This is a genomic window from Streptomyces sp. KLMMK (genome assembly GCF_036961605.1).
GTDB lineage: Bacteria > Actinomycetota > Actinomycetes > Streptomycetales > Streptomycetaceae > Streptomyces > Streptomyces telluris.
This window is the reverse complement of the sequence record NZ_JBAMDC010000031.1, coordinates 1-40,458: the sequence shown is the minus strand read 5'-3', so window position 1 is coordinate 40,458 and position 40,458 is coordinate 1. Positions and strand designations below refer to the sequence as shown.

The window sequence follows — 40,458 nt, the reverse complement described above, 5'->3', positions numbered from 1 at the left end:
TGTCGTGGCGGACCTTGATGACCTCGCCGGCCTCGACGACGCGCTTGACGGGGTTGCTGGAGGCGGCGTGGAGGGTGCGCGCGGGGGGCGTGGCCCGCTGCTCGTGGCCCTCGGCGGAGCCGTTGCGCACGGTGACCACGCCGCGGGCGTGCTTGGCGCCCTTGTCGTGGCCGGCGCCGCTGCTGGTGACCGTGGTGCCCTCGGCCCCGTCGGGGGTGTGGCGCAGCGTGCCGGAGGCGAAGTCGTAGTAGTTCGTCAGGCCGGTGCCGTCGAGGGAGGCGCGCAGGGTGGGCTTGTGCGTATCGCCGCCGAGGATGCGCAGGTGGAGCCGGTCGAGGTCGGCGGTGGGGCGGGCGGCGTCGAAGGTGTGGCGCTGCTTGCCGTGCTTGGTGACGGTGACGGTCGTGCCGTGCTCGCCGGAGGTCAGCCGGGCGCGGCTGCCGTCGGGCAGCTGGACCTGCTGCACGACGACGGGGCGGCCGGGGCGGCCGCTGCCGCCGTCCGTGTCGCCGGCGGTGCGCAGGTCCGCGGCGAACGCGCTCGCCGTGGGCCAGGCCACCGCGCCGACGGCTGCGGCGAGGACGGTGGCGGCGGCGATGCGGGTCTTGGCGGACACGGAGGTGGTCCCTTTCCGTAACGGACGGCTCGGTCTGCGGCCGCCGCGGGCGCCCCGGATTCGTGTCGTCCTCCGGGGCCGGCGGGCCGTGTTCCTCACGTTACGGGCCTTTATCGCGCCCACACCTCGACTGTCCGACCATTCCCGTCTCGGCCGAAAGGATGACGGAGGCCCGCCCACGTCATACCCGAGTCGGGCGGGCGGGCCGGGGAAGGCCGTACCGGGACTGGTCCGTACGGGTTCGCGGGACCATCCGGACGGCCCAGCGGGCCAGGGGGGAGGCGGGCCTGCCCGGCGGGGCGTGGCGGGATCCGCCGGGCAGGCCGGTCGTCAGCCGCCCAGGCTCGCGGCAGCGCTCTTGATGTTCGCCGCGAAGGTGCTCACCTCGGAGTAGACGCCGGGGTAGTGCGGCCGGGCGCAGCCCTCGCCCCAGCTGACGATGCCGACCTGGATCCAGGCGCCTGCCGCGTCCTTGCGGAACATCGGGCCGCCGGAGTCGCCCTGGCAGGTGTCGACGCCGCCCTGGTCGAGGTACCCGGCGCAGATCTCCTCGCCGGGTATGAGGTTGCCGTAGGCCTGCTGGCAGGCGGTGTCGTCGACGAAGGGGACGGTGGCCTTGAGGAGCTGGCGCTGCTGGCTGCCGCCTTCGCGGTCCGCGCCCCAGCCGGCGATGGTGAAGGTGCCGTTGTTGTACGCGGTGGTGTCGGCGGTCTTGAGGGTCGGCAGGTTGATGGGCTGCGCGAGTTTGATCAGCGCCCAGTCCTTGCCGGAGCCGTTGTAGCCGGGGGCCTGGAGCACCCGGGTGGACTTCACCTTGATCGCCTGGGAGGAGCCGAGGTCGGCGACGCCGGCCGTGGCGGTGATGGAGGTGTTGGCGCCGCTGCCGCCGACGCAGTGGGCCGCGGTGAGGACGATCTGCTGGGTGTAGAGCGAGCCGCCGCATCCCATGGACAGCCGCACCATCCAGGGGAATTCGCCTTGCTGGGCGGGGGTGCCGCCGACGACGCCCGGGCGCGGGCTGGGGTCGTCGGCCAGGGCCGCGGTGGCGGTGAGGGCGAGCGCGGCGACGGTGGCCGCGCCGACGGCGACGGTTCTCCTGAGCGTGAAGAGGAAGGAGCGCAACGGTCTTCCTTTCGTGGGAGGTTACGCACGAATGTCAGGCTCATGACAATTCCGGCCGTCCGATTACCGGAATCGAACCTTCGATGCGCGGTGCGATTATGAGGATCGGGCGAACGGGCGACAAGCACCGCGTTTCGGCCAGCCCGGCGGAGAGCCCGGCGGACCGCCCGGCGCACTGCCCTCCGGCACGGCCCCGCCCGTACAGTGGACAGGGGGCGCAGCGGCCGGCAGGGGGACCCCAGGGGGTGGTCACGCGTGGGCACCGGCATCGAGATCGTGCACGGCTTTCCGCACATCGCGGCGGTGCGCGCCGCGATCACCGCGCTGTACAAGCGCCTCTCCTACGACACGGTGCACAGCTTCGAGCTCAGCGTCCCCCCGTCCGACGTCGCCTTCTCCGACGAGGAGGATCCGTACCTGGGCGTGCAGCGCGTCGCCGGCGCGATGGTGCGGCACCTGCGGCTGCCGGACGCCCGGATGATCGTCAGCTTCCGCGAGATGCGGCACGCGGGCAGCGTCGAGCTCGCCGCCGGGCCGGAGTACTTCATCGAGCTCAACTCCCGCTTCAAGACCCACCGCAGGGACATCGGCGCGGCCCTCTCGCACGAGGTCATGCACGTCTACCTGCACCGGCTCGGTCTGGAGTTCCCCGGCACGCGGGACAACGAGATCCTCACCGACACCGCGGCGGCCTACCTGGGGGCGGGGTGGCTGCTGCTGGACGCCTACCGCGAGTCGCCGGTCTCCACGCAGAAGCTCGGCTACCTCACCCCGGAGGAGTTCGGCTACGTCATCGCCAAGCGGGCGCTGGCCTTCGGCGAGGACCCCTCCCCCTGGTTCACCAGCCCCCAGGCGTACGAGGCGTACGTGAAGGGCCTCGCGGAGGCCCGGCGCGACGGCCGGCAGCCCCCGCTCGCGGCGGCGGGGCGCCTCGGCCGCCACCGCTACGCCCGCGACCGGCGCGCCGTGCAGAGCGCGCGGCCCGGCACGCCGGGCGACCGGGACTACGCCTTCGAGGGCGACGGCCCGCTGCGGGTCAGCTTCCCGTGCCCGACGTGCCACCAGCGCATCCGCGTACCGGTCCGCGGAAAGGTCCGCGCCCGGTGCGGGCTCTGCCGGACGGTCCTGGAGTGCGACACGTAGGGGCTGCGCCCTTGCTCGGTACGGCCGCCCGTTCCCGGTCTGCGCCCTGCCGGCACACCGGGCCGATGCGCAGCGCTTGCTCCCTGCCCGGTTGCCGGGTCCTTCGCAGGGGTTGCGCGATGCGCGGCACCGCCGAACCGGTTGACGGGAGTTGCTCACCGTCGCGGCGGGAGTGAGATGCCGGGCATCGTCTTTCCCCTGCGGCGGGAGGGGGTGCCCGGCATCGTCCCTGCCGCCGCAGCCATGCCCGGCCGCGACGGCGCGGCCCGGCGGTCTGCAGCCGGGCCCGGCCTGACGCGGCCCTCACGGGTGCCGGCTCAGTCGGCGCCCGTGCTGCCGGCACGCCACCGCCGGCGCAGTACGTCCTCGGCCGGTTTGCCGTGCGGGGTGTAGGCGAGGCGTCGCGGGGTCTCGCCGCTGTCGGGCCAGTCGTCCCACATCCACCAGCAGACCCCCGCCCACCAGGGCTTTCCGTCGAGGGCGGTGAGCAGCGCCTCGTAGGCGGCGGCCTGTTCGTCCTCTCCGGCGCTCTTGCTGACGGTCCAGGAGTAGGGCGCGGTGGTGGCGCCGCGCTGGCTGACGTAGCCGGCCTCGGTGAAGAGGATCCTGCGGTGGTGGCGGGCGGAGAAGGCCGCGAGCTCCTGCGTGATCGGCTTCCAGGCGTCGCGCAGCCGGGCCGCGTCGGCGGTGGGGCGGTCGGCCAGCGGCCAGTAGGCGTCGATGCCGATGACGTCGAGGTCGTCCCAGAAGGGGACGGTGCGGTACTCGTCGTAGTTGGCGGCGTAGGTCAGCGGGCCGCGGTACTGCGCGCGGACGGCCCGGACGACCTTGCTCCAGCGGGCGCCGTCGCGGGAGGTGCCGGCCAGTTCGGTGCCGACGGCGAACCGTTCGGCTCCCGCGCCTTCGGCGAGCTTCGCGTAGTGGGTGATGAAGCGCTCGTACGCGGTGAACCAGGCGCCTGCGTCGCGCGGCCGGATGCCCGCCCGGTCGCCGCCCTTCGCGAGGTCGACGTGGGGTTTGAGCATGACCTTGAGGCCGGTCCGGTGGGCGAGGCCGATGACGTGCCGGAGGTCGTCGTCGCCGGCGGTCTCGCCGGTGGTGTGCATGCCCGCGTCGGCGGCGCCGTCCTGGTACCAGGTGGGGGTGAAGGTCACCCAGCGGGCGCCGGTGGCGGCGATCTGCCGCAGGTAGGCCGCAGCGACGGGGCTGCTGTAGTCGCCGGTGTTCCACGAGGGGAGCGTGATGCCGCGCATTCCGGCCGCCTTTCCGTCCCCGGGGCGGGTGCTCGCGCTCGGTCCGGGCTCTTCCTCCCCGCCCTCCCCGCCCGGGCCGAAGGAGCACCCGGCGAGGAGGAGGGCGGCCGCGAGCAGCGTGCCGGCCGCCCTCCTCCCGGCGTTCACTGCTTCAGGTCCGCGGGGCCGACGAAGGTGTAGCCGAGGGCCTTGATGCCCTCGATCGTCTGCTGCAGCGGCGCCACCGGGTAGTACGGGTGGTAGAAGAAGCTCGCCACGCCGTCGCGGACGGCCAGGTTGGCCTTGGCCGAGGCGATCAGGTCGGCGGGGAGCCGGGGCGGGTGGTTGTTGTACGCGTCGGGTTCGTAGTTGCCGATGTTCTCGGGCAGGACGGTCGTGCCGTAGACGTCCTTGACCGCGTACGGGAAGAACTGGCCGATGTAGCGGCTGGTGTCCGGTGTGCCACCGGTGAGCGTGCCGGAGAAGTACAACGAGCGCTCCAGGCGTGCGGAGTAGTTCTGGCCGAGGACACGGTAGTCGGTGGCGGAGGCCGCGTAGTGCGGAGTGGTCCAGAAGGCCGGTTTCGGCAGTCCGGCGAGGGCGAAGCCCGCCAGGGCCTGGGTGACCCGGCTCTGGGCCCAGGCGGTGGAGTCCTCCGCGGGCGGGCCGTCGAGGATCACGTTGTCCGCGGCGTCGACGTGGGCGCGGAAGAACTCGAAGTCGTCGCCGGTGACGCCGTTGTAGGGGTTGTTCGCCGTGCCGTACTGGTGGGTGTAGCCGTGGTTCATCAGGACGGCGCCGTTGGCGAGCATGTTCTTCAGCTCGGCGACGACGGCCGGGGCCTGGGCGAGGGTGATGGTTTCGGGGACGCCGTTGTTGTAGGTGCCCTTGGGGTCCTTGTAGACGGGGATGACGTTGATCCCGTACGGGATTTTCTGCGACTTGAGGTAGTTCGCGATGGCCCGCAGCTGGGCGGGCTCGGCTTTGGGGCTGATGTCCTCCAGCCGGACGAAGGCCCGGTGGCGCTCGGCGGTCGCGGGGGCGAGGGCGTCGAAGAGGAGGTCCTCGAAGACGATGACGCGGTCGCTCTCGGAGACGTAGGCGAAGGGCATCTCGCCGAGGTAGGTGAGGTTCGAGGAGCGGATCGCCCAGGGGCTGACGGCGCCGGAGGTGCCGTCCTTGGCCTCGGCGAGGCGGGTGACCGCCGGATAGCCGGGCCCGGTGAGGATGTCCGGGTGGAGCACTCCCCCGTCCTGGCCGGCGGGGATCTTCCGGGTCAGCTGCCGTCCCTTGTACGTGACCTGGTTGATGTTCCCGACGGAACCGCCGGACTCGTAGTACGAGTTGGTGGGGTCCCAGCCGTACTTCTGCTTGAACTGGGTGACGCCGACCGCGCCCGCCATGTTCCAGATGTTGTCGCCGATCCAGGTGACGGGGCGGCTCGTGGCCAGTGCGTCCTGGTAGAAGGCGGCGGGGACGGCGTCGGGGATGGTGCCCCCGTAGTAGGTCGAACCGAGGTAGACCGTGGCGGTGTACTGGTTCACCATGCCGGCGGTGTAGGCCGAGACGGGCTTGGCGGTGACAGTGCCGAAGTGGCCGGCGAGGTTGGCCGTCGCCATGGCGTAGAGCTCGCCCAGCTGCCCGTAGGGGCCGGCGTTGTCGTACAGGACGAGGGCCGAGGTGCCGGCCGGGGCGGCGGCCACCTGGGCGCCGGGGCTCTTCGTGAGGGGCGCGAGGGTCAGGGCCAGCTTGCCCGCACGGCGCAGCCGGTCCGAGGTGATCCGGGCCTTCGCCGCGGTGGCGAGGTCCTTGGTGCTCGTCGGCGAGAGCGAGAGCGGGTTCACGGCGTCGGTGGCCCGTGGCCCGGATATCGCGCCTTCGGCGGTCCGGGAAAGGACGACGCCGCCCAGCAGGGCGGCGAGGAGCATGACGACGGCGGAGATCCGGGCTTTCCTGGATCTCCCGCGCTTCTTTTGCATGGAATTCCCCCTGGGTAATGCAGCGGTCGCCACCCCCGTTGCCCCGGGGGCCCGACAGGCGCCAGATTCTTCTGGCCGGGAAGGATGTATGTCAATAGACAACTTCGATCCCGAATGTGCAGTTCCGTGCACCAGCCCTGGTGCAGACCAGAGGTCACATGCGTCACAGATAAGCGATCACCAGGCATAATTACCGGTACGTTCACCGAATTTGAGATTCCGCTCCAACAATTCTCATCAAGTCCGACAGTAGTACCTGTCTGATCTGATACCTTCCCTGCGCATGCCTTGCCTCGCATCGAGGCGACATACGGGGGAGAACTCATGTACGGAAAACCCGCTCTGGGATCCGTCCTGCCCATGGCCGGGCTCACTGCGGCACCGGAAGTGCTACCGGGCATTCCATTTGCCCGCGGATTGCAGGAGGCCGCGGGGGCCGGATTCCTGCTGTACTGCGCGAGCGCTTTCGTCATCATCGCCGTCAAACTCTGGTTCGCCGTCCGCGCCACCACCATGGACCACAGCCCCGGCGGCCGGCCTTGACCGGCGAGATCCTGCTCGGATCCGCCATCGCCATCATCGTGATGGCGGGCTGCTACAACACCGCTCTCTTCCTGCTTTCCCGGCGCCGCGTGCGCCGCGTCCGCGGCCCCCGCCAGCAGCGCTTGTACGTCTTTCTGCTCGCCTGCCTGAACGAGGAAAAGGTTCTCGCCGAGAGCCTGGCCCGCATCACTGCCCTGCCCGCAGGCAATTTCCTCGCCCTGGTGATCGACGACGGCTCCGACGACGCCACCGCGGAGGTCGCCCGCGCCGCCGACTCCGAGCGCGTCCGGCTTCTGCAGCGCACCCTGCCGGACGCCCGCCGGGGCAAGGGCGCCGCCCTCAACGCCGGAATACGGCACCTGCGCGAGTCGGGCCTGCTCGACGGCTACGACCCGCACGACGTCATCGTCTGCGTCGTCGACGCCGACGGCCGGCTCGACGAACACGTGGTCCAGTCCGTCGACCCCTTCTTCGACAATCCGCGCACCGGCGCCACCCAGGTCGGCGTACGGATGTACAACCGCCACCTGGGGCTGCTGGCCCGGCTCCAGGACATGGAATTCGTCATCTACGGCGATATCTTCCAGTGCGCCCGGCGCTATATCGGCAGCGTCGGAATGGGCGGCAACGGACAGTTCATGCGTCTCGCCGCGCTGGACTCCCTCGCCCCGCCCGGCGAGACGGCCGGCGGCCCCTGGAGCGACTCGCTGACCGAGGACCTCGACCTCGGGGTCCGCCTCATCGCCCGCGGCTGGACCAACCAGCACTGCACCGCGGCGGCCGTCTCCCAGCAGGCCGTGCTCGACGTCCGGCGCCTGGTGCGCCAGCGCTCCCGCTGGTTCCAGGGCCACCTGCAGTCGGCGGGGCTGGTGCCGCTGATCCTGCGCTCCGTCCCCACCCGCGCCGCCGTCGACCTGCTCTACCACCTCTCCAGCCCGGTCCTGATCCTGCTCACCTCCCTGCTGCCGCTGTCCTTCCTGGTCGCGGTGGCCGGCACCGTCATCGGCTCCGTGCAGGCCGGGCGGGCCCTGATCTCCCCGATGTGGATCATCGGCCCGTACGTGCTCTCCTTCACCGCGGCCTACGCGTACGGATTCGTCTACCGCCGGCGCGAACGCGGTCTCGGGCTCGTGCGCTCGATCCTGCTCTCGCACGTCTTCATCTTCTACGGCTACATCTGGTTCGCCGCCGGATGGTGGGGGCTGTGGCGGATGCTCACCGGCAAGCAGACGTGGCTGAAGACGGCGCGCACCTGAACCACCCGCCTCTCATCTCGTCAGCCCCCTTCCCAGGGAGAACCATGTCCGCTGACCTCATCACCGCGCCCGTACGCGCCATGCTCGTGCTGGGCACCCGACCCGAGGCCATCAAACTGGCGCCCGTGGCCCGTGCCATGGCGCACTCCCCGCTCTTCGAACCGCTCGTCGTCACCACCGGCCAGCACCGCGAGATGCTCCACCAGATGCTGGACCTGCTGCGCGTACCGGTCCACACCGGGCTCGACGTCATGCGCGAGCGCCAGCAGCTGTCCACCCTCACCGCCCGCCTCGTGGACGGCCTCGGCGAGGTCATCCGTACCGGGCGCCCCGACCTCGTCGTCGTCCAGGGCGACACCACCACCGCCCTGACCGGCGCCCTCGCCGCGTTCTACGAGCACGTCCCCATCGCCCACGTGGAGGCCGGGCTGCGCACCGGGGTCCTCGACAACCCCTTCCCGGAGGAGCTCAACCGCCGCCTGATAGGCCGAATGGCCCGCTGGCACTTCGCGCCCACGGAGCGCGCCGCGGCCAACCTGAAGGCCGAAGGCGTCGCGGACGCCGAGGTGTTCACCACCGGCAACACCGTCATCGACAACCTGCTGTGGGTGCTGGCCGAGGGCACCGGCCGCTGCCTCTTCCGCACCGGCCTGCGGCGCGTGCTGGTCACCCTGCACCGCCGCGAGAACCAGGGCGCGGTGATGCGCTCCATGGGCAAGGCCCTGTGCCGGCTCGCCGACCGCGGCGACGTGGAGATGGTGGTGCCACTGCACAAGAGCCCCGCCGTGCGCGAGGCGCTCCTGCCGGAGCTGACCGGCCACCCGCGCATCGAGGTCGTCGAGCCGCTCGGCTACCTCGACTTCTCCGCCACGCTCGCCGGCTGCGACCTGGTCCTCACCGACTCCGGCGGCATCCAGGAGGAGGCCCCCACCCTCGGCAAGCCCGCCCTCGTGCTGCGCACGACCACCGAGCGCGCCGAGGCCGTCGAGGCCGGCGCGGCCCGGCTCGTGGGCACCGAACCGGAGTGCATCCTGGACGCCGCCGTCCACCTTTTGGATGATCCTGCCGCCTACGAGCGGATGGCCACGGCGGGCAATCCCTTCGGGGACGGCCACGCCACCGACCGCATCATCGCCCAGCTCGCGGAGGACTTCGGCGCCGACGCGGACGGCGGCGGCGGGACCGAACTGGTCGCCTCCCGCACCGAGGGGCCGGGGTCATACTCGACGGCATGACGAGAGTTCAGCGGCTGCTCGGTCTCGCGCTGCTCGCCGCCGTCGTGGTGGCGGGCGCCGCCCTCGCGGCGAGCAGCCTCTGGTCCGGCGACGGCGAGCCGGAGCGGCCGTGGGCCGAGGGCTCGGTCCACGGCCCGTGGCGGTCGGTCTTCGACGGCCACGGCGAGAACATCGGCCGCCACGACGGCCTCTTCCTCGCCCCCCTGCCCGCCCGGGTGCCGGACGAGACCCACGCCGGGCTGATCGTCTCCACGGCCCGCTTCGGGGACGTGGACTACCAGGCGCGCATGCGGACCGTCGCCCAGCTGCGCACGCCCGAGCCCAACCCGTGGGAGGTGCCGTGGCTGCTGTGGGCGTACACCGACCCCGAGCACTTCTACTACGTCACCCTCAAGCCCAACGGCTGGGAGCTCGGCAAGCGCGACCCGGCCTACGAGGGCGGGCAGCGCTTCCTGGCGACCGGCCAGGGGAGCTTCCCCGTCGGCGAGTGGTCCTCCGTCCGGGTCGCGCAGCGCGGCGCACGCATGGAGGTGAGCGTCGGCGACCGGGGCCTGGTGGCCTACGAGGACCGCGAGCGGCCCTACCGTGAGGGCAGCGTGGGGGTGTACACCGAGGACGCGAAGGTGGAGTTCCGCGACCTGCTGGTGCGCCGGCCCGACTAGCCGCGAGGAAGGTGCGGGGACAACAGCGCGGCGCCTGCCACCTGTGGTCGGGGTGGGGCAGGCGCCGCGAGCTCTTCGGGGCGGGTCAGACCGTCAGGGCGCGGTCCGTCGGGCGGACCGGGGCCGGCAGGGTGCTGGTGCCGGTGAGGTAGCGGTCCACGCCGCGGGCGGCGGAGCGGCCCTCGGCGATGGCCCAGACGATGAGGGACTGGCCGCGCCCGGCGTCACCGGCGACGAACACGCCGGGGACGTTGGTGGCGTAGCCGGCGTCGCGGGCGACGTTGCCGCGGGCGTCCAGCTCCAGGCCGAACTGCTCGACGAGGCCGTTCTTCACGTCGGTGCCGGTGAAGCCCATGGCGAGGGTGACCAGCTGGGCCGGGATCCTCCGCTCGGTGCCGGGCTTCTGCGTGAGCTTGCCGCCGGCGAACTCCACCTCGACGAGGTGCAGCCACTGGACGTTGCCGTCCTCGTCCCCTTCGAAGTGGGTGGTGGAGACGGAGTAGACGCGCTCGCCGCCCTCCTCGTGGGCCGAGGTGACCTTGTAGAGCATGGGGAAGGTGGGCCAGGGCTGGCCCTCGTTCCGCTCCTCCCCCGGCCGGGGCATGATCTCCAGCTGGGTGACGGAGGCCGCGCCCTGGCGGTGGGCGGTGCCCACGCAGTCGGCGCCGGTGTCGCCGCCGCCGATGACGACGACGTGCTTGCCCTCGGCGGTGATCGGGGCGACCGTCAGGTCGCCCTCCTGCACCTTGTTCGCCATGGGCAGGTACTCCATGGCGAAGTGGACGCCCTTGAGGTCGCGGCCGGGGACGGGCAGGTCGCGGGAGGTGGTGGCGCCGGCGGCGATGACGACGGCGTCGTAGCGCTTGCGGAGCTTGGCGGCGTCGATGTCGCGGCCGATCTCCACCTCGGTGCGGAACTTGGTGCCCTCCGCGCGCATCTGCTCGATGCGGCGGTTGATGTGCCGCTTCTCCATCTTGAACTCGGGGATGCCGTAGCGCAGCAGCCCGCCGATGCGGTCGGCGCGCTCGTACACCGCGACCGTGTGCCCGGCCCGGGTCAGCTGCTGGGCGGCCGCCAGGCCGGCGGGGCCGGAGCCGATGACGGCGACGGTCTTGCCGGAGAGCCGCTCGGGCGGCTGGGGCGTGACGTCGCCCGCGGCCCACGCCTTGTCGACGATGGTGACTTCGACGTTCTTGATGGTGACGGGCTGCTGGTTGATGCCCAGCACGCAGGCGGACTCGCAGGGGGCGGGGCACAGGCGGCCGGTGAACTCGGGGAAGTTGTTGGTCGCGTGCAGCCGCTCGCTCGCGGCCTGCCAGTCGTCGCGGTAGGCGTAGTCGTTCCACTCGGGAATGAGGTTCCCGAGCGGGCAGCCGTTGTGGCAGAACGGGATGCCGCAGTCCATGCAGCGGCTCGCCTGCTTGCTGATGATCGGCAGGAGCGAGCCGGGGACGTAGACCTCGTTCCAGTCGCGGACGCGCTCGGCGACGGGACGGGTGCGGGCGACCTCGCGGTCCTCGGTCAGAAAGCCCTTCGGGTCAGCCATGGGTCGCCGCCTCCATCATCTTCTCGTGGGTCTCGGTCTCGGAGAGACCGGCTCGCTCGGCGGCGTCCTTGGCGGCGAGCACTGCCTTGTAGGTGGCCGGGACGACCTTGCGGAAGCGGCCGGCGGCCGTGTCCCAGTCGGCGAGGAGCCCGGCCGCGACGGTGGAGGCGGTCTCCTCGTGGTGGCGGCGCACGACGTCGTGCAGCCACTGCCGGTCGTCGGCGTCGAGGGTGTCGACGGCGTCGGCCAGCTCCTTGTTGACGTTGTCGGGGTCGAGGTCGACGACGTAGGCGACGCCGCCGGACATGCCGGCCGCGAAGTTGCGCCCGGTCTCACCGAGGACGACGGCCCGGCCGCCCGTCATGTACTCGCAGCCGTGGTCGCCCACGCCCTCGGAGACCACGGTGGCACCGGAGTTGCGGACGCAGAAGCGTTCGCCGACCCGGCCGCGCAGGAACATCTCGCCGCCGGTGGCGCCGTAGGCGAGGGTGTTGCCGGCGATGACCGAGTACTCGGCGAGGTGATCGGCGCCGCGGTCGGGGCGGACGACGATGCGGCCGCCGGAGAGGCCCTTGCCGACGTAGTCGTTGGCGTCGCCCTCCAGGCGCAGGGTGACGCCGCGGGGCAGGAAGGCGCCGAAGGACTGGCCGGCGGAGCCCGTGAAGGTGATGTCGACGGTGTCGTCGGGCAGTCCGGCGCCGCCGAACCGCTTGGTGACCTCGTGGCCGAGCATCGTGCCCACGGTGCGGTTGATGTTGCGGATGGGCACCTGGGCGCGGACGGGGCGGGCGTCCTCGGCGGAGGAGACCTCCAGGGCGTCGGCGGCGAGCTTGACGAGCTCGTTGTCGAGGGCCTTGGCCAGGCCGTGGTCCTGCTCGGTGGTGCGGTGGCGGACGGCCCCGGCGGGCAGGTCCGGCACGTGCAGCAGCGGGGCGAGGTCCAGGCCCTGGGCCTTCCAGTGGGTCACGGCCCGGCCGGTGTCGAGGAGTTCGGCGTGGCCGACGGCCTCCTCGAGGGTGCGGAAGCCCAGCTCGGCGAGGATCTCGCGGACCTCCTCGGCGATGAACTCGAAGAAGTTGACCACGAATTCGGCCTTGCCGGAGAACCGCTCGCGCAGCACGGGGTTCTGGGTGGCGATGCCGACCGGGCAGGTGTCCAGGTGGCAGACGCGCATCATGACGCAGCCGGAGACGACCAGCGGGGCGGTGGCGAAGCCGAACTCCTCGGCGCCGAGGAGGGCGGCGACGATCACGTCGCGGCCGGTCTTCAGCTGGCCGTCGGTCTGCACGACGATGCGGTCGCGCAGGCCGTTGAGCAGCAGGGTCTGCTGGGTCTCGGCGAGGCCGAGCTCCCAGGGGCCGCCCGCGTGCTTGAGGGAGGTCAGCGGCGAGGCACCCGTGCCGCCGTCGTGGCCGGAGATCAGGACGACGTCGGCGTGGGCCTTGGAGACGCCCGCCGCGACCGTGCCGACGCCGACCTCGGAGACCAGCTTCACATGGATGCGGGCGGCCGGGTTGGCGTTCTTGAGGTCGTGGATCAGCTGGGCGAGATCCTCGATGGAGTAGATGTCGTGGTGCGGGGGCGGCGAGATCAGGCCGACGCCCGGGGTGGAGTGCCGGGTCCTGGCGACCCAGGGGTAGACCTTGTGGCCGGGCAGCTGGCCGCCCTCGCCGGGCTTGGCGCCCTGGGCCATCTTGATCTGGATGTCGTCGGAGTTGACCAGGTACTCGCTGGTGACGCCGAAGCGGCCGGAGGCGACCTGCTTGATGCTGGAGCGGCGCTCGGGGTCGTAGAGGCGCTCGGGGTCCTCACCGCCCTCGCCGGTGTTGGACTTGCCGCCCAGCCGGTTCATGGCGATGGCGAGGGTCTCGTGGGCCTCGCGGGAGATGGAGCCGTACGACATGGCGCCGGTGGAGAAGCGCTTGACGATCTCGCTGACGGGCTCGACCTCGTCGAGGGGGACGGACTCGCGGTCGTTCTTGAGGGAGAACAGGCCGCGGAGCGTCATCAGCCGCTCGGACTGCTCGTTCACGCGCTCGGTGTACTGCTTGAAGATGTCGTAGCGGCGGGCGCGGGTGGCGTGCTGGAGCCGGAAGACGGTGTCGGGGTCGAAGAGGTGCGGCTCGCCCTCGCGGCGCCACTGGTACTCGCCGCCGATGTCGAGGCGGCGGTGGGTGGCCGCGATGCCGGTGGCCGGGTAGGCCTTGGCGTGGCGGGCGGCGACCTCGCGGGCGACGACGTCCAGGCCGGCGCCGCCGATCTTGGTGGCGGTGCCGTGGAAGTAGGTCTCGACGAAGTCCTCGTTCAGGCCGATCGCCTCGAAGACCTGGGCGCCGCGGTAGGAGGCGACGGTGGAGATGCCCATCTTGGACATGACCTTCAGGACGCCCTTGCCGAGGGCCTTGATGAGGTTGCGGATCGCGGCCTCGGGCTCGATGTCCTGCAGGAACGTCCCTGCTCGGACGAGGTCCTCGACGGACTCCATCGCCAGGTAGGGGTTGACGGCGGCCGCGCCGTAGCCGATGAGCAGCGCGACGTGGTGGACCTCGCGGACGTCGCCGGCCTCGACCAGCAGGCCCACGTGGGTGCGCTGCTTGGTGCGGATGAGGTGGTGGTGGACGGCGGAGGTGAGCAGCAGCGACGGGATCGGCGCGTGCTCGGCGTCGGAGTGGCGGTCGGAGAGGACGACGAGCCGGGCGCCGTCGGCGATGGCGGCGTCGGCCTCGGCGCAGATCTCCTGGAGCCGGGCGGCCAGGGCCTCGCCGCCGCCGCTGACGCGGTAGAGGCCGGAGAGGGTGACGGCCTTCAGGCCCGGCATGTCGCCGTCGGCGTTGATGTGGATGAGCTTGGCGAGCTCGTCGTTGTCGATGACGGGGAAGGGCAGGGTGACGCTGCGGCAGGAGGCCGCGGTGGGCTCCAGCAGGTTGCCCTGCGGGCCGAGGGAGGAGATCAGCGAGGTGACGAGCTCCTCGCGGATGGCGTCCAGCGGCGGGTTGGTGACCTGCGCGAACAGCTGGGTGAAGTAGTCGAAGAGCAGCCGGGGCCGCTCGGAGAGCGCGGCGATCGGGGAGTCGGTCCCCATCGAGCCGATGGGCTCGGCCCCGGCCTTCGCCATGGGCGCGAGGATGACGCGCAGCTCCTCCTCGGTGTAGCCGAAGGTCTGCTGGCGGCGGGTGACCGAGGCGTGGGTGTGCACGATGTGCTCGCGCTCGGGGAGGTCGGCCAGGTCGATCAGGCCGGCCTCCAGCCAGTCGCCGTAGGGCGCCGCGGCGGCGAGCCCGGCCTTGATCTCGTCGTCCTCGATGATGCGGTGGTGCTCGGTGTCGACCAGGAACATCCGGCCGGGCTGCAGGCGGCCCTTGCGGACGACCTTCGCCGGGTCGATGTCGAGGACGCCGACCTCGGAGGAGAGCACGACGAGGCCCTCGTCGGTGACCCAGTAGCGGCCGGGGCGCAGGCCGTTGCGGTCGAGGACGGCGCCGACGAGGGTGCCGTCGGTGAAGGTGACGCAGGCCGGGCCGTCCCAGGGCTCCATCTGGGTGGAGTGGTACTGGTAGAAGGCGCGCCGGGCCGGGTCCATGGAGGCGTGGTTCTCCCAGGCCTCCGGGATCATCATCAGGACGCTGTGCGGCAGGGAGCGGCCGCCGAGGTGGAGCAGCTCCAGGACCTCGTCGAAGGAGGCCGAGTCGGAGGCGTCGGGGGTGCAGACGGGGAAGATCCGGTCGAGGTTGTCACCGGCCCCGAACAGCTCGCTGGCCAGCTGCGACTCCCGGGCCCGCATCCAGTTGCGGTTGCCCTTGACCGTGTTGATCTCGCCGTTGTGGGCGACGAAGCGGTACGGGTGGGCGAGCGGCCAGCTGGGGAAGGTGTTGGTGGAGAAGCGGGAGTGGACCAGCGCGATGGCGGTGGCGCAGCGGCGGTCGGAGAGGTCCGGGAAGAACGGCTCCAGCTGACCGGTGGTCAGCATGCCCTTGTAGACGATGGTGCGGGCGGAGAGCGAGGGGAAGTAGACCCCGGCCTCCCGCTCGGCGCGCTTGCGCAGCACGAACGCCTTGCGGTCGAGGGCGAGCCCGGTGTTCTCGCCGTCGCCGACGAACAGCTGGCGGAAGTCCGGCATGGTGGCGCGGGCACTGGCGCCGAGGAGCTCGGGGGCGACGGGGACGGCGCGCCAGCCGAGGACGGTCAGGCCCTCCTCGCGGGCGATCGTCTCGATGGACGAGACGGTGGCGTCCGCGTCCGCGGCGTCCGCGGGGAGGAAGCCGATGCCGACGGCGTACGCGCCGGGCTCGGGGAGCGGGAAGCCGGCGGACTCGCGCAGGAAGGCGTCGGGGACCTGCATCAGGATGCCGGCGCCGTCGCCCGAGTCGGGCTCGGAGCCGGTGGCGCCGCGGTGCTCCAGATTGCGGAGGACGGTGAGCGCCTGCTGCACGAGCGCATGGCTCGCCTCGCCGGTGAGGGTCGCGACGAAGCCGACGCCACAGGCGTCGTGCTCGTTCCGCGGGTCGTACATACCCTGCTGGGCGGGGTGGGATGCGGATCGCATCGGCGGCTCCCGTCGTCGTCTTGGCAGTCCCGGCCGGTGCGGCCGGTGCATGTGCCGAGGGACGACGTTGGCCCTCTGCGAAAGAAGTTGGTGCAGGTTACATGATGGGGCGCTTCTCAAAAAGCGGAAGCACCGGTCCAGCATGTGGACACTGCGGTGAGCGAACACTGCGGTGAAGCGAACACTGCGGTGAAGGCGGCGAGCTGCCGGAAGCGCTGGGGATCGCCCGGCCCGGCCCCGCCGGACACAGCACAGAGCGGGCGGCATTGCCCGCTGCGCTACCGGATTGTGCCCGGCCGTCGAGGGCTTGAAACCGCGATGTCATCCGTACGTTATGCGGGAGCCCGCATAAAGCATCACCCCAGGGCGGTGCCGAAGGCAATACCGAGGGCGTAAGTCACACCCGCGGCCGCGGCGCCGAGGAACAGCTGGCGCAGGCCGCTGAACCACCAGGAGCGGGCCGTCACCCGTGCCACGACGGCTCCGCAGGCGAAGAGACCGAGCAGCGCGAGCAGCACGGCGGGCCACAGCGAGGTCGCTCCCAGCAGGTACGGCAGCAGGGGCAGCAGCGCGCCCAGCGCGAACGAGCCGAACGACGACACCGCCGCGACCATGGGCGACGGCAGGTCGGAGGGGTCTATGCCGAGCTCCTCGCGGGCGTGGATCTCCAGCGCCTGCTCGGGGTCGCGGGACAGCTGCATGGCGACCTCGAGGGCGAGCTTGGGCTCGACGCCTCGCGACTCGTAGAGCGCGGCCAGCTCCGCCAGCTCGTCGGCCGGGTGCTTGTGCAGCTCGCGGCGCTCCACGTCCAGCTCGGCGAGGACGAGTTCGCGCTGCGAGGCGACGGAGGTGTACTCGCCGGCGGCCATGGAGAACGCACCCGCGGCGAGGCCGGCCAGGCCGGCGATGACGATCGTCTGCGCGGAGGCGGAGCCGCCCGCGACACCGGTCATCAGGGCGACGTTGGAGACCAGCCCGTCCATGGCACCGAACACCGCGGGGCGCAGCCAGCCGCCGTTCACGTCGCGGTGCGTGTGGTTGTCGCGGTGCGCGGCGTGCGGTGCGGCAACGGCTTCCAGGACAGACATCTCCGGTGGGCTCCCTTCCCCCTGGGGGTGGCGCCTCGTCCGCCCGCCCCCGCTGATTCGAAGGTACGCACGAAAACGATGATCCGCTAGCAAGGAAGGCCTGCCTGACCTGGGCATACGGGGCCCCTGCGGGGGGCTCGGCGGGGGTCACGCAAGCCCCTGAGGCCGGCTCGGCACCGCCGGACACCTCCGGTGGAGGCTGATCGCCGTTGCGGCGGATCCTCCTTGCCGAAGGCAAGATCTTTACGTGCCTCAGGCATGAAAATCCCGCCGCAGCGGCGATCAGCCACTACGGCGGGTTACGGCGGTGCCGAACTGCCGTCAGACCTTTTTCGTTCCGGGGGGCGAGCCCTCCACGGACGAGTCACCGCCACCGCCCGGCTTTGCCAGGGAGGTCGGTTCCTCGCCGGCTTCCCCGATGACCCCCGGCTCCACCACGAGCTCCCTGCCGGGGCACCGCTTCGCGGAGATGATCATGTAGACGACGGCCGCGATGAAGACCACGATCGACGTCCACCCGTTGAGCCGCAGGCCCAGCACGTGGTGCGCGTCGTCCACGCGCAGGTACTCGAACCAGAAGCGGCCCACCGTGTACGAGGCCACGTACAGCGCGAACGCGCGCCCGTGCCCGAGGGTGAAGCGCCGGTCCGCCCAGATCACCAGGCCCGCGATCAGCAGGCACCACAGCGACTCGTACAGGAACGTCGGGTGGTAGGTCCCGGCGACCCGGCCGATCGCCGGATCGGCGTCGATCTTCAGCCCCCAGGGCAGCGTCGTCGTCTTGCCGTACAGCTCCTGGTTGAACCAGTTGCCCCAGCGGCCGATCGCCTGGGCGACGGCCAGGCCGGGGGCGAGGGCGTCCGCCCAGGCCGGCAGGGGGATGCCACGGCGGCGGCAGCCGATCCACGCGCCGACCGCGCCGAGCGCGACCGCGCCCCAGATGCCGAGGCCGCCCTCCCAGATCTTGAAGGAGTTGACCCAGTCGCGGCCCTCGCCGAAGTACAGCTCGTAGTCGGTGATGACGTGGTACAGCCGGCCGCCGACGAGCCCGAAGGGCACCGCCCAGACGGCGATGTCGGCAACCGTCCCGGCCCGCCCGCCGCGGGCGATCCAGCGCCGGTTGCCCAGCCAGACCGCCACGAAGACGCCGATGATGATGCAGAAGGCATAGCCGCGCAGCGGGACCGGTCCGAGGTGGATCACGCCGGTCGACGGGCTGGGAATGTATGCGAGTTCCATGACATCCCCGACGCTACCCTGCCGGGGCGACGGAACGGCAACCCACCCGGCGCAACAGCTGCGTAACGCCCCCGGGCCTCAGCCCTTCGCGGCTTCGGCGACCATCTGCCGGAGTTTGTCCGGGGTGAGCGGGTTCTTCTGGTCGCCGTAGATGCTCTTGCCGTTGAGCAGGACGGTCGGGGTGGCGCGGTAGGAGGACTTGCCGAAGGCCTCGTGGGACTTCTTCACCCAGCTGTCGTGGGTGCCGTCGTCCACGCAGGTGCGGAAGGCGGGGGTGTCCAGCCCGGGCACCTGCCCGGCCAGCTCCAGCAGGCGCGCCTTCTTGCCGTAGGCGTCGTCGGTCTCCTGCGGCTGGTTCTTGAAGAGCAGGTCGTGGTACGCGGCGAACTTCCCGGCGTCCTGCGCGCAGGCCGCCGCATTGGCGGCGTTGAGCGAGCCGCTGCCGCCGAGGTTGTTGTCGATCAGGGTGACCAGGTGGTACTCGGCCTTGAGCTGGCCCTTCTGCTCCAGCTCGTTGACCGTGTCGCGGAAGACGTTCTCGAAACCGCCGCAGCCCGGGCAGCGGAAGTCCTCGTAGACCGTGAGGGTCGCCTTCGCGGCGGGCTTGCCGACCGGGATGGTGACGCTGTCCTTTCCGGTGGCGCCCTGCGGGGCGACCAGGGGTCCGGCGGCCTCCTTCTTGCCGCCGCCCGTGTTCGCCACGAGCGCCGCGATGCCGGCGCCCGCGCCGAGGACGGCGACGACGATCACACCGGCGATCAGCGTGCGCTTGCGCTTGGCCCGGGCCTCTTCGCGCTGCCGCTGTTCCTGCAGCCGCTCACGGGCGCTGCGCTTCCCATCCGAGTTCTTCTGGCTCACATCCCGCTACAACGAACCGGGGGCCCGCCCATGCGCGCCCCCGGTCGCCGGTTCCTTCAAAAGAGTTAAGCGCGTTTGCGCACGCCCTCGGCCAGTTCACCCGCGAGGGCGCGGACGGCGGCGAGGCCGGCCTCCAGGTCGGGGGCGTCCAGGAGCCGCTTGACGAAGGCCGAGCCGACGATCACGCCGTCGGCGAAGGCCGCCACCTCCGCGGCCTGGGCGGCGTTGGAGACACCCAGGCCGACGCAGACCGGCAGCTCGGTGACCGCGCGCGTGCGGCGCACCAGGTCCTGCGCCTCGTTGCCGACGGACTCCCGGGTGCCCGTGACGCCCATCAGCGAGGCCGCGTACACGAAGCCGCTGCCCGCTGCCGTGATCTTGGCGAGGCGCTCGTCGCGGCTGCTGGGCGCGACCACGAAGACGGTGGCGAGCCCGTGCTGCTCGGCGGCCTTGCGCCAGGCCTCGGACTCCTCGACCGGCAGGTCGGGCAGGATGCAGCCCGCTCCCCCGGCGGCGGCGAGGTCGGCGGCGAAGCGCTCGGGGCCGTAGGCGTCGACGGGGTTCCAGTAGGTCATGCACAGCACGGGCGCGCCCGTGATCTCGTGCGCCTCCTTGACCGTGCGGATGACGTCGACGATCTTGATGCCGCCGCGCAGGGCGATGTCGTCGGCGGTCTGGATGACCGGGCCGTCCAGGACGGGGTCGCTGTGCGGCAGGCCGACCTCGACGATGTCGCAGCCGCCGTCGAGCATGGCGGTGACGGCGCGCACGCCGTCGTCCACGGTCGGGAAGCCGGCGGGGAGGTAGCCGACGAGCGCGGCGCGGTTCTCGGCCCTGGCGGCGGCCAGGACGGAGCTCAGCAGTTCGATGTTGCCCGCCATTACTGCTCCCCCGCCTCGTCGTACAGCCCGAAGTAGCGGGCTGCGGTGTCCATGTCCTTGTCGCCGCGGCCGGAGAGGTTGACCAGGACCAGCCCGTCCGTGCCCAGCTCCTTGCCGACCTCCAGCGCCCCGGCCAGCGCGTGCGCGCTCTCGATGGCCGGGATGATGCCCTCGGTGCGGGAGAGCAGCCGCAGGGCCTGCATGGCGTCGTCGTCCGTGACGGCCCGGTACTCGGCGCGGCCGGTGTCCTTCAGGTAGGAGTGCTCCGGGCCGATGCCGGGGTAGTCCAGGCCCGCCGAGATCGAGTACGGCTCGGTGATCTGGCCGTCCTCGTCCTGCAGGACGTAGGAGCGCGAGCCGTGCAGGATGCCGGGCGTGCCGGCGGTGAGGGTGGCCGCGTGCTCGCCGGTGGCCAGGCCGTGGCCGCCGGGCTCGCAGCCGATCAGGCGCACGCCCTCGTCGGGGAGGAAGGCGTGGAACAGGCCGATGGCGTTGGAGCCGCCTCCCACGCAGGCCACGGCGGCGTCCGGCAGGCGGCCGGCGCGCTCCAGGATCTGGCGGCGCGCCTCGACGCCGATGACCCGGTGGAAGTCGCGGACGAGGGCCGGGAAGGGGTGCGGGCCCGCGACGGTGCCGAAGAGGTAGTGCGTGCGGTCGACGTTGGCGACCCAGTCGCGGAACGCCTCGTTGATGGCGTCCTTCAGGGTGCGGCTGCCGGACTTCACGGCGATGACCTCGGCGCCGAGCATCCGCATGCGGGCGACGTTCAGCGCCTGCCGCCGGGTGTCCACCTCGCCCATGTAGATGGTGCATTCGAGGCCGAAGAGGGCGCAGGCGGTGGCGGTGGCGACGCCGTGCTGGCCGGCGCCCGTCTCCGCGATGACGCGGGTCTTGCCCATGCGCTTGGTGAGCAGGGCCTGGCCCAGCACGTTGTTGATCTTGTGCGAGCCGGTGTGGTTGAGGTCCTCGCGCTTGAGGAAGATCCGGGCGCCCCCGGCGTGCTCCGCGAAGCGCGGCACCTCGGTGAGGGCGCTGGGCCGGCCGGTGTAGTTGACCATCAGGTCGGCCAGCTCGGCGGCGAAGGCGGGGTCGGCCTTGGCCTTCTCGTACTCGGCGGCGACCTCGTCGACGGCGGCGACGAGGGCCTCGGGGATGAACTTCCCGCCGAACGCGCCGAAGTAGCCTTCGGGGCTCGGAACTTGACCCTCCGGGTCCGGGACGAAGAATTCAGAGGACACGTACGTACTCCTCGGACGGCTGTGAGGTTGTGGGTGACGGGTGGTGCGGGCTAGAGCGCGGTGCTCCGACGCCATCGCATCCCGTTGATCTGACCCGGCTCACAGCCGATGTGGTACCGCACGCGGCGTCCGAGGGCGCGGCGCGCGGGCGCGCGGCAGCCCCGGGGGCGGCACCCCCGGGCCAGTCGCGCGTACGCCCTCATGGCCCGGTCAGCCCCGCCCGTGCCGCAGGGCCGGGTGGGCTCCCGCCGCGACCAGGTCGGCGACGGCGCCCTTGGGGTCGCGGCCGGTGACCAGGGACTCGCCGACCAGGACGGCGTCGGCGCCGTCGTTCGCGTAGGCGATGAGGTCGTGCGGGCCGCGCACGCCGGACTCGGCGATCTTGACGATGCCGTCCGGGATCTCGGGGGCGACCCGGGCGAAGGTGCCGCGGTCGACCTCGAGGGTCTTGAGGTTGCGGGCGTTGACGCCGATGATCCGGGCGCCGGCGTCGACCGCGCGCTGGACCTCCTCCTCGTCGTGCACCTCGACCAGCGGGGTGAGCCCGATGGACTCGGCCCGCTCGATGAGGGAGACGAGGGCCTCCTGCTCCAGGGCCGCGACGATCAGCAGGGCCAGGTCGGCGCCGTAGGCGCGGGCCTCCCACAGCTGGTAGGCGGTGACGATGAAGTCCTTGCGCAGGATCGGGATGTCGACCCGGGCGCGGACGGCTTCGAGGTCGGCGAGGGAGCCGCCGAAGCGCCGCTGCTCGGTCAGCACGCTGATCACGGCCGCGCCGCCCGCCTCGTAGTCGGCGGCGAGGCCGGCGGGGTCGGCGATGGCGGCCAGCGCGCCCTTGGAGGGGCTGGAGCGCTTGACCTCGCAGATCACGCTGACGTTCTCGCCGCGGAGGGCGGCGGCGCCGTCCTTCGCCTGTGGCGCCTTGGCGGCCCGCTCCTTGAGCTCGTCGAGGCTGACGCGCGCCTGCCGCTCCGCGAGGTCGGCACGGACGCCCTCGATGATCTCGTCGAGCACACTCACGCGAGCGGCCCCCTTCCGGACTCGGATGGTCTGGGCTGGTGCGGCGGGAATCCTCCCCCACCAGGCACTGCGATGGTATCTGCCGCGGGGCGAAGGTTTCGCATCCGGTTGACGCGGGTCCCACCTCGTGGACGCCCGGTGGACACTCCCCGCCGCCGGGCCGGAGGCTCGTCTAGGGGGTCAGGGCGGCGCCGAAAGGCAGGTTCCGCACGACCGTGAAGAGCAGGACAAGGGTGCCGAGGGCCCACCAGTGGCGGGCGCGCGGGGACAGCTGCACGCCCTCGTGGCCCCGCAGGACCCTGGTGATCCATACGCACCACAGGACGGCGAAGGCGGCGTACCCGGCGACGGCCAGGGCGTTCGCGCCGAGCGCGGCGGGGAGGTCGCCGTGGGCGAGCGCGTGGACGCCGCGCAGCCCGCCGCAGCCGGGGCAGTACAGGCCCGTCCAGCGCAGCAGGGGGCAGGCGGGGTAGTGGCCGGGCCGGCCCGGGTCCACGGCGCCGACGAAGCCGAAGGCCGCGGCGAGACCGGCCGCGACGCCCAGGGGGGCGGCCAGCCGGCGCGTACGGTCCCTCACGTCGGCGATCACACCGAAAGTCTCCGCCGGGTGGCACGAAGGCGCAGCTCAGGGCCGTCGTACGGAGGACCGTACGGGCCCGGGGCCGCGCCTTGGGGCAGGGATGGCGTGGAGGACGCGGGGCGTCAGTTCCGGCCGGTCTCGCCGGCCATCTTCAGAGGAGCCCTCTTGGGCATGCCCATGCCCATCATGCTCATGACGCCGCCCACGACACCACCGATCGCGATGATGGCGATGCCGGCCCAGAAGCCGGCCGGCTTCGCGGCCACCATGAAGGCGCCGGAGACGCAAAAGCCGATGAAGGCGATCGTGACACCGGTCCAGGCGGCCGGGGTGTGTCCGTGGCTGGTACCCGCCATGACTAAGACTCCTCGTTGCTGTGGCGCGCCCGCGGGCGCGGAGAACGCTCATGGTCATTGTCCCCGACGGCCGGGGCCGCCTCGATCCGGGGGGCGCCGCCGGGGCGTGTCACGCCCTCGTGGGGTCCTCGCCGCGGTCGAGGGCCTTCCACAGCTCCTCGGGGCGCTCCGGGTCGGGGGCGGTGCGGGCGCGGCGCGGGCGCGGGGTGCCGTCGCGCTCGTACCGCCCGGACATGGCCGGCCAGTGGCGGCCGTAGCGCAGGGCGAGGAGCCCCGCGAGCAGCAGCAGGACGCCGCCCGCGAGGGCGACCCACGGCCACGCCGTATGGGTGACGTTGTCGATGGCGCCGCTGGTGAGCCCGTTGGCCTTGGCGGCCTGCTCGTCCAGGGCGGCGGTGTCCCCCGCACCGGTGACCGCGCCGGCCACGACCCCGGCGCCCGCGAGGACGAGCCCGGCGGCCACCACGGTGCGCCAGACGCCGCGGACGGCGAAGACCGCGACGAGGGCGGCGAGGCCGACGACGGCGAGGGCGCCGGGCAGGCCGGTGACGTCCTGGCCGCTGACGTGCTTGGCGACGGTGCTCCCGGCGACGGTCGTCGTCCCCTCGGCCCAGGTGCGGCCGCCCGCGAGCAGGGCGAGGGCGGCGCCGGCCGCGCCGAGGAGCAGCGCGGTGCCTACGGTTCTTCCTGTGCTCACGGGTCCACTATCCCTTGTGGGTGGTTTGTCGGTGCCGCCGGGGTGGCGGCTAGGCGAGCCGGTTCGCGGTGTGCACGGCGCGCAGCACCGCCGCGGCCTTGTTGCGGCACTCCGCGTCCTCCGCCGCGGGGTCGGAGTCGGCGACGACGCCCGCGCCCGCCTGGACGTAGGCGGTGCCCTCCTTCAGGACGGCGGTGCGGATGGCGATGGCGGTGTCGGAGTCCCCGGCGAAGTCCAGGTAGCCGACGCAGCCGCCGTACAGGCCGCGGCGCGAGGGCTCCAGCTCCTCGATGATCTGCATGGCGCGCGGCTTGGGCGCGCCCGAGAGCGTGCCGGCCGGGAAGCAGGCGGTGAGCACGTCGAAGGCGGTGCGCCCGGCGGCCAGGCGGCCGGTGACCGTGGAGACGATGTGCATCACGTGGCTGTAGCGCTCGATCGACATGAAGTCGACGACCTCGACGCTGCCGGGCTCGCAGACCCGCCCGAGGTCGTTGCGGCCGAGGTCGACGAGCATCAGGTGCTCGGCGCGCTCCTTGGCGTCGCCGAGGAGCTCCTCGGCGAGCGCGGCGTCCGCCTGCGGGGTGGCCCCGCGCGGCCGGGTGCCGGCGATGGGGTGCACCATGGCCTGCCCGTCCTCGACCTTGACGAGCGCCTCCGGGCTGGAGCCGACGACGTCGAACCCGTCGAACCGGAACAGGTACATGTAGGGGCTCGGGTTCGTCGCCCGCAGCACGCGGTAGACGTCGAGCGCGGAGGCCGAGCAGGGCGTCTCGAAGCGCTGCGAGGGCACGACCTGGAAGGCCTCGCCGGCGCGGATGCGCTCCTTGATGTCCTCGACGGCCGCCATGTAGTCCGGGCCGCCCCAGCGGGCGGTGTACTCGGGCAGCTCGGAGGGGGGCAGGGCGGTGGGGGCCGAGGGCGCGGGCCGGTGCAGGTCGGCGGCCATCGCGTCCAGCCGGGCGACGGCGTCGGCGTACGCCTCGTCCACGCCGCTGTCGAGGTCGTTGTGGTTGATCGCGTTGGCGATCAGCAGGACCGTGCCGTTCCAGTGGTCGAGGACGGCGAGGTCGGAGGTGAGGAGCATGGTGAGCTCCGGCAGGCCGAGGGGGTCGCGGTCCTCGCCGCCGTGCTCGCCGATCTTCTCCAGGCGGCGGACGACGTCGTAGCCGAGGTAGCCCACCATGCCGCCGGTGAAGGGCGGCAGTCCGGCACCCTCCATGAGGTCGCGCGGGGTGTGCAGGGCGGCCACGGTGGCGCGCAGCGCCTCCAGCGGGTCGCCGCCGGTGGGGACGCCGACGGGAGGGGTGCCCAGCCAGTGGGTCCCGCCGTCGCGCACGGTGAGGGTCGCGGCGCTGCGGACGCCCACGAAGGAGTAGCGCGACCAGGTGCGGCCGTTCTCCGCGGACTCCAGCAGGAAGGTGCCGGGACGCTCGGCGGCGAGCTTGCGGTACAGGCCGACGGGGGTGTCGCCGTCGGCGAGGAACCGCCGGGTGACCGGGATGACCCGGCGGTCCTTCGCGAGCGTACGGAAGGTGTCGGCGTCCGGGGTGATGTCACCGGTGGTCGTGGCAGCCATGGCAGCGGAGCCTACTTGCCCAGCGGGAGGACGTCGGCATCGAAACAGGTGCGGTCGCCTGTGTGGCAGGCGGCGCCCACCTGGTCGACCTTGACGAGGAGGGTGTCCTTGTCGCAGTCGAGGGCCACGGACTTCACGTGCTGGACGTGTCCGGACGTGTCGCCCTTGACCCAGTATTCCCGGCGGCTGCGGCTCCAGTAGGTGCAGCGGCCGGTGGTCAGGGTGCGGTGGAGCGCCTCGTCGTCCATCCAGCCGAGCATGAGGACCTCGCCGGTGTCGTACTGCTGGGCGATGGCGGGAATCAGCCCGTCGGCGCCGCGCTTGAGGCGCGCGGCGATGGCGGGGTCGAGGGAGGAGGCGGGGGCGCTGTTGCCGGTCATGGGGTCCATTCTGCCGCGCGGGCCCGCCGGGACCCCCCGAACGGGCCTGTCAGTGGCGTACGGCATGCTTCGCCCATGAGTACTCCGCCCTCGAACCCCCCGCAGCCCCCCGGTGGCGGCGGTGGGTTCGGCCCGCCGCAGCAGTTCGGGCCGCCGTCGGCCCAGCCGCCCGCCCAGCCCTACGGACAGCCCCAAGCGCCGCAGGGATACGGCCAGCAGCCCGGCTTCGGTCAGCAGCCGGGTTTCGGCCAGTACGGCCAGCAACAGCAGTACGGCCAGCAGTTCGGCCAGCCCATGCCGCCCCCGCCCCCGCCCTCGGGCGGCAACGGCGCGAAGGTCGCCGCGATCGTCATCGGCTGCGTCCTGGTGGTCGGCCTGATCGTGGGCGGCATCATGCTGACCGCCGGCGGCGACAAGGACGACAAGCCGACCGCCAAGCCGAAGAGCTCGTCGGCCCCGTCGGCGGCGCCCTCCGCGCCGGCCGTGGACCCGAGCGCCCCGGGCACCAACCCCTCGGGCCCGGAGCCGTCCTCCTCCGGTCTGCCGTCGGTCTCCCGCGTGCCGTACGTGGTGCTCAAGCCCGGCCAGTGCTTCGACCACCCGCGCATGAGCATCGGGCTCACCGAGGTGAAGACGAAGCCGTGCAGCGGTCCGCACGACGGTGAGGTCATCGCCAACGAGACCCTGACCGGCAAGTTCGACACCGAGCTGGACATCCAGACCAAGGCCCGGGAGCTGTGCAAGAAGAGGGCGCAGGACCGCATGCGCTCCATATCCGACGGCAAGAACTACTACTCGTACGTGCTCTACCCGACCCCGACCACCTACGCCCGGGGCCAGGACCAGATCACGTGTTCGATGACGCTGAGCGTCTCGCAGGGCGGCCAGAAGATGGACAAGCCGCTGCCCGAGTAGTCGCGGGGGCGTGGCACCGGCGGGGGGCCGGCCTTAGGGTGGCGCCATGTCGACCCACGCCCAGCGCGAACGCCTGTTCCTCGCCGATCTGTTGGAGTCGGCGGGCCCGAACGCCCCGACGCTCTGCGGCGGCTGGCGGACCCGTGACCTCGCGGCCCACGTCGTGGTGCGCGAGCGCCGAGCCGACGCCGCCGCCGGGATCGTGCTCAAGCCCCTGGCCGCACGTCTGGAGCGGGTGCAGGCGGAGTTCGCCGCCAAGCCCTACGAGGAGCTGATCCAGCTCATCCGCACCGGGCCGCCGCGGCTGTCGCCCTACGCCCTCAAGCAGATCGACGAGGCCGCGAACACGGTCGAGTTCTACGTGCACGCCGAGGACGTCCGCCGTGCCCAGCCGGACTGGGCCCCGCGGGAGGTCGACCCCGTCTTCGCGGACGCCCTGTGGGCCCGGCTGGAGCGGGTGGCCCGGATGCTCGGCCGGAGATCGCCCGTCGGCCTGGTCCTGCGCCGCCCCGACGGGCGCACGGCGGTCGCCCGGCGCGGCGCGCCGGTGGTGACCGTCACCGGGGAGCCCGGCGAGCTGACCCTCTTCGTCTTCGGCCGCCAGGCGGCCGCCCGGGTGGAGCTGGACGGCGAAAAGGACGCGGTGGCCGAGGTGGAGGGGGCCGAGCTGGGAATCTGAGGTTCCGTGCCGGACCCGACTCCGAAGAGGTGCCCTGCCATGGCGTACACCAGCAGATCCGCCCACTCCGCCCCGTCGCCCGCGCCGCCCCTGACCGGCTTCTCGCTGGGGATCCTGCTGCTCCGGCTGATGATCGGCCTCATCATGATGGGGCACGGCACGCAAAAGCTGTTCGGCTGGTTCGACGGGCCCGGCCTCGACGGCGTCGCGAAGGCCTTCCAGGCCTGGGGCTATCCCGCGCCCAAGGCGATGGCCGTCATCGCCGGCCTGAGCGAGACGCTGGGCGGCGCCGGCCTCTTCCTCGGCCTCCTCACCCCGCTGGCCGCGGCCGCCGTGCTCGGCACGATGGTCAACGCGCTCGGGGTGACCTGGGACGGGTTCTTCCTCCCCAAGGGCATCGAGTTCACCCTGCTGGTCGCCGTCACGGCGGCGGCCCTCGCACTCACGGGCCCCGGCAGGTACTCGGCGGACGCACACCTGCCGGTGCTGCGGCAGCACCGGCTGTCCTACGGGATCGCGGCGATCGCCCTCGCCCTGGTGACGGGGGCGGTCTTCCTGCTGATCCGCGACTAGCCCGTCCGGGCGGGTTCTTCGACCAGGGCTGCGGCTCGGCTCGGCACCGCCGGCCTGCCACATCGTGGTTGCTCGCCGTTGCGGCGGAAGAAGGCTGCCGCAACGGCGAGCAAGCACCACGGCGAGAGTCCGGCGGATGACGCCGCCACCGTGGTGATCCGCCGGATGCGCCCTACCGCACCGGGTGGCCCGCCTCGCGCAGAGCCGTTTTGACGTCCGCGATCCGCAGGTCGCCGAAGTGGAAGACCGACGCGGCGAGCACCGCGTCCGCGCCCGCCTCGACGGCCGGGGCGAAATCGGCCAGCCTGCCCGCGCCGCCGCTCGCGATGACCGGGACCGTGACGTGCTTGCGCACGGCCTGGATCATCTCGGTGTCGTAGCCGTCCTTGGTGCCGTCGGCGTCCATGGAGTTCAGCAGGATCTCCCCGGCGCCCAGCTCCGCCGCACGGTGGGCCCACTCGACGGCGTCGAGGCCGGTGCCGCGGCGGCCGCCGTGGGTGGTGACCTCGAAGCTGCCGGAAGGGGTGCGGCGGGCGTCGACCGACAGGACGAGGACCTGCCGGCCGAAGCGCTCGGCGATCTCCTGGACGAGCTCCGGCCGCTCGATGGCCGCCGTGTTGACGCCCACCTTGTCGGCACCGGCCCGCAGCAGCTTGTCGACGTCGGCCGCGGTGCGCACGCCGCCGCCGACGGTCAGCGGGATGAAGACCTGCTCGGCCGTGCGGCGGACCACGTCGTAGGTGGTCTCGCGGTTGCCGGAGGAGGCGGTGATGTCGAGGAACGTCAGCTCGTCGGCGCCCTCACGGCCGTACACCTTGGCCATTTCCACCGGGTCGCCCGCGTCGCGCAGGTTCTGGAAGTTGACGCCCTTGACGACACGGCCGTTGTCCACGTCCAGGCAGGGGATGACTCGGACCGCCAGGGTCATGTGCTCGTTGCTCCTCGGTACGCTTCCAGCTCTACTTCGACCAGCACGCGCGAGTCGACGAAGCCGGAGACGACGACCAGGGTCGCCGCCGGGCGGACCGCGTCGAAGAGCTCCTTGTGGGCACGGCCCACCTCGTCCACGTCTCGCGCGTGGGTCAGGTACATCCGGGTGCGGACGACGGCCCCGGGGCCGAGGCCGAACCGCTCCAGCGCGGCGAGGGCGTTGCCGAAGGCCGACCTGGCCTGTTCGTACGGATCGCCCTCGCCGTTCAGCACGGTGCCGGTGAACGGCATCGTGCCGGACACCAGCACCCGGTCTCCCGCCGCGACGGCGCGCGCACAACCGAAGGCCTCTTCCCAGGGACTGTCGCTCTGCACACGCTGCACGGCATCGGTCATACGGACACAGCCTCCAGGGCCTCTTCCAAGGTGAACGCCTTGGCGTAGAGGGCCTTTCCGACGATGGCGCCTTCGACACCCTCCGGTACCAGGTTGGCGATCGCCCGCAGGTCGTCAAGGGAGGAGACTCCGCCGGAGGCGACGACCGGCTTGTCGGTGGCCGCGCAGACGTTCTTCAGCAGCTCCAGGTTGGGGCCCTGGAGGGTGCCGTCCTTGGCGATGTCGGTGACGACGTAGCGGGCGCAGCCCTCGGAGTCGAGGCGGGCGAGGGTCTCGTAGAGGTCGCCGCCGTCGCGGGTCCAGCCGCGGCCGCGCAGGGTGGTGCCGCGGACGTCCAGGCCGACCGCGATCTTGTCGCCGTGCTCGGCGATGACCTTGGCGACCCACTCGGGGGTCTCCAGGGCGGCGGTGCCGAGGTTGACGCGGGTGCAGCCGGTGGCGAGGGCGGCGGCGAGCGAGGCGTCGTCGCGGATGCCGCCGGACAGCTCGACCTTGATGTCCATGGCCCCGGCCACCTGGGCGATGAGCTCGCGGTTGTCACCGGTGCCGAACGCGGCGTCCAGGTCGACCAGGTGGAGCCACTCGGCGCCCGAGCGCTGCCAGGCGAGGGCCGCCTCCAGCGGGGAGCCGTACGAGGTCTCGGAGCCGGACTCGCCGTGGACGAGGCGCACGGCCTGGCCGTCGCGGACGTCGACGGCGGGGAGGAGTTCGAGCTTGCTCACAGGGTTCCGATCCAGTTGGTGAGGAGCTGGGCACCGGCGTCGCCGGACTTCTCGGGGTGGAACTGGGTGGCCCACAGCGGACCGTTCTCCACGGCGGCCACGAAGGGCTCGCCGTGCGTGGCCCAGGTGACCTTGGGGGCGCGGATGTTGGGGTTGGTCACCTCCAGGCTCCACTCGCGCACCGCGTAGGAGTGCACGAAGTAGTAGCGGGTGTCCGCGTCGAGGCCGGCGAAGAGCTGCGAGTCCGCGGCGGGCGTGACGGTGTTCCAGCCCATGTGCGGGACGACGTCCGCCTTGAGGGGCTCGACGACGCCGGGCCACTCGTCCAGGCCCTCGGTCTCCACGCCGTGCTCGATGCCGCGCTCGAAAAGGATCTGCATGCCGACGCAGATGCCCATCACGGGGCGGCCGCCGGAGAGCCGGCGCCCGACGAGCCAGTCGCCGCGGGCGGCGCGCAGGCCCTGCATGCAGGCCGCGAAGGCGCCGACGCCGGGGACGAGGACGCCGTCGGCGTTCATGGCCTTGTCGTAGTCGCCGGTGATCTCGACGTCCGCGCCGACGTGGGCGAGGGCGCGCTCGGCGGAGCGGACGTTGCCGAAGCCGTAGTCGAAGACGACGACCTTCTTCTTCGGGGCGCTCATGACCACAGTCCTTCGATCCGGAGGGTGCCGGCGGTCAGGCACATCGCGGCACCTATCCCGAGCAGCACGACGATGCTCCTGGGCATGCCCTGCTTGAGGAAGGAGATGATGCCGCCGACCAGGAAGAGGCCGACGACGATGAGCGTGGTGGACAGGCCGTTCACAGGGCACCCTTCGTGGAGGGGAGAATTCCGGCGGCGCGCGGGTCGCGCTCGGAGGCGTAGCGCAGGGCCCGGGCGAGGGCCTTGAACTGGCACTCCACGATGTGGTGCGCGTTGCGCCCGTACGGGACGTGCACGTGCAGAGCGATCTGCGCCTGCGCGACGAAGGACTCCAGGATGTGCCGGGTCATCGTCGTGTCGTACGTGCCGATCATCGGCGCCATGTTCTCGGGCTCGGTGTGCACCAGGTAGGGGCGGCCGGAGAGGTCGACGGTGACCTGGGCGAGGGACTCGTCCAGCGGGACCGTGCAGTTGCCGAAGCGGTAGATGCCCACCTTGTCGCCGAGGGCCTGCCGGAAGGCGGCGCCCAGCGCGAGGGCGGTGTCCTCGATGGTGTGGTGGGTGTCGATGTGCAGGTCGCCGTCGGTCTTGACGGTGAGGTCGAAGAGGCCGTGGCGGCCGAGCTGGTCGAGCATGTGATCGTAGAAACCGACCCCGGTCGACACGTCGACCTGCCCGGTCCCGTCGAGGTCGATCTCGACGAGAACGGAGGTCTCCTTGGTGGTGCGCTCTACGCGCCCAACGCGGCTCATGAGTGGTTCTCCTTGCGAAGGGGCCTCTCCGGACCCTGAGCGACGACGGCGTCGGCTCGGCCGGGGGTCCGGGGGTTGTCCCCCGGGAATTGCAGCTTCAGTACGGCGCGGACCGCGTCCAGGAACGCGTCGTTCTCCTCCGGGGTGCCGGCGGTGACGCGCAGCCACCCCGGTACGCCGTTGTCGCGCACCAGCACGCCGTGGTCGAGGATGGCCCGCCACGCGGCGGGGCTGTCCTCGAAGCGGCCGAACTGGACGAAGTTGGCGTCCGAGTCGGTCACCTCGCAGCCCATCGCGCGCAGCTCGGCGACCAGGCGGTCGCGCTCGGCCTTGAGCTGCTCGACGTAGCCGAGCAGGGTGTCCGTGTGCTCCAGGGCGGCCAGCGCCGTGGCCTGGGTGACGGCCGACAGGTGGTACGGCAGGCGGACGAGCTGGACTGCGTCGACCACGGCCGCGTCCGCGGCGAGGTAACCGAGCCGGAGCCCGGCGGCGCCGAACGCCTTGGACATGGTGCGGGAGACGACGAGGTTCGGGCGGCCCTCGATGAGCGGCAGCAGCGAGGGGCCGTGGCTGAACTCGCTGTACGCCTCGTCGAGGACGACCAGCGAGGGCCCGGCCGCCTGCGCGGCCTCGTACAGCCGCAGGACCGTCTCCGCCCCGACCGCCGTGCCCGTGGGGTTGTTGGGCGAGCAGACGAAGACGACGTTCGGCCGGTGCTCGGCGATGGCGCGCTCGGCCGCCTCCACGTCGATGGTGAAGTCGTCGCGGCGGGGGCCGGAGATCCAGCCGGTGCCGGTGCCGCGCGAGATCAGGGCGTGCATCGAGTACGAGGGCTCGAAGCCGATCGCGGTGCGACCGGGCCCGCCGAAGGTCTGCAGCAGCTGCTGGATGACCTCGTTGGAGCCGTTGGCCGCCCACACCTGCCGCATGCCGACCTCGTGCCCGGCGGTGCGGGTGAGGTACTTGGCCAGCTCGGTGCGGAGCTCGACCGCATCCCGGTCGGGGTAGCGGTTGAGGTGCCGCGCGGCCTCGGCGACACGCTCGGCGATGCGGGCGACGAGGGGCTCGGGCAGCGGGTAGGGGTTCTCGTTGGTGTTCAGGCGTACGGGCACGTCCAGCTGGGGGGCGCCGTACGGGGACTTGCCGCGCAGTTCGTCCCGGATGGGGAGTGCGTCCCAGGGGGAGACAGGGGTATTGCGGGTCTCGTGCGTCACTTGCCGTCCGGAACCTTCCACTCGAACCGTGCCTTGACCGCGGCCCCGTGCGCCGGCAGGTCCTCCGCCTCGGCGAGCGTCACCACGTGTCCCGCGACCTCGGCCAGGGCCTCCCGGGTGTAGTCCACGACGTGGATGCCGCGCAGGAAGCTCTGGACGGAGAGGCCGGAGGAGTGGCACGCGCAGCCGCCGGTGGGCAGCACGTGGTTGGAGCCGGCGGCGTAGTCGCCGAGCGAGACGGGGGCGTACGGGCCGACGAAGATCGCGCCGGCGTTCTGCACGCGGGCGGCGACGGCCGCGGCGTCGGCGGTCTGGATCTCCAGGTGCTCGGCGCCGTAGGCGTCGACGACGGCGAGGCCGTGGTCGACGGAGTCGACCAGGACGATGCCGGACTGTCGGCCGGAGAGCGCGGGCACGATCCGGTCCTCGATGTGCCGGGTCATGGCGACCTGGGTCTCGAGCTCCTTCTCCACCGCGTTCGCGAGGTCCTCCGAGTCGGTGACGAGGACGGAGGCGGCCAGCGGGTCGTGCTCGGCCTGGCTGATCAGGTCGGCGGCGACGTGCACGGGGTCGGCGGTGGCGTCCGCGAGGATCGCGATCTCGGTGGGGCCGGCCTCGGCGTCGATGCCGATGCGGCCCTTGAGCAGCCGCTTGGCGGCGGCGACCCAGATGTTGCCCGGGCCGGTGACCATGTTGACGGGGCGGCACTCCTCGGTGCCGTAGGCGAACATGGCGACGGCCTGGGCGCCGCCCGCGGCGTACACCTCGTCGACGCCCAGCAGCGCGCAGGCGGCCAGGATCGTGGGGTGCGGCAGGCCGCCGAAGCCGGCCTGGGGCGGGGAGGAGACGGCCATGGAGCCGACGCCGGCCTCCTGGGCCGGCACCACGTTCATGATCACGGACGAGGGGTAGACGGACCGGCCGCCCGGGACGTACAGCCCGACGCGCTGGACGGGCACCCAGCGCTCGGTGACCGTGCCGCCGGGCACGACCTGGACGGTCTTGTCGGTGCGGCGCTGCTCGCGGTGGACGATCCGGGCGCGGCGGATGGACTCCTCCAGCGCGGCGCGCACGGCCGGGTCGAGCTCTTCGAGGGCCCGGGCGATCGCCTCGGCGGGGACCCGGATCCGGTCGAGCGTGACGCCGTCGAACCGATGCGCGTAGTCGATCAGGGCCGCGGTACCGCGATGATGCACGTCCTCGCAGATGGGCCGCACCTTCTCCAGGGCGGCCTCGACGTCGAGTTCGGCTCGGGGCAGCAGGTCGCGGTCGACGCCGGCCTCGGGGGAGCCCGGGGCGGAGGCGGAACCACGCAGATCGATTCGGGAGATCACACGGTAATTGTCTCAGACCCGTCCCGTCGCACGGCGCCCCGTACCACTCAGTGGTACGGGAGTTTCACTGAGAGTGTTCAATCGGTCACGCGTTGGGGAAAGGGGACAGTACACCGGGGTGTACGGGACGGGAGGGGGTACGGAGCGTGACCGACCCGACGGACGGCGACCCGCCGGCGGAGCTCGAGCTGACGCCCCCCGAGCGGGCCATGTGGGAGGCCTTCCGCCGCGGCGGCACCCACGACCTGCGCACCCCCCGCCCCGAGTGGAACGATCCGCGCGCGCCGCACGCGTGGGGGCCCGAGCGCAGCGTGCGGGCCCGGCTCGTGGCCCTCCTCCTGCTGGACGGCCCGCCCGCGCTGCCCGGCCGCGTCTGCGCCCTGAAGCTCAACGGCGTGCAGATCACCGGCCAGCTCGACCTGTCGGGGGGCACGGTCGTGCCGTACGTCGAGATGCACAACTGCCGCTTCGAGCAGGAGGTGCTGCTGCCCGAGTGCCACTTCACGACGCTGCGACTGGTCGCCTGCGCCCTGCCCCGGCTGGAGGCCGCCCGGCTGCGCACCGAGGGCGATCTGCACCTGCCGCGGTGCGCCGTCCAGCGCGGCATACGGCTCACCGACGCCCAGATAGGCACCGACCTGCTGCTCAACCAGCTGGTGGTGCGCGCGGACCGGCGCGGGGTGTCCATCGCCGCCGACGGCATCAGCGTCGGGCAGGACCTGCAGGCCGAGATGATGCGCTCGTACGGCGAGCTGAGCATGCGGGCCGCCACGATAGGGGTCTCGCTGAGCCTGCGCGGCTCCACGCTGAGCAACCCGCAGGGGCGGCGCGCGCTCAACGCCCCGCAGCTGACCGTGGAGCGCACGCTCTATCTGACCGGGGCCGGGGTCGGCGGCTATCCGTTCGCCACGGGCACCACTCCCCCGTACGGCATCACCACCACCCCGCAGCACGGCATCCGCACCCAGGCCTTCGAGTGCCGCGGCGGGGCCCGCCTCGACGACGGCCGCTTCGGCGACGCCGTCGACTTCAGCCAGGCCCGCTTCGTCCTGGAGTCCGACCAGGAGCTGTCGCTGCGCCGCGTCCAGACCCCCGAACTGCGCTTCCTCGGCGAGTGGGTCCAGCGGGGGCGGGTGGTGCTCTCCGGTGCCCGCGTCTCCAACCTGGTCGACCGCTACGCGAGCTGGCCCGGCCCCGGCAATCTGGTGATGGCCGGCTTCTCCTACGAGACGCTGATACCGCTCGGCCACTTCCCCCTGGCCCTGCGCCTGGAATGGGTGGCCGCGGCCACCCCCGAATACGCCCCCGAGCCGTACGAGCAGCTGGCCGGCGCCCTGCGCGACAGCGGCGAGGACGCCGACGCCCGCGCCGTCCTGCTCGCCAAGCAGCGGCGCCGCCGCGAGACGCTCCCCCCGGCCGGCAAGGCCTGGGGCTACCTGCAGGACTGGACGGTCGCCTACGGCTACCGCCCCGGGCGGGCGGCGGTGTGGATGGCCGTGCTGTGGGCGGCCGCCGCGGCCTATTTCACCTGGCGCCCCGTGCCGCCGCTGAAGGAGGGCGAAGGCCCCGCCTGGAGCCCCGAGCTCTACGCCCTCGACCTGCTCGTCCCCGTCATCGACCTGGGACAGGGCGGCGCCTGGCGGCCCACCGGCGCCACGCAGTGGGTGGTGACCGCGCTCATCCTGCTGGGCTGGGTGCTCGCGACGACCGTGGCGGCCGGGGCGTCCCGCCTGCTGCGCCGGCAGTGAACGCCGGGGCGGCATTGCTGCACAGGCCATTAGGCTTACCGGCTGTGACCACCGCGCGCCTGCCCCTCTTCCCGCTGAACTCGGTGCTGTTCCCTGGGCTCGTCCTGCCCCTGAACGTCTTCGAGCAGCGGTACCGCGCGCTGATGCGCGACCTGTCGGCGCTCCCGGAGGAGGAACCGCGCCGCTTCGGCGTCGTCGCCATCCGCGACGGCAGCGAGGTCGCGCCCACGGCGCCCGGGCTGCCCGAGGGCGCCCGCCCCGAGCCCGGCCCCGCCTCCGGCTTCGGCCCCGACCCCCGCAAGGCGTTCCACGCCGTGGGCTGCGTGGCCGAGGCGGCGACGATCCGCGAGCGCTCCGACGGCACGTACGAGGTCCTCGCCACCGGCACCACCCGCTTCCGCCTGCTGTCCGTCGACGCCTCCGGCCCCTATCTGACCGGCGAGGTCGAGGACATCGAGGAGGAGCAGGGCGAAGGGGCGGGCGCGCTCGCCTCCGGGGTCGTCCGCGCCTTCCGCGCCTACCAGAAGCGGCTCGCCGGGGCGACCGAGCGCACGCTCGCCGGGCAGAGCGACCTGCCGGGCGAGCCGTCCGTCCTCTCCTACCTGGTCGCCGCCGCGGCGATGCTCGACACCCCCGCCAAGCAGCGGCTCCTGGAGACGCCGGACACGGCCACGCGGCTCGCGCGCGAGCTGAAAATGCTGCGCACCGAGACCGCGGTGATCGCTAAGCTCCCCTCGCTGCCGGCCGTCGACTTCACCCGGCGGCCCACGAACCCCAACTGACCCGACGGGACGGACCCTTGGCACGCAAGGCCGGCAAACAGCAGGCGGGCTCGACCCCGGCGATCGTCGCCCTGGAGAAGGCGGGAGCCGCCTTCTCCGTGCACTCCTACGCCCACGACCCGGCGGCCCCGTCCTACGGCGAGGAGGCCGCGGAGGCGCTCGGGCGCGATCCCGCGCAGGTCTTCAAGACGCTCGTCGCCGAGGTCGACGGCGCCCTGACCGTGGCCGTCGTGCCCGTCTCCGGCTCGCTCGACCTCAAGGCACTCGCGGCGGCGGTCGGCGGCAAGCGGGCGGCCATGGCCGACCCGGCGGCCGCCGAGCGCACCACCGGGTACGTACGGGGCGGCATCTCCCCGCTCGGGCAGCGCCGGCGCCTGCGGACCGCGCTGGACGCCTCCGCGCGCTCCCACGCGACCATCTGCGTCTCGGCCGGGCGGCGCGGCCTGGAGGTCGAACTCTCCCCCGCCGACCTGGCCGCCCTCACGGACGCGGTGATCGCCCCCATCGCCCGCGCGTGACCCCGCGGGCGCCGGGGGTCTGGACGGCCGCCCGTCCCTCGGCTACGACCGTCAGGAGCGGGCCGCCGCGCGTGCCGCCCGCGACTCGGGAGGGACGCCCATGTCGAAGCGCACCCGCAAGCGCCGCTGGCGCCTGAAGAAGAACCGCGCCAACCACGGCCGCCGGCCGGCGTAGACCCTTGCCGGGCCGGCCCCGGCATCCGTCGGCCGGCCGGCTCGGCACCGCCGGTCCGCACCGCGGGGGTTGCTCGCCGTCGCGGCCCGGCCCTCCGCAGGAGGAAACGGTGAAAGGGCGGGGACGGGGCAATCCCCTCCGCCGCAACGGCGCTCAGCCGCATACCTGCGCATCCGGCGGTGCCGGAGCCGGCTCAGGCCGGGACGTCGGGCTCCCCGGACGTCCAGTGCGGCTCCGGCTCCGGATCGCGAGGCCCGAACAGTGCCGTCAGGAGCAGGTGCACCGCCATCGCCGCCAGCGGCCACGCCAGCAGCGCCCCCTTGGCCGCGAGCTTCAGCGGGGCGTCGAAGACGACACCGCGCCCCGCCGCGCGGGCCGCCGCCACCACGTCCGTGGTCGGGCCGAGCGCGGTGCCCACGCGCCAGGCGATCACCGAGGCGACCAGGGAGCCGGCCGCGAGGCCGATGACCAGCGGGAGGCCCCCGCGGCGGCGGAGCAGGAAGACGACCGCGCCGCTCAGCGCGCCGAACCCGAGCGCCAGCAGCACGAACGTGCCGTCGGCGCCGATCGCCTGCTCCCCCTCGCTGTTCTTGAGGTACACCGCCTTGCCGTCCGAGATCAGCGGCACGCGCGGCGCCAGCCACACCCACAGCAGCCCGAGCAGCACTCCGGCGACGGCCACCGCCGCGGCGACGACCGCGGCCTGCCGCGCCTCGGTGCGGAGCTCCTCCCGGTCGGCGCCGAGAACGGCGGGGCCGTCCTCGGCGGGCTGCTTGCCGGCGGGCGGGTCGTGCGGCGTCAGGGATGCGGTCACCCTGTCATCGTGCCAGGTCGGGGCCGCCGGGCCCGCGGCAGGACGGTCCTGGCGCGTCACCGCACGGCCGCCCGGCGGTACGCCCAGGTGGCCACGGCCAGCGACACGACGCCGACGGCGGCGCACACGCCGAGGTCGGCCGCGACCATGACCCAGTCGGGGCTCGCGTCGAAGCTGCGGGCCAGCGCCTCCACTCCGTACGTGGAGGGCAGCAGGTCGCGGGCGTAGGAGATGGGCGCGGGCATGCGGGCGGCGGGCAGCACGCCCAGCAGCAGTGCGGCCGACATGCCCAGCTGCCCGCAGAGCGTGGCCAGCTCCTGCCGGGGGGCGAGCAGCCCGAGGGCCGCACCGAGCCCGGCGAGGGCGGCGCCGGAGAGGGGGATCACCGCGGCGAGCACCCACAGGTGCCCCATCGGCAGGTCGAAGAGCACGCTGCCGACGACCGCGGTGACGGCCGTGCCGGGCACGGTGAAGGAGGCGTACGCGCCGGCCGCGCCGAGGACCACGGCTGCGGGCGGCACCGGCAGCGTCGCGTAGTGGTCGAGGCCGCCGCCGGCGCGCAGCTGCCCGAAGTACTGGGCGAGGAGGTTGAGGGCGACGAAGGCCACGACGAGCACGCTGGAGCCGGCCACGACGGCCCGCGCCTCGTCGCCGCCGTCCACCACCCCGCGCATCATGATCATGATGCCGACGGACTGGAACGTGGCCACGAAGAGCAGCGGGATCCGCGCCACCTTGGCCCGCGAGAGCTGCGCGCGGTACACGGCGGCCAGGGCGGGCAGCAGCTTCGCCCTGGGCGCGAGCGGGGCGGCGTCTTCGCCGCCGGACCGCGGCCGGGAGTCGCTCCCGGTCCGGACCGCCCCGGACACCGCCTCTGCGGATACAGCACTCACCCGGCACAGCTCCTGTTCGGTCGGGTCCGGTGACCCCTTCTCGCCGTCGCCCCCGTCACATCTTCACCAGCCCGTCCGCGCGGCCGCCGAGCGCCAGGTACACGTCCTCCAGGCTCGGCGTGGTCAGCGTGAAGTCGTCGAGCGCGGCGAAGGCGGGCCCGCCGGTCACGGCGGCGACGGCCGCGCGCGCCTCGGCGGGGGCGAGCCGCAGCGTCCAGCGGCGCCCCGCGGCGTGCGCGGCGTCGCGCAGCGCGGCGACCTCGGGGACGTTCAGCGGGGCCTCGTCGCGCCAGACGAGCTCGACGCGGACCTCGTCGCCGACGAGCTCCTTCAGCCCCGCGGGGGTGTCGCAGGCGATGATGCGTCCGCGCTCCAGCACGGCGACGCGGTCGAGGACGGTCTCGGCCTCGATGACGTTGTGGGTGACGAGCAGGACGGTCGCCCCGCGCTCGGCGCGCCGCCGGTCGACGGCGGCCCAGACGGCGCGGCGGGCCACGGGATCCATGCCGGCGGTGGGTTCGTCGAGGACGAGGACGGGCCGGTCGCCGACGAGCGCGGCGGCGAAGCACGCCAGCCGGCGCTGGCCGCCGGAGAGCTTCTTCAGCGGGCGGCCGGCGAGGTCCGTGAGGCCCAGTTCCTCGAGGACGGCGTCGCGCTCGGCGCGGGCGGCGCGCAGAGTGAGGCCGCGCAGCCGGCCGGTGGTCTCGGCGGCGAGGGAGACCGTCAGCTCGTCGAGCGCGGTCGACTCCTGGCCGAGGTAGCCGACGAGCCGGGCGGCGCGCTCGGGGTGGCGCACGAGGTCGTGGCCGAGGAGCTCGACGCTGCCCTCGTCGGGCCGGAGCAGGCCGGTCAGCTGGCGCACCAGGGTGGACTTGCCGGCCCCGTTGGGGCCGAGGAGTCCGAAGATCTCGCCGCGCCGGACCTCCAGGTCGATGCCGTCGCTGGCGCGCACGGCAGCGGTGCCGGGCGCACCCCGGCGGCCGCGCGCGGCGGGGTAGGTCTTGACCAGGCCGCGCACGGTGCACACCGTGGCGGCTGCCGCCGCCTCTTTCACGCCCGTCCTCACGAGCTATGAGGGTACGCGGTTGGGCTCGCGCCCCGGCCGTTGGGGCGCCCGAAGACGGAGCGTGGTGCCGTCAGTCGCCCACCGGCGCCTTCTCCGCGGCCGTGCGCGTGTCGATTTCGCGCCAGAATCCGGCACGGATCGCATAGCGGTCGTGCTCGTCGATCTGGTCGTCCTTGTGGGCGAGGAGCCCGAACCGGGCGGCGTAGCGGAGCAGCTCGCCGTCGATGCGGTGGGGGATGCGCGGGTACTCCGTGGAGAGGTGCTGCAGGTGGACGGCGTCGGGGAGCCGCTCGGCCCAGCGCCGGGCGAAGACCTGGCCGACCTCGAAGGGGTCGCCGCCGACGGTGGTGATGTCCTCCTCGCGGTCCGCCCAGCGCTGCTCGGCGCTGGTGAGCTGGGCGAGCATCGGCAGGGAGGCGGTTTCGGGGGGCTCGCCGAGCCCGGTGCCGGTGCCGCGCTCGATCCAGCCTTTGTCGGAGGACCAGCGCAGGGTGGCGTTGGCGGCGAGGGCGCC

At 72.8% G+C, this 40,458-nt stretch carries 38 protein-coding genes and 3 pseudogenes; 11 read left to right on the top strand and 30 right to left on the bottom strand.

Features of this window, described 5'->3' with window-relative positions:
• The coding region (locus V7793_RS08965; RefSeq protein WP_336004034.1) for a hypothetical protein at window positions 1-616 on the bottom strand (616 nt) is incomplete at its 3' end.
• 330 nt (window positions 617-946) lie between these two features.
• The gene (locus tag V7793_RS08960; protein WP_336004031.1) at window positions 947-1,738 is read right to left on the bottom strand and encodes a S1 family peptidase; all 792 of its coding nucleotides are present in this window, start codon (window positions 1,736-1,738) and stop codon (window positions 947-949) included.
• Between the two features lie 255 nt (window positions 1,739-1,993).
• Here V7793_RS08960 and V7793_RS08955 point away from each other — a divergent pair, with 255 nt between their 5' ends.
• Window positions 1,994-2,881 (top strand): hypothetical protein, encoded by an 888-nt coding sequence (locus V7793_RS08955; protein ID WP_336004028.1) that lies wholly within the window; start codon window positions 1,994-1,996, stop codon window positions 2,879-2,881.
• Between the two features lie 317 nt (window positions 2,882-3,198).
• Here the strand turns inward: V7793_RS08955 and V7793_RS08950 are convergent, their stop codons facing one another.
• The gene (locus V7793_RS08950; RefSeq protein WP_336004025.1) at window positions 3,199-4,281 is read right to left on the bottom strand and encodes a glycoside hydrolase family 113; all 1,083 of its coding nucleotides are present in this window, start codon (window positions 4,279-4,281) and stop codon (window positions 3,199-3,201) included.
• A complete protein-coding gene (locus V7793_RS08945; protein WP_336004023.1) occupies window positions 4,278-6,092 on the bottom strand; it encodes a polysaccharide deacetylase family protein in 1,815 nt (604 codons plus the stop codon). The genes V7793_RS08950 and V7793_RS08945 overlap by 4 nt, the downstream gene beginning before the upstream one ends.
• A 324-nt stretch (window positions 6,093-6,416) precedes the next feature.
• On the opposite strand from V7793_RS08945, the gene V7793_RS08940 reads away from it, so the two are divergent.
• Genes V7793_RS08940 through V7793_RS08925 form a run of 4 tightly spaced genes read left to right on the top strand, consistent with a single transcriptional unit; the run spans window position 6,417 to window position 9,788 of the window.
• The gene (locus V7793_RS08940; RefSeq protein ID WP_216824006.1) at window positions 6,417-6,635 is read left to right on the top strand and encodes a hypothetical protein; all 219 of its coding nucleotides are present in this window, start codon (window positions 6,417-6,419) and stop codon (window positions 6,633-6,635) included.
• Window positions 6,632-7,891 carry a glycosyltransferase family 2 protein gene (locus tag V7793_RS08935; RefSeq protein ID WP_336004019.1) on the top strand — a complete coding sequence of 420 codons (1,260 nt, stop codon included), beginning with the start codon at window positions 6,632-6,634 and terminating at the stop codon, window positions 7,889-7,891. Before V7793_RS08940 ends, V7793_RS08935 begins: the two co-directional genes overlap by 4 nt.
• Before the next feature lie 44 nt (window positions 7,892-7,935).
• Window positions 7,936-9,126: a non-hydrolyzing UDP-N-acetylglucosamine 2-epimerase gene (gene wecB, locus V7793_RS08930; RefSeq protein WP_336004017.1), complete on the top strand. Its 1,191-nt coding sequence runs from the start codon at window positions 7,936-7,938 to the stop codon at window positions 9,124-9,126.
• The gene (locus tag V7793_RS08925; RefSeq protein WP_336004015.1) at window positions 9,123-9,788 is read left to right on the top strand and encodes a family 16 glycoside hydrolase; all 666 of its coding nucleotides are present in this window, start codon (window positions 9,123-9,125) and stop codon (window positions 9,786-9,788) included. The genes wecB and V7793_RS08925 overlap by 4 nt, the downstream gene beginning before the upstream one ends.
• 85 nt (window positions 9,789-9,873) lie before the next feature.
• Here V7793_RS08925 and V7793_RS08920 read toward each other — a convergent pair whose 3' ends face one another.
• The 14 genes and pseudogenes from V7793_RS08920 to hisI form a co-directional block, all read right to left on the bottom strand.
• The gene (locus V7793_RS08920; protein WP_336004012.1) at window positions 9,874-11,334 is read right to left on the bottom strand and encodes a glutamate synthase subunit beta; all 1,461 of its coding nucleotides are present in this window, start codon (window positions 11,332-11,334) and stop codon (window positions 9,874-9,876) included.
• Complete coding sequence (gltB, locus tag V7793_RS08915) at window positions 11,327-15,877, bottom strand: glutamate synthase large subunit (RefSeq protein WP_336004009.1); 4,551 nt, start codon at window positions 15,875-15,877, stop codon at window positions 11,327-11,329. The genes V7793_RS08920 and gltB overlap by 8 nt, the downstream gene beginning before the upstream one ends.
• A 356-nt stretch (window positions 15,878-16,233) precedes the next feature.
• On the bottom strand, window positions 16,234-16,965 hold the full coding sequence (locus V7793_RS08910; protein ID WP_336004006.1) for a VIT1/CCC1 transporter family protein: 732 nt from the start codon (window positions 16,963-16,965) through the stop codon (window positions 16,234-16,236).
• A 321-nt stretch (window positions 16,966-17,286) separates the two neighbouring features.
• Entirely contained in the window at window positions 17,287-18,204 is a 918-nt protein-coding gene (gene lgt, locus V7793_RS08905; protein WP_443057869.1) for a prolipoprotein diacylglyceryl transferase, read from the bottom strand.
• Window positions 18,205-18,282: 78 nt separating this feature from the next.
• Window positions 18,283-19,062 carry a DsbA family protein gene (locus V7793_RS08900; RefSeq protein WP_336004003.1) on the bottom strand — a complete coding sequence of 260 codons (780 nt, stop codon included), beginning with the start codon at window positions 19,060-19,062 and terminating at the stop codon, window positions 18,283-18,285.
• Window positions 19,063-19,127: 65 nt separating this feature from the next.
• Window positions 19,128-19,943, bottom strand: a complete 816-nt coding sequence (gene trpA / locus V7793_RS08895) for a tryptophan synthase subunit alpha (RefSeq protein ID WP_168091257.1) — start codon at window positions 19,941-19,943, stop codon at window positions 19,128-19,130.
• Entirely contained in the window at window positions 19,943-21,181 is a 1,239-nt protein-coding gene (gene trpB, locus V7793_RS08890; RefSeq protein WP_336003999.1) for a tryptophan synthase subunit beta, read from the bottom strand. The genes trpA and trpB overlap by 1 nt, the downstream gene beginning before the upstream one ends.
• Window positions 21,182-21,231: 50 nt before the next feature.
• Window positions 21,232-21,456: pseudogene (trpM, locus tag V7793_RS38160) on the bottom strand (tryptophan biosynthesis modulator TrpM); the annotation flags it as partial.
• Window positions 21,392-22,201: an indole-3-glycerol phosphate synthase TrpC gene (gene trpC / locus V7793_RS08885; RefSeq protein WP_179080494.1), complete on the bottom strand. Its 810-nt coding sequence runs from the start codon at window positions 22,199-22,201 to the stop codon at window positions 21,392-21,394. The pseudogene trpM and the gene trpC, both read right to left, overlap by 65 nt.
• A 172-nt stretch (window positions 22,202-22,373) precedes the next feature.
• Entirely contained in the window at window positions 22,374-22,778 is a 405-nt protein-coding gene (locus V7793_RS08880; protein WP_336003994.1) for a DUF2752 domain-containing protein, read from the bottom strand.
• A 125-nt stretch (window positions 22,779-22,903) separates the two neighbouring features.
• A complete protein-coding gene (locus tag V7793_RS08875; RefSeq protein WP_336003991.1) occupies window positions 22,904-23,137 on the bottom strand; it encodes an HGxxPAAW family protein in 234 nt (77 codons plus the stop codon).
• A 109-nt stretch (window positions 23,138-23,246) separates the two neighbouring features.
• Entirely contained in the window at window positions 23,247-23,834 is a 588-nt protein-coding gene (locus V7793_RS08870) for a TIGR02234 family membrane protein (protein ID WP_336003989.1), read from the bottom strand.
• Between the two features lie 49 nt (window positions 23,835-23,883).
• Window positions 23,884-25,410 carry an anthranilate synthase component I gene (locus V7793_RS08865; protein ID WP_336003986.1) on the bottom strand — a complete coding sequence of 509 codons (1,527 nt, stop codon included), beginning with the start codon at window positions 25,408-25,410 and terminating at the stop codon, window positions 23,884-23,886.
• Window positions 25,411-25,421: 11 nt separating this feature from the next.
• A complete protein-coding gene (gene hisI, locus V7793_RS08860; protein WP_443057868.1) occupies window positions 25,422-25,799 on the bottom strand; it encodes a phosphoribosyl-AMP cyclohydrolase in 378 nt (125 codons plus the stop codon).
• Window positions 25,800-25,865: 66 nt separating this feature from the next.
• Here hisI and V7793_RS08855 point away from each other — a divergent pair, with 66 nt between their 5' ends.
• Genes V7793_RS08855 through V7793_RS08845 form a run of 3 tightly spaced genes read left to right on the top strand, consistent with a single transcriptional unit; the run spans window position 25,866 to window position 27,957 of the window.
• The gene (locus V7793_RS08855) at window positions 25,866-26,705 is read left to right on the top strand and encodes a septum formation family protein (protein ID WP_336003980.1); all 840 of its coding nucleotides are present in this window, start codon (window positions 25,866-25,868) and stop codon (window positions 26,703-26,705) included.
• Window positions 26,706-26,751: 46 nt separating this feature from the next.
• Window positions 26,752-27,384, top strand: a complete 633-nt coding sequence (locus V7793_RS08850; RefSeq protein WP_336003977.1) for a TIGR03085 family metal-binding protein — start codon at window positions 26,752-26,754, stop codon at window positions 27,382-27,384.
• Between the two features lie 39 nt (window positions 27,385-27,423).
• Window positions 27,424-27,957, top strand: coding sequence for a DoxX family protein (locus V7793_RS08845; protein ID WP_336003974.1), 534 nt, complete (start codon window positions 27,424-27,426; stop codon window positions 27,955-27,957).
• A 172-nt stretch (window positions 27,958-28,129) separates the two neighbouring features.
• On the opposite strand, the gene hisF is transcribed toward V7793_RS08845, so the two are convergent.
• From hisF to hisD, 8 genes and pseudogenes are all read right to left on the bottom strand, one after another.
• Window positions 28,130-28,885 carry an imidazole glycerol phosphate synthase subunit HisF gene (gene hisF / locus V7793_RS08840; protein ID WP_336003972.1) on the bottom strand — a complete coding sequence of 252 codons (756 nt, stop codon included), beginning with the start codon at window positions 28,883-28,885 and terminating at the stop codon, window positions 28,130-28,132.
• The gene (locus tag V7793_RS08835; protein WP_336003970.1) at window positions 28,882-29,283 is read right to left on the bottom strand and encodes a RidA family protein; all 402 of its coding nucleotides are present in this window, start codon (window positions 29,281-29,283) and stop codon (window positions 28,882-28,884) included. The genes hisF and V7793_RS08835 overlap by 4 nt, the downstream gene beginning before the upstream one ends.
• Window positions 29,280-30,005 carry a bifunctional 1-(5-phosphoribosyl)-5-((5-phosphoribosylamino)methylideneamino)imidazole-4-carboxamide isomerase/phosphoribosylanthranilate isomerase PriA gene (gene priA / locus V7793_RS08830; protein ID WP_058044856.1) on the bottom strand — a complete coding sequence of 242 codons (726 nt, stop codon included), beginning with the start codon at window positions 30,003-30,005 and terminating at the stop codon, window positions 29,280-29,282. The genes V7793_RS08835 and priA overlap by 4 nt, the downstream gene beginning before the upstream one ends.
• A complete protein-coding gene (hisH, locus tag V7793_RS08825) occupies window positions 30,002-30,646 on the bottom strand; it encodes an imidazole glycerol phosphate synthase subunit HisH (protein WP_336003966.1) in 645 nt (214 codons plus the stop codon). The genes priA and hisH overlap by 4 nt, the downstream gene beginning before the upstream one ends.
• Window positions 30,643-30,810 carry a hypothetical protein gene (locus V7793_RS08820; RefSeq protein ID WP_336003964.1) on the bottom strand — a complete coding sequence of 56 codons (168 nt, stop codon included), beginning with the start codon at window positions 30,808-30,810 and terminating at the stop codon, window positions 30,643-30,645. The genes hisH and V7793_RS08820 overlap by 4 nt, the downstream gene beginning before the upstream one ends.
• Complete coding sequence (hisB, locus tag V7793_RS08815; protein ID WP_336003962.1) at window positions 30,807-31,400, bottom strand: imidazoleglycerol-phosphate dehydratase HisB; 594 nt, start codon at window positions 31,398-31,400, stop codon at window positions 30,807-30,809. Before hisB ends, V7793_RS08820 begins: the two co-directional genes overlap by 4 nt.
• Window positions 31,401-31,495: 95 nt before the next feature.
• Window positions 31,496-32,614, bottom strand: a pseudogene (locus tag V7793_RS08810) (histidinol-phosphate transaminase); the annotation flags it as partial.
• Window positions 32,611-33,948, bottom strand: coding sequence for a histidinol dehydrogenase (hisD, locus tag V7793_RS08805; protein ID WP_336003961.1), 1,338 nt, complete (start codon window positions 33,946-33,948; stop codon window positions 32,611-32,613). The gene hisD and the pseudogene V7793_RS08810, both read right to left, overlap by 4 nt.
• A gap of 146 nt (window positions 33,949-34,094) precedes the next feature.
• Here hisD and V7793_RS08800 point away from each other — a divergent pair, with 146 nt between their 5' ends.
• The 3 genes from V7793_RS08800 to ybaK are packed head-to-tail and all read left to right on the top strand — an operon-like array spanning window position 34,095 to window position 36,996.
• On the top strand, window positions 34,095-35,696 hold the full coding sequence (locus V7793_RS08800; protein WP_336003960.1) for an oxidoreductase: 1,602 nt from the start codon (window positions 34,095-34,097) through the stop codon (window positions 35,694-35,696).
• Between the two features lie 44 nt (window positions 35,697-35,740).
• Window positions 35,741-36,478, top strand: a complete 738-nt coding sequence (locus tag V7793_RS08795) for an LON peptidase substrate-binding domain-containing protein (protein ID WP_336003958.1) — start codon at window positions 35,741-35,743, stop codon at window positions 36,476-36,478.
• A gap of 17 nt (window positions 36,479-36,495) precedes the next feature.
• Window positions 36,496-36,996 carry a Cys-tRNA(Pro) deacylase gene (gene ybaK, locus V7793_RS08790; protein ID WP_168095699.1) on the top strand — a complete coding sequence of 167 codons (501 nt, stop codon included), beginning with the start codon at window positions 36,496-36,498 and terminating at the stop codon, window positions 36,994-36,996.
• 368 nt (window positions 36,997-37,364) lie between these two features.
• On the opposite strand, the gene V7793_RS08785 is transcribed toward ybaK, so the two are convergent.
• From V7793_RS08785 to V7793_RS08770, 4 genes and pseudogenes are all read right to left on the bottom strand, one after another.
• Window positions 37,365-37,985 (bottom strand): ABC transporter permease, encoded by a 621-nt coding sequence (locus tag V7793_RS08785; RefSeq protein ID WP_336003955.1) that lies wholly within the window; start codon window positions 37,983-37,985, stop codon window positions 37,365-37,367.
• A 56-nt stretch (window positions 37,986-38,041) separates the two neighbouring features.
• Window positions 38,042-38,878, bottom strand: a complete 837-nt coding sequence (locus tag V7793_RS08780) for an ABC transporter permease (RefSeq protein ID WP_336003952.1) — start codon at window positions 38,876-38,878, stop codon at window positions 38,042-38,044.
• A gap of 55 nt (window positions 38,879-38,933) precedes the next feature.
• Window positions 38,934-39,905 (bottom strand): ABC transporter ATP-binding protein, encoded by a 972-nt coding sequence (locus tag V7793_RS08775; RefSeq protein ID WP_336004036.1) that lies wholly within the window; start codon window positions 39,903-39,905, stop codon window positions 38,934-38,936.
• A gap of 109 nt (window positions 39,906-40,014) precedes the next feature.
• A pseudogene (locus V7793_RS08770) lies at window positions 40,015-40,458 on the bottom strand (NYN domain-containing protein); the annotation flags it as partial.

Excerpts from the sequence above, each read along its gene's own strand:
- trpA (WP_168091257.1), bottom strand. The coding sequence starts at position 19,943 with ATGGCGGGCAACATCGAACTGCTGAGCTCCGTCCTGGCCGCCGCCAGG.
- hisH (WP_336003966.1), bottom strand. The coding sequence starts at position 30,646 with ATGAGCGCCCCGAAGAAGAAGGTCGTCGTCTTCGACTACGGCTTCGGC.
- V7793_RS08845 (WP_336003974.1), top strand. The coding sequence starts at position 27,424 with ATGGCGTACACCAGCAGATCCGCCCACTCCGCCCCGTCGCCCGCGCCG.
- V7793_RS08925 (WP_336004015.1), top strand. The coding sequence starts at position 9,123 with ATGACGAGAGTTCAGCGGCTGCTCGGTCTCGCGCTGCTCGCCGCCGTC.
- V7793_RS08875 (WP_336003991.1), bottom strand. The coding sequence starts at position 23,137 with ATGGCGGGTACCAGCCACGGACACACCCCGGCCGCCTGGACCGGTGTC.
- gltB (WP_336004009.1), bottom strand. The coding sequence starts at position 15,877 with ATGCGATCCGCATCCCACCCCGCCCAGCAGGGTATGTACGACCCGCGG.
- lgt (WP_443057869.1), bottom strand. The coding sequence starts at position 18,204 with ATGGAACTCGCATACATTCCCAGCCCGTCGACCGGCGTGATCCACCTC.
- V7793_RS08865 (WP_336003986.1), bottom strand. The coding sequence starts at position 25,410 with ATGGCTGCCACGACCACCGGTGACATCACCCCGGACGCCGACACCTTC.
- hisF (WP_336003972.1), bottom strand. The coding sequence starts at position 28,885 with ATGACCCTGGCGGTCCGAGTCATCCCCTGCCTGGACGTGGACAACGGC.
- V7793_RS08910 (WP_336004006.1), bottom strand. The coding sequence starts at position 16,965 with ATGTCTGTCCTGGAAGCCGTTGCCGCACCGCACGCCGCGCACCGCGAC.
- V7793_RS08855 (WP_336003980.1), top strand. The coding sequence starts at position 25,866 with ATGAGTACTCCGCCCTCGAACCCCCCGCAGCCCCCCGGTGGCGGCGGT.
- V7793_RS08850 (WP_336003977.1), top strand. The coding sequence starts at position 26,752 with ATGTCGACCCACGCCCAGCGCGAACGCCTGTTCCTCGCCGATCTGTTG.
- V7793_RS08920 (WP_336004012.1), bottom strand. The coding sequence starts at position 11,334 with ATGGCTGACCCGAAGGGCTTTCTGACCGAGGACCGCGAGGTCGCCCGC.
- V7793_RS08835 (WP_336003970.1), bottom strand. The coding sequence starts at position 29,283 with ATGACCGATGCCGTGCAGCGTGTGCAGAGCGACAGTCCCTGGGAAGAG.
- hisB (WP_336003962.1), bottom strand. The coding sequence starts at position 31,400 with ATGAGCCGCGTTGGGCGCGTAGAGCGCACCACCAAGGAGACCTCCGTT.
- hisI (WP_443057868.1), bottom strand. The coding sequence starts at position 25,799 with ATGGACCCCATGACCGGCAACAGCGCCCCCGCCTCCTCCCTCGACCCC.
- V7793_RS08940 (WP_216824006.1), top strand. The coding sequence starts at position 6,417 with ATGTACGGAAAACCCGCTCTGGGATCCGTCCTGCCCATGGCCGGGCTC.
- V7793_RS08945 (WP_336004023.1), bottom strand. The coding sequence starts at position 6,092 with ATGCAAAAGAAGCGCGGGAGATCCAGGAAAGCCCGGATCTCCGCCGTC.
- wecB (WP_336004017.1), top strand. The coding sequence starts at position 7,936 with ATGTCCGCTGACCTCATCACCGCGCCCGTACGCGCCATGCTCGTGCTG.